This is a genomic window from Neptunomonas phycophila (assembly GCF_001922575.1).
GTDB classification, from domain to species: domain Bacteria; phylum Pseudomonadota; class Gammaproteobacteria; order Pseudomonadales; family Balneatricaceae; genus Neptunomonas; species Neptunomonas phycophila.
Genome location: NZ_MRCI01000001.1, coordinates 2,941,249 through 2,998,919, shown reverse-complemented (window position 1 = coordinate 2,998,919; position 57,671 = coordinate 2,941,249). Strand labels below are relative to the sequence as shown.

The following is a 57,671-nucleotide window of genomic DNA, read 5'->3' as shown; positions in this document are numbered from 1 at the left end:
CTTTTGTCCTCGGCCGCGATGAATTCTGGTACTTGTGCCAGTGACCTTAGATATTATCTGCCTAAGCCTTTCTCTAACTTCATGCGGCGGTCTTGCTCGCGATTTTTTAATATCAATTGTCCAGCTTTCATCTAGAGCATTTGGAAAATCAATCTGAACCCTCGCAAGCTTCGTTGCCTCACCTTTGGGAACTAATCTAAACCAGTCTCCCCAAGCCATAAGCCTGCCATTCCGGTAGATATATGCTCCCTGATTTGAGATGAAGCTGCTACGATCTTCGTAGAAATCATATTCCTTAGCCGTGAGCTTGCTATGATGCGGTAGGATGTATGGCTGGATAACTATTTCTATACCATCAACACGGACTATTTCCTCCGGTAGCACCTGTGTCGCTTTAATTTTTCGACAAAAAGGATCGAATGCATCTACGGGTTTACCATTTATACGAATGCTAAATTTAGGATGATGTTTAATCTCACCAGCTAGAAACCTATGGAAAACCAGAGACAAATGCCGATCAACGAGATCTAGTTTTTCAAAAACAATTTCATTTCGCTTGCTACCATACTGGTCTTCAAATAACCGATCTAACTTAGTCCAGACAACAGCTGTTCCAGTCTCACCTAAATGATCTAAATACGGTATTCTTTTGATATCCTCATCATCCAGAATTGAGAGACACCATTCATCTCTCTTACTTACATGATCCAGATCCCATTCAGCCCCACAAACTATTGAATTTATCGAGCTAACGACCGTCAAGTTTCTACATTGTGAAAATGAAGCTGTTTTCAAGCCCAAACCAAATCGGCCCAAATCATTTGGCTCTCTAGCCTGCTTGGGGTTAGCTGAGCCATGCTTCATTGCAAGTAGAAGTTCGTCCCCTGTCATTCCACTTCCGTTATCTATGATAACCAGTGTCGGCTTTTCGCAAGTCAAATCGCAGTAGACATCGACTTCAGACGCTCCAGCCGTAATGCTGTTATCTAATATGTCCGCAACAGCTGTCGCCAAAGAATATCCAAGATCTCTCATAGACTCAGACAATGACGAGGCACTTGGTGGCAATGTATACTCTCTAGCCATTAACTCCACTCCTTTAAAAACTTAAGAATCCGTTCTGCGGCCTTGCCCGGAGCTTCCTTTAACTCTCATTCCCAAGCCGTAAAAACGTGCTACCCCTCAGCAGCTAGCGTCCAGTTCTTTTCTTTGTCTCGCTGAACAGTTAATTCAAAATTTTCTTTCCAAAACTCGATTTATGTTTTGGGCATGTACGCATATTTGTGATCTTGATGTAGGTGCCAAAAACATCCATTAACAATGATTGCTGTTTTGTAACGAGGTAAAAAAATATCTGGCCACCTAGCAGTTTCTTTTCATGTAAACGAAATCTTAAGCCTGACTTGTGTAAAAGGGAGTGAAGAGTAATCTCAGGCTTAGTATCCTTACTCTTGATTCTTGACATATTCCAGCTTCGTTTTGCCCTCGTTAAAATATCAGTCATCAATCATCCGGCATTTTATCTAGAACTTCTTTGACGACTTTGGCTATTTGAACGGCTAAATAAGGTGGAACCGCGTTACCCACTTGGTGATACTGAGCAGTTCGCGGCCCTTCAAAATGGTAGTTATCTGGGAAGGTTTGCAGTCTTGCGGCCTCCCTTACAGTTAAACTTCGACATTGTGATGGATCATAATGAATGAAATAGTGGCCATCCTTAGAAATATGAGAAGTGATTGTCGTACTAAAACGAGACTTCACTTGAACTCTAAAGCGGTCTGAGAACATTTTACCCTCACAACCATCTTGGACATTTTTATGAGCAGGAAGAAGCTCTTCAGGAAAGTCTCTTAGTTTAGGTGAGATATCCAATGCGCTTGCATGAGCCGAAGCATACAGGTATCGATGCAAGTCACTTACCATGTGAGACCTTGCCTCATGACATGTCGCCACTTTCAGACGGTCGTCGAAATACCATGATTTCATGACGCTGGGAGGTTTGTATTTCGTGGAAGATTTGTCCATCGGTGTATTGCGTATTGTTTCTAGCGCACTCTTAATCTCCTTTTTTACACAGACATCTTCCTTCTTTTTTGAAGGTATCCAAGATGTCGCAATGACTGAAAGCAATTCTTCTTTCCACTCTGCATAATCATCTTTTCGCCTGGAAATACTGCTTCTTATTTGGGGCATGCTGCTGATTATTTGCTCCACACTTGGAGGTTCAGACTTTTCAAGCGTTCCTGGCACTACTTTTATGTCAGCTCTTATTCCCAAGATAAACATTCTGTGTCGAGCTTGCGGTACACCATACTCTTCGGCTCTAACAATGAAGGATTTTGGTTCAATCTCTTCGACGACTTCACCTGACTGAGATAAAGAGTAAAGCTTGTATTTCAGACCATTTTTATTCTTTTCAATAGCTCTATGAGGGCTTCGAAGGTCTTCTACGATCTTATCAACGACAGACTCACCATTAATCTTTGCTGAAAGCAGCCCCTTCACATTTTCCATGACGAAAGTAGGTGGGCGGTGATCAATGATGATTTTAAGATATTCCTTGTATAAGAAATGTCGTTCATCTTCTTCAAACTCAGGATTGTTCATCATCCTAGAACGACCAACCAAGGAATAAGCCTGGCAAGGTGGCCCACCAATCAAGGCCCATTTCTTTGACGATTTCAGTCTGTCACTAATAATCTGTTGAACTTCATCATGCGTTTCTTCACCCAATGAAATTTTCAGAGCTGTCGATTTCGCATGCTCCCAGTTGTGACTGTTTTTCTCAATCAGCTCTTTTTTATTAATTCGTCCCTCTAAGTAGGCATAATAGTCATCAGGAGCTGATGACCTAGGGTAGGATTTAAAAAAGTGCCTTAATAGTAGTGTCTGGTGAGCAAACTCATCTCTTTCTATGGATACGATAGACTTGAATGCTCGAGAATTATTTGAGTTATATAGCTCAGAAAACCCTTCCCCCAATCCGCCCGGGCCGGCAAATAGATCTACTACCGGATATGTGATGTCTTTTCTCTTCATTTTTAGCAGAACGCTCTTATCATTGGATTCTTCATTAAATGTTTGAACCTAGTTAGGTATACGTTCCAATAATTGATTTAACTCGCAGTCGAATAATTCGCAAAGCTTATCGAGCGCCTCTAAGTCCACCTTAAGCGCGGTTTCTTTGTACAGTAGCGTGACGGTGGTACGGCTTAAGCCGGCTTCTCGCATCACGTCGCTAATGCGCATCTTTCTCTCACCCATTAAACGGGCTAGGTGGCAGCGGATCATGCTCTCTCCACGGTGTTTTCTTAACCATAAACTTGGGATTTTTCACTGTCGATTAACCTATCACGATTATAATTTTTCTCAACTTATTTGAGTTGAAACCAAATAATTGAGCTCATTTGTTATTCGCTCTGCCGGTAGTCGGTACACTGGCAGTTCACGGGGTTGATGCTGATGTTTTATCCACAGTCATAGTCAACATTGTTTCAGCGGGTTCCAATCCATTGGTCATCAATGCATAAATGGTACTGTGGCCAAAGCCTGTTTTGGCCTTTACCTCGGGCAAACGCAAAATCCGTTGCTGACGAGATGAATATGTTGCGGGCGATTGGGTAGTTGGGGTCATCATTTGTTTCCTCACTGATCTGTTAAGTTCAGTGAGGTGTTTGCCCTACTAGTATTAAAGAGCTAAACGGACACAATAGCCGGATAAGTGACTAGGTCATTCAGCTTTCTGAGGGTACCGGTAATACCCCGCCCCATTTTGTAGATTAGTGCCCCAAGTACTAAATGCTGTGTGAGCAGGGTTGGTGTGTGTCAAAGTGGCGTTAACTGAGGTTTTGTCCATGTGCCCCAAAAGCCCAAGGGAGGGCATATTGCTTTGAATTTTCCTACTCAAAACTCGGTTTTGGTGAGTCGTATGGGTTGAGTGTTGATATGTCGAGTATATCGACATATAAGGATGCTATGTCGAAAAAAAGAAAAATATCGACACATGAAATTGATATGTCGATTTAAACATGACTTGGCAAGCAGAGCAGCCTTACAACCAATTACCCACATTGCCTCCTAATCTAGATTCCATAGAAACGAAAGCCTGTATTTCAGCACGCGCCGCTGTAGCAGAGTTAAAAAAGGCTGGCTCATACCTAACCAAAGTATGCTAATTAACTTACTGCCTTTGCTGGAAGCAAAAGACAGTTCAGAAATTGAAAATATTGTCACTACTACCGATGAGCTTTTTCAATATGCGCTAATGGACCAGCGATAAGATTACAGCGATTAGAGCACTAATGGAAAGTACAACCGATTACGTTAGAGCACAGCTACCTAAAATATATAGCTATGAGCTAGTTCAGCTTATTTTTGAACAATCCTATTGTCGTATCAGTAATCTAGTTGAACGTGATATTGCAAAACGCCAAACTGCTTCAACGTATTTAAAGCAGTTAGCGGATATTGGTGTGCTGCAAGAAATTAATTCAGGAAAGGAAAAATTATTTGTACACCCACGGTTGATGACGTTAATGACTAAAGACAGTAATAGTATTAACGCTTTTTGAGGTGCAAAATTCCCCAGCTCTCCACAAGGTAGAGCAAATGGCGAGGGTAATAGGCAAATATTATGTGGATTTACTCTATGTATTATTTGCTAGGGGTGCGGTGAGAACCCGTTTATGTAATGAAGTGCTTGCATAATAAAGAGCTTTAATCGTAAAGTTTACGCTGATTTTTTTACTAACAAGGATTGTAAAGTAATGAAATGGTGTACGTTATTTATAGCTGCATTTCCACTGTTTGTCCTTTCAGGGTGCGTCGGTGCTAAGCAAGCCCATCTTGTCAATAGGATGGCCTGTGAGGCGCTTAATATTGATGCCCAGTCCAGTGTTCTCGTGGGCACAGACCTCTCTACATTTGATCAGTTCTCGTCAGCGGTTGTCATCGAGCCGGCTCTCTATTTAACGGATATGGGGGGGGCTGAGTTAAGCGTACTTATCGCTGAGTTGAGTTCGCAAAAAGCCACGTTAAGTTACGAAGAACCCGGTATCACTTCTGAGCAGGTGGAAGCTACTTTTACTTGTATTGGGAATGGTGTAGCAGAGAATGATGCGGTCACTTTAAATGCTGTGGAGGGCGGTGTTCTCTTGAAGTTTAAAAAGGGCTTTTTTCATACATTTTCGTTTGATGGCTGGGTATTTTTAGAGAAGAAATAGCCAGTATTTAAATTGTTTATAAGTAAGGGAATACTTAAATGAATTACGAACTCATCAAGTTTAATAGTCGTGGTGCCGCTGTTGCCCAGTTGCAGGCGTTGCTGAATAGTAAGCTTGCTATTGGTCTTTTGGTTGATGGACATTTTGGGAGGAAGACAGAGGCGGCAGTGGTTGTTTTTCAAAGTCAAAGCGGGTTAATAGCTGATGGTATTGTTGGGCGGATGACTTGGACTGCTTTGTTAAGTAGTCGTGCTGCTTCTGAATCATTAAACCCGCAAAAGCAGTTGGCGGCTATTGCCGCTACTTATATCGGCACTAAAGAAACCGGTAATAATCGAGCGGGTGAAGATGCTAAATTGCTTGAGATTTTTAAAGCAGATGATTTGGTGATCAATGGTAAAACTGACGGTTATCCATGGTGTGCATCTTTCGTTTCATTATGTGTCCAGAAGCTATGTATTCGCTCGTCGTACTTTTCTTCGTTAAATGCGCCGCGGGAGCCTTCGGTGTGGCGTTTTTTAGCGGTGTGGGCGAAGAATAATGGTTGTACAATTTTTTCCTCTTCAAGCGCTATTCTATCCCCAAAGCCGGGTGATATCGTTGTGTTTACATTTTCCCATATAGGAATTGTAGAGAGCGTTAGTGGAAATAAAGTGGTCACTATTGAAGGTAATACAAATAGTGCCGGAAGCCGGGAAGGCCAAGAGGTCGCTAGGAAGGTGCGTTCGCTGAATATTATTAAGAGCTTTATAAGACTACCTTACTCAAATGATGGGTTAGCTAGAGCCCACTAAATAATAGTTGAAATGGGTAGGTAACCATTCTATCCATTTCAAAATTCAATAGTCTAATTGGCTTTACTTCCCTCACGCCCGACTATCAATTTGAATCATCACTGCATCGGGTCGCCAGTACTCAAACTCGCAGTCTAGTAACTCCCCATCTTGTTTGTAATTAACACGGCAAATTTTTAACACCGGTTGGCCTTCACTGAGATTAAGGGCTTTAGCGACGTTTAAGGGGGCGGATGTAGGGATGACATCGAACCGGGAGCGTTGTGTGTGATAGCCGTAGTGCTCGGCATAAAGTTGGGTGAGCGATTGGGTGAGGGGCTGCTCAAGCACCGCTGGAAATAGGGCGGCTTTTAGGCAGTTTTCTACATACAGCACGGCCCTTCCATCGATGTGCCTTAAACGTTCAATGATATGGATAGGGGTGATGCCTTCTATTTCCAGCGCCGCGGCATATTGCCCCGAGGCCATTTCGCTGCGGATGTTGATGAGCGTTGTTTCGGCGCGGCGGTTTTGGTCTTTTATCATTTGATGGAAGTGGCTACGAGATAAAGGGTTGTAGCGAATGCGTTGTGGCGATACATACCACCCGCGGCGTTCTTCACGGTAGATGAGCCCTTCTGTTTCTAGGGATACCAGTGCGTCTTTTATAGTAATACGTGTGGTGTTAAAGAGTTGGCTGAGTTCTCGCTCAGAAGGGAGCTTTTGCATTTCTGCAATCACGCCTGATTCTATTTGTTCTCGAATGGTGATTTTTATTTTTGAAAGCTGAGTTGTCGCGTGGGGCGGCATCTTGGTCTAGTCCATTGTTTGTTGCGTTGTCACACAATATAAACGCGATAGATAACAAGAATATTACGAATCAGGTGAATGGGCGTCATAAGAATAGCGATAAATCGTCAAATTTCTGTATCTAAACTGTCACATTTCACTAATAGACTTTTCATTTAAACAACTGACCTAGTCCAAGAGGATCGAAGACGATGAAAAGCGTGTTAGCCAGTGCTCTATTAATTTCTACTACGATGTCTGCATCTGTCTTTGCGGCAGAGACGGATATGAACTCGCTTGTCGAAGCCGCTAAAAAAGAAGGGGCGGTTTACAGTGTGGGGATGCCTGATTCATGGGCTAACTGGAAAGATACGTGGGCTGATTTAAAAGCCAATTACGGCTTGGAGCATCAAGATACCGATATGAGCTCGGCGCAAGAGATTGCTAAATTTTCGGCTGAAAAGAAAAACGCCACAGCCGATATTGGTGATGTGGGTTTTGCGTTTGCTAATGTGGCCGTTAAAAAAGGGGTAACGCAGCCTTATAAGCCGTCTACTTGGTCTGAAATCCCTGAATGGGCTAAAGATAAAGAAGGGCATTGGGCGCTTGCTTATACGGGTTCTATCGCATTTATCTCGAATAACAATCTGGTTGAAAATCCACCTAAGTCATGGAGTGACTTACTCAATGGTGATTATAAAGTGAGCCTTGGGGATGTGGGTTCGGCTGCGCAGGCTAATAATGCCGTGTTGGCAGCTGCGTTTGCAAATGGTGGTGATGAAACGAACTTGCAACCGGCGATTGAGTTCTTTGCGAAGCTGGCGCAGAAAGGGAATTTGTCATTAACGGATCCTAGTGCGGCTAATATCGAAAAGGGTGAAGTCGAAGTGGCGGTGCTATGGGACTTTAACGCGTTAAATAACCGTGACAAATTTGGGCGTGATCGCTTTAGCGTCAATATCCCTCAAGATGGCTCTGTTATCTCTGGTTACACCACTATTATTAATAAGTTTGCTAAAAACCCGAACGCTGCAAAACTAGCACGTGAGTTTATCTTCAGCGATAAAGGTCAGGTGAACTTGGCGGCTGGCTACGCACGTCCAATCCGAACCAATGTTGAATTACCACAAGCGGTACAAGATAAACTATTACCTAATGAGCAATACCAAAACGTTCATCCGGTAAAGGACTTCGCCGCTTGGGAAAAATCAGCACGTAAACTGCCACGTCAATGGCAGGAAAACGTTCTAATTCACGTCAAGTAAGAGGCTGCTATGAGCAATAAGGTCATCCTTGTTGTTCTGGATGGACTCAATTATCAAGTAGCTCATGATTGCATGGGCTACTTGAATGGTTTGATTGAGCAGCACAGGGCAACCTTATACCAACTGCAGTGTGAGCTGCCTTCTATGTCTCGGCCGTTGTATGAGTGTATTTTGACCGGCGTTCGTCCGGTTGATAGCGGTATTGTGAATAATAATATAGTGCGACTGTCCCGTCATGAGTCCATTTTTAGTTTGGCAAAATCGCAGGGTAAGGTAACGGCTGCGGCGGCTTATCACTGGGTTAGCGAGCTGTATAACCGAGCACCTTATGATGCGGTTCGCGATCGTATGACACATGATGAAACCCTAAATATTCAGCATGGCGCTTTTTACCATTGGGATCATTACCCTGACGAAGCGCTGTTTTTAGATGCTGAATATTTACGCCGCACTTATGATCCCGACTTTTTGCTAATCCATCCCATGAATATTGATGATATGGGGCATAAGCACGGTTTGGATTCCCGCCAATATCGAAACTCGGCACGCGGCGCTGATATTTATCTGTCTAACTATTTGGATCAGTGGTTGGCCGAGGGCTATCAAGTACTGGTGACAAGCGATCATGGAATGAATAACGATCTGTCCCATGGTGGCATTTTACCTGAAGAGCGTGATGTGCCGCTGTTTGTAATGGGGGATCAGTTTTCTCATGTTGGCTGCGATGTTAAGCAAACAGAGCTGTGTGGAGTGGTGTGTCAATTGCTATCCCTTGAGCACTCTAAACCTATGACAAAAGGCTTGTTATGTTGAGGGGGCTTCGTAAACGTTTTGCCTGGAAGCCCTTGCTTTGGCTTATTCCCTTTTTTGTGTTCTTTTGCGCTTTTCAATTAGCGCCAATGGGTTGGGTGTTAGCCAATAGCTTTATTTATGATGGCGAAATCTCCATTGAGAACTACAGCGAAGTCTTTGATTCTAGTTTTATGTTGCAAGGCTTTAGTAATAGTTTGTGGTTGTCGTTTTGGTCGGCTGTGGTGGGTTTGCTTATTGCCACGGTGTTGGTTTCGTCGCTACGGCGGGTGGATTCGAAAATTCGAGAGGCTGTGATTGCCTTTACGAATATGACAAGTAACTTCACGGGTGTACCCATCGCATTCGCGTTTATTATCATTCTGGGCATCAATGGCGCGGTTACTTTATTGCTGAAAAAGTACGGATTAATTGATGATTTTAATCTGTATGGGCAGTGGGGTTTGCTGGTTATTTATATTTACTTCCAAGTGCCTTTAGCCGTTTTGCTGCTGTACCCCGCGTTTGATGGTTTGAACGACGATTGGCAATCAGCGGCCGCCCTGTTGGGGGCAAAAACATGGCAATACTGGCTAAATGTTGCGTTGCCCGTGTTATCTCCAGCCTTATTAGGGACTTTTATTATCCTGATCGCGAATGCGATTGGTGCGTATGCTACGGCTTATGCGCTGACTTCGGGTAATTACAACATCATCACGATTCGAATCGCGAGTTTGGTGTCGGGGGATCTTTTTCTTGAGCCTAATTTGGCTGCTGCTATTTCAGTGCTAGTGATGGCTATATTGGCATTTATTACGTGCATTAATCAGTGGCTGGTAGCGAGGGGGTATCATGCAAAACGCTAATCAATGCCTTCATAAAACCGTAGTGTATTCGATCGTGGGGATCATGTTGATCCCGATTGTTGCCACCTTTTTATATTCTGTTGCTTCAAGCTGGGGGGCCACTATTTTACCGGATGGCTTTACGTTGGAATGGTATGTAACCCTATTGACTGATGAGCGTTTTTTACTGGCTTTTGGCCGTAGTTTGTTTATTTGTTTCTCCACATTGGCATTAAGCGTATTACTGATTATGCCGGTGATCTTTATTGTGCATTACTATTTCCCGAAGCTAGATAAAGTGATGAATGTATTGATCTTATTGCCGTTCGCGGTTCCGCCGGTGGTGTCGTCTGTAGGTTTGTTGCAGTTGTATGCCGACAGCGATGTTCAGCTAATAGGAACACCGTGGATTCTGATGGGGACTTACTTCACGATAGCGCTACCGTTTATGTATCGGGCGATTTCCAATAGCTTTGCTGCAATCAACCTACATGATTTGATGGATGCGGCGCATTTACTAGGGGCGAGTACGCCCCGAGCCTTTTGGCTGGTGATTTTGCCTAACCTTAAAAAAGGGTTGCTAGCGTCGCTGTTTTTATCCTTCTCGTTTCTGTTAGGTGAGTTTGTGTTCGCTAATATGCTGGTGGGCACTCGCTATGAAACCTTGCAAATCTATCTTTATAACATGCGCCAAACCAGTGGGCATTTTACGTCTGCATTGGTGATGACCTACTTCTTTTTTATCTTTTTACTGACTTGGCTAGCTACTCGCTTTAGCCGAGGGGACCAATCATGAGTTATGTGAGTGTTACGCAGTTAACAAAGCGATTTGGTGAAAATACTGTTTTTGAGGATATAGATTTCACGATCGAACAGGGTGAATTTGTGACCCTTTTGGGGCCAAGTGGTTGCGGAAAGTCCACATTGCTGAGGAGTTTAGCCGGGTTAAATCCGGTTGATAGTGGTGTTATCGCTGTCGATGGTGAGGATATTACACACCAAACGCCTCAGCAGCGCGGCATAGGTATGGTGTTTCAATCGTATGCCTTGTTTCCCAATATGACAGCCTTCGACAACATCGCGTTTGGCTTAAAGATGAAAAAGTTGGCTGCAGATCAAATAGCAACCGACGTTGCGAAAGTGATCGCGTTGGTTGACCTACAAGGTAAAGAACAACATTACCCACATCAGTTATCCGGTGGGCAACGTCAGCGCGTTGCGCTGGCACGTGCTTTGGTTGTTCGGCCGCGTATATTGTTGTTAGACGAACCGCTATCGGCGCTGGATGCAAAAATCCGCAAACGATTGCGCCAGCAAATTAGAGATATTCAAAAAGAGCTGAATTTGACGACGGTGTTTGTGACGCACGATCAAGAAGAAGCCATGACGATGTCTGACCGTATCTTCTTGATGAATAAAGGACAAATAGTGCAACAGGGCTCTCCTGAATCAATTTATACCCAGCCCGCTAATGAGTTTGTTGCCGGTTTTATGGGGCACTATAACTTGGTTGATGCTATCCATGCTAAGCGGCTTTTTAATATTGATACCGAATGGAAAGTGGCCATTCGTCCTGAGTCGATCTATGTCAGAGAAGCTGGGCGTCAATATGATGCTCATATATCGGCTCCACAGCAGGGTGTTATTCAAGACCATCAGTTATTGGGTAATATCATTCGATATCAAGTGCTTGTTCAAGGGTGCGAGTTAACGGTGGATTTGTTGAACCGCTCATCGGAACGCCTGTTATCCACAGGGACCTCACTAGAGCTGCTATTTAACTTAAACGAAATTCAGCCGGTGAGCGTGTAAAATGGCGCAACCTTTATATGTCTTTGACTTGGATGAAACGTTAATCGATGGCGATTGCGCCATGATATGGAATGAGTTTTTAGTTGATCAAGGGGTTGCTTCATCCCCCGGCTTTTTAGATGAAGATAAACGCCTTATGGCTTTATATGCACAAGGAGACATGAACATGGAAGATTACTTATCTTTCTCTATGTCTCCATTAGCCGCTATGCCTAAAGGTGAGGTGATGGCGCTGGTTGAGCAGTGCGTGGAAACTCGCATACTGCCACAGTTATACCCCAATGCTAAATCGTTAATTACCCAGCTCACGCAAGAGTCGGTTCCCATGCTGATTATTTCCGCGTCTATCGCTTTTTTAGTGAAAGCGGTTGCTACTCGGATTGGAGTTCAGCAATCGATCGGGATTGATTTGGTTGAAAAAAATGGCTGTTTTACTCATCAAGTGCTCGGGACGCCCAGTTATCGAGAGGGTAAAGTCATACGGCTTCAGCAGTGGTTGAGAGAACAGGCGCAGCCGTTTAGCGAGATACACTTTTATACGGACTCGATCAATGATTTACCCCTATGCTTGTTTGCGGATCAGACCTATTTGGTAAACCCGTGCGAGCAGTTAATCGCTCATGCGCAAGTGCGGCAGTGGCCAATATTAAGCTGGTCAAGATCAGCGCCCTTTCAACACCTCCTTTAATTGTGGCCCAGCCCAGTCTAAAAACGCTCTAACCCGGTACGACAATAACCGGTTGTGAGGGTAAACAAACTGTACTGGCAGGGAGGTTGGTTCAAATTCAGGTAATAGCCGGATAAGTTGTCCTTGTTCAAGGGCTTGGGCAACTTGGTAACTGAATAGTCGAGTTACTCCTAAACCCGCTATAGCAGAGCTAATGGCGGTGTCCACTTGGTTGGTTGTCATGACCAAGGACATGTTTTCTGTGTTGAGCGTTTCACTATTCTTAAAGGCCCAGTGGTGGTGCTGATTAAATCGTACGATGGGCCAACTGGCTAAGTCGTTTGGTGTATTGGGGGTGCCTTGTTGTTTGATCAGTGCTGGACTGGCGCAAATAACGGGTGCGGTCAGCCCCAGCGGCATCGATATCAATGATGAGTCGGCTAAGTGGCCTATACGAATCGCAATATCAAACCCTTCATCAATAATGTTTACAACACGATCGACTAGCGTGATATCTACCTGTAAGCCTGGGTGTTCCGCTAGGTATTGGTTAAGTAACGGAATAAGGTGAAGGCGTCCAAACATCATTGGGGCTGTTACCGTGAGTTTTCCTGCCGGTGCGGTACGGCGGGCGTCTAAAAGGAACTCGGCTTCGTTAATATCGGCGAGTATACGCCGACAGCGCAGCAGGTAATCGCGCCCTTCGTCAGTTAAGGATATTCGGCGTGTACTGCGATTGAGTAAACGTATACCAAGATGGTTTTCTAAATCGGCTAAGGCGCGGACAACAGAAGCTGGGGAGCGATCCATTGCATCGGCTGCTGCGGATAAGCTGCCGCGATCAACAATTTCTATAAAAGTAGCCATCGCTTTTAGCTTATCCACTATCGTTCCTTATCGTGTCAGTTGGCTGATTTGTGCATTTTATGAAAAGAAGTTATCAGCATTAAGCCATTTATTGCAATTGGCTAACAAAAGACACTAGAGGCTCTTTAGATCAGGAGTGCTCCATGCAAAGCGATAATGTGTCTTTAATGCCCGCCGTCATACAGTCATTTGATCATGTGGGGATTCGTGTTAGCGATCGCCAACAGTCAATGGCCTTTTATCAGCGGTTGGGTTTTATCGAGACACACTACTTTGCCGCGTATGAAGCCAACGAAATGGTGGCTAATCACGGATTGTACGAGGTACGGATCAACTTGATCTTTAATGGTGCTCGTCAGCCGCAGGCGTCTAACGTCTTGTTAGACGAGCCCCTAAAGCGCCCAGGTATCACTCATCCCGCCTTTGTGGTTGATGATCTGTATGCGATGCGGGCGTGGCTTGTTGAGGAGGGGATAACAATTACGGAAGATATCCATCCCATTGGCCCGCGCCGTGTCGCGTTATTTATCCGTGATCCTGATGGCAATGTGCTCGAGTTTAATCAGCTAACGCAATAGCTGGTTAGTTTTTCATCACCCATAATAAGGACAACTCGCATGAAACTCTACGACTTAGAACTCTCAGGTAACTGCTACAAAGTTCGATTATTTGCTGCGTTGGCGAAGATCGATTTGGAGATAGTACCTGTGGACTTTCTTGATGGTGCACACAAACGTGAACCTGTCATCGGCTTAAATCCATGGGGGGAGCTTCCTGTCTTGGTGGATGGCAAGGTAATACTGCGTGACTCGCAAGCTATCTTGGTTTACTTAGCTCGCCGCTATGCAGGGCAAGCATGGTGGCCGGAGGGCGCCGCGCAGCAAGGTGAAGTCATGCAATGGCTGTCGGTAGCGTCCAACGAGGTGCAGCACGGACCTAATGCCGTGCGCCTTGTGGATAAGTTTGGTTATGAAATAGATAAGCCACAAGCGATGAGGCTGACCGATCGTATTTTAGGCTTGTTGGAAAGCCATTTAAGCTCACACGATTGGTTAGCGCTGGGCCGACCGACGATTGCAGATATGGCTGTATTTCCTTATGTAGCGCTGTGTCACGAAGGTGGCGTGGATTTATCTCCCTACCAAGCACTCGATCAGTGGTTTAATCGAATTAAAGGGCTGGATAACTACATATCCATGCCGGGCCTTTAATTAGCTTCTGATTTAAAAAACCTTTGTAAAACGGGTGGGGTGTTTTCTTTCAGGACGTCGCCCCCGTTTTTCTTTATCCCTTATCCACTCGTGCTTTTGATTTTATCTATCTGAACCCTTTGATTGATTCATTGTCTGTATGTCCACGTAACAATGGTATAGGTTAATGCGGCCAGACGTAGGCAAAGGATAGATGCTGATTTTAATGGAGCAGGGATGCGATCAAAAAACGCTCAATTATCCTGTAAATTATTGTAGCACCTATATTTTTATAGCCTCATAATACGGCTGCTTTTTTACAGCCGGTATGTCTGTTTCCCGTATGCACTACGAAACCTACTAGCATGCTGTTGTGCTGTTTCATTTAACATGTTGATGATTGGATGCCACGTTGAAAACACGTTTACTCGAGTTTGACTATATGCGTGCGGTTGCCATTATTTTGATTGTTTTAGGGCACTCGGTTTATAACTCAGGAAAAGGCTTTCCTTTGCTGCTCGAGAACCTCTTACGAGGCGGTACTGCCGTTTTTGTTTTTATTTCTGGGTTTTTCCTACACGCGATATTTGCGCAGCGTTTTGAATACCGTCGTTTTATGCTGACCAAATTTAAGAACGTCTATGTGCCTTTTTTAGTCGTGTCACTTGTTGGCTTATTGGCGTTGGTTTCGATTTGGGTATTTAGGGATCATTTTCCAGCGGCTAAGGTCGGTATGAACGTATTTCATACCATTAAAAATTTTTATGTGCTTTATCCGCATTGGTATATCCCGTTTATCATGGTGGTTTTTCTGCTAACCCCCATTTTTTTAGCTTACTTAAAGCTCCCAATTGGGCGGCAACTTTTTTTATTGGCTATGCTGAGTGTGCTGGCGATGTTTGTACACCGGCCTCACGGGAATGCGAATGTAATGCACTCGATTGTCTACTATGTGCCGTATTACTTGCTGGGTATGTTGTATTCCCAATATCAGCCTTGGTTTTTGCGGCACCAAAAGGGCATTTTAGTGGTCTCTATAATGTCCGTTATTTTCGCCCTGATAGGGCAGACTTACATTTGGGTCTGGGTGGGTAATTCGCATAAAGACTTTTTTGAATTTAGGGGTGTCGATTTACAATTTATCCAGAAGCTCGGTCTGTGTTTTATTTTGTTGGCTATTTGTCAGTACTGGGCGCGAGCCAAAACTGAACTACATCAACTGAAAGAAATTGGTAACATAAGCTTTGCGATCTTTTTTATACATCCCTTATTTACGTTACTTATTAATGTTGTGTCTCCGTTGATAGGCCTTAAGAAAATTTCCGGAGGTGCTTTTATCAGCATGGGTATGACGGCCGTTATGTTCTTGATTATGTTTTACGGCAGTATCTACGCCACTCGTATGATTCGAGCGGCGTGGCCGGGCAAGAGCCGTTGGCTAATAGGAGCGTGATGAATACCCGTATTTTGAACGCCTAACCAAAGCGTGCAGGCTTGAGGCGGATTTATTAATTGATATTACGAGAGAAAATTGTAAATTTTCACGCTTTGAAAATAGGCACCAGCTGCAGTGCGAATGCAACAGCAGTGAAAAGAGTGCCAACAAAGCGAACATGCTATTAACAGAGTGAATGAATTTATATGTTCAATGACAAGAAACAGTCCTCAAGTGTCTTTTCCCGTGCGTTAATTGGTGCAACGTTATGCTGTGCCGCCACGCTTCCCGTTCAGACATTAGCAGCTGATGCCGCGAAAAAAGCCGCAACAACCAATGTGGCGGCGACTCAATTTGCGGTTTCTGGCAAATTTAATCGTGATACGGTGACTGATATCGCTCGCCAGCTTGCAAAAAAGCCCTACAAAGCGCCTGAAGCTAAGTTGCCAGAATCGTTGGCAGATCTTAATTATGATCAGTACCGTGATATTCGCTTCAACCCTTCATCGGCGTTGTGGACGAATGAAAATGTGCCTTTTCAATTGCAAATGTTTCATCGCGGCTTTTACTACAAAGACCCAGTAGAAATTGCTGTGATTGAAGATGGCCAGGCTAAGCATTTGAGTTACTCATCGTCGATGTTTAAAACCGGTGAAGTGATGAAGGGGCCATTGCCAAAAGAAGATATCGGCTTTGCGGGCTTTAGGATTCATTCTCCTATCAACCGTGATGATTACTTCGACGAGCTTGCCGTTTTTCAAGGCGCCAGCTATTTGCGTTCATTGGGTAAAAACCAATCGTATGGTTTATCTTCACGTGGCTTAGCGTTGAAAACCGCGGATCCTGAAGGTGAAGAGTTCCCTGTGTTTCGTGCTTTTTGGATAGAAAAACCGGTAGCGGATAGCCGTTCTATCGTCGTATATGCGCTGCTGGACAGCCCGAGTACAACCGGTGCTTATCGTTTCACGATTCGTCCGGGAACAAACACAGTTATGGATGTGGAAGCCACACTTTTCCCTCGTGTTGACCTGACTAAAGTGGGTTTGGCCGCTGGGACAAGTATGTTTATGTTCTCCTCTTATGATCGCGACCAAGTCGATGATTTCCGCCCTCGCGTGCATGATTCGGATGGCTTGTTGATGTTAAACGGACGAGGTGAGCACTTGTGGCGTCCTTTGTTGAACCACGACAAGCTTAATATCAGTTCGTTTTTGGATAATGGGCCGTTAGGTTTTGGTTTAATGCAGCGTGATCGTAACTTTGATCATTACCAAGATTTAGAAGCGCATTACGAAAAGCGCCCTAGTCTATGGGTTGAACCGGTGGGCAACTGGGGTAAAGGGATGGTCAAGTTAATCGAAATCCCAAGCGACTCCGAAATCCATGACAACATTGTGGCGTATTGGTCTCCTGCTGATGTCATCCCTGCAAAAACTGAATACAGCTTTGCGTACCGCCTTGTTTGGGGTGAGTGGCCAACACCTGCGCCTTCGGAAGGTATCGTAACGGCTACGCGTAATGGCCGTGCTGATATCAGTGGCCCAACGCCGGAACGCTTATTTGTGATTGATTATGAGTTCCCTAATGCCTTAACCACCTCTGGGTTGAACAAGCCAACGGCTAAAGTCAAAAACCAAGGCGGCAAGGTAAAAAATATCGTCGTTCGAGAAAACCCTAAAACAGGCGGTTACCGTGTGAGTTTTGAGCTGGATCCTGAAGATGCGGATTTAGTTGAGTTACGCATGGACTTACAATTTGATGACAACCGAAAAGCTGAGAGCTGGATGTATCAGTGGTCGAAATAAACACACTAAATGAGAATATAGACGTGAGTCAGGAGGCGTCAGGGATGCCGCCTGTTTCTCCGGCTGACATGCCGGAGCAATCACTCAAGCATTTTCGTCGCCGTGGTGTACGGACACCGGTGAATCCAAAAGGTGTTCATTCTCCTGCATGGCGTAGGCTGTTGGTTTTAGGATCGGCGGTGGCGCTTTCGTGTTGGGGCATTTATGAGATGTACTCAGTGCTTGCATTGGGTGAGCTAATCTTTGTAGAAAACCTTGTGCTGGTGTTGTTTGCGCTTACCTTTAGTTGGATTACGGTCGCATTTGCAGGCTCCATCATTGGTTTTTTTAAAGTCATCGCTCAGCATAAGCCGTTAGATGAGGAGCCTGTCGCGCTGACTAAGCGTACGGCTGTGCTTATGCCAACCTACAATGAGCAGCCGGGGCGTATTTTTTCGGCTATTGAAACCATGGCAAAAGCGATTCAAGCGCAGGGCGAAGGCGCTGCGTTTGATTGGTTTGTACTCAGTGACACGACTGATGTCGAAGTGGCGATCGCAGAAGAAGTTGCTTTGCAAACTTTACGACACCGTTTAGGTAGCGAAGTAAACGTTTACTATCGGCGCAGGGTCAAGAATGAAGCTAAAAAGGCGGGTAATGTTGCTGACTTCTGTAAGCGCTGGGGTGGTGCATATGACCATCTTTTAGTGCTGGATGCCGACAGTTTGATGGAAGCAAAAACCATGATTACCTTGGCGCGACGCATGGAAGCAGATCCCGACGCCGGGCTTATTCAGACGATTCCTCAGTTGATCAACGGCACAACACTGATGGCTCGTATTCAGCAATTTGCTACACGGATCTATGGCCCTGTTGTGGGTTCTGGGCTGGCGTGGTGGACGGCCAAAGAAGGTAACTTTTGGGGGCATAATGCCATCATTCGTACCGAGGCCTTTATGAGTGCTGCTGGTTTACCGCACTTGCGTGGAAAGCCGCCGTTTGGTGGTCACATACTGAGTCATGACTTTGTGGAGGCGGCTCTGATTCGTCGCGCAGGGTGGAGTGTTGTTATCGCGTCAGACTTAGATGGCTCATACGAAGAGAGCCCTCCGTCCATTATCGATTTAGCCGTCAGAGACCGACGCTGGTGTCAGGGCAATTTGCAGCACGCGCGCGTTATCGGCGGTTCTGGTTTGCACTGGGTCAGCCGTAGTCATTTGGCCACCGGTATCATGTCGTATCTTTCATCGCCCCTTTGGCTGTTGTTGATACTGGCCGGTATGGCGTTGGCACTCCAGGCGCAGTATATCCGCCCCGAATATTTTAGTGATGAATATTCACTGTTCCCAACGTGGCCGGTTATTGATGCCGCCCGCGCTTTAATGCTGTTTTTATTCACAATGGGGATATTGTTTGCGCCTAAGGTGTTGGGCATTATCGCCTTTCTTGTAAATGCCGAGCAGCGTAAGCGAGCGGGTGGTACTTTGCGGGTGCTTATCAGCTTTGTGGTTGAGATTATTTTATCGGCTTTGGTCGCTCCCATCATGATGTTAATTCACAGTGGCGCGGTGCTGTCTATCTTGATAGGTCGAGATGCCGGTTGGAACCCGCAACGTCGAGACGATGGTAGTTTACCGCTCAAAGATGTGATTTATCGACACCGTTGGCACATGGTGATGGGTGTGATATTGACGGCGTTTGCCGCGTTAAACTCCATGTCATTATTGGCGTGGTTGGCTCCTGCGGTGGCGGGGTTGTTACTCGCTGTGCCTGTTTCCGTGATAACCAGTTCATGGTCTATCGGGGAAAAGGCTAAACGGTGGGGGATATTAAAGACGCCGGAAGAAGGTGTGCCGCCTGCAATATTCACGGCTTTTGAACAAACGCTTAAAGTTTATACCGATGATGCAAAGCAGTGTCCTGATTTTGTAGGTTTTGTTGCATCTGCACATTGGGCTAGTATTCATAAGCGTATGCTTGACGAGCAGCCACCAAGAGCACGTGGTGATATAGATTCAGTAGAAGCCCTAACCGCGATGAAAGTTGCTGAGGCTGAGTCGGTTTCGGAAGCTATTGGCTTTATGACACCGAAAGAACGACTAATGATGCTTAATAACCCGCATTTGTTTGAAAAAGCATGTCGCTTGGCGATAACCGAGCGCGAGCGTTCTTATTCGCTTGCGGGCAAAGAATAACAATCTTCTTAACCTGATCTTCACCTCTTAATGTTTATGATGGTAAAGATCAGGTTTCTGTTTGGCTTAATCCTAACCATTACTTATCTATTAAGAGGAAAGGGTTAAGCTAACCTCCATTTATGTTTACATACGTACATACATGTATGTAAAATTGCGATATTAAATATTCGTATGGTTTGTATAGAAATCATTCAGCGAATGCAGATTAATTAAGAGTCAGTAAACTGAGGTTGTTATGGTTACAAATACCCAACTCAAACGTAGTGTCGCTTTTGCAACGATATGTTCTGTCCTGTTCTTGGCGGGTTGCCAAGAGGAGCAGCAAGCACAACAAGCCCCACCAAAAGCACCTACTAAAGTGGATGTGGTAACTATAAAGACTGAGTCTGTTGAGATTACAGAGAGCGGAGCGGGCCGAGTGACGGCGTACCGTACCGCGGAGATTCGTCCTCAAGTTAGCGGGATTATACAAAAGCGTCTGTTTGTTGAAGGCAGTACCGTCAACGAAGGTGATGTTCTGTATCAGATTGACCCTGCGGTTTATCAGGCAGCATTAGCCAGTGCGAAAGCGGACCTAGCAGTGGCTAATGCGAATGCGGCAAGCGTGAAAGAGCAGGCTGATCGCTACTCGCGCTTAGTTAAGCAATCAGCTGTTAGTAAGCAAGAAGCGGCGGATGCTGTGTCGGCATGGAAGCAAGCGCAAGCACAAATTTTAGCAGCAGAAGCAGCCGTTAAAACGGCGCAAATTGATCTGAACTACACAAAAATAACGGCACCTATCTCTGGTATTGTGGGCCGCTCGGCGGTCACAGAAGGGGCGCTAGTTTCGGCGGCTCAGTCAACAGCGTTAGCGACTATTCGTCAAATTTCCCCTGTTTATGTCGATATGCAACGCCCAGCTACCGCCGTGCTGAAGATGAAGCGCAGTGATGCCGGTCAAGAGATGCCCGTTAGTTTGGTGCTAGAAGATGGGGCTGCTTATGACGAGCAAGGTAAGCTGGAATTTTCAGAAGTGAGTGTGGATGAAACAACGGGAACGGTTAATGCGCGCGCACGGTTTGAGAACTCGCAAGCCATGTTATTACCAGGTATGTATGTGCGCGCAACAATCGTCACGCAAACGATAGAAGACGCCATTCTTGCTCCGCAAAAAGGTATTACACGTCAGCCAGACGGTTCTACTGTCGCTTTGATTGTAAATGCCGATGGCGTAGTCGCCACTCAAAAAGTTGAAGTGGGTGATGCTATTCGTGATCAGTGGTTTATCAATTCAGGCTTAAAGCCGGGTGATAAGGTGATTGTTGGCGGCCTGCAAAAAGTTAAAGCGGGTGACAAAGTCGAAATGGTTGAGTCCGGTGCAGCAGACTCTTCTAATACTCAGACGCAAGGCTAAGGGGTATTTAATTAATGGCTAGATTTTTCATAGATAGGCCTGTCTTTGCGTGGGTTATCGCCATCGTTGTTATGTTGGCCGGCACGTTATCGATTATTAGCTTACCGATAGAGCAATACCCAACGATAGCGCCTCCTTCCATTAGTGTGAGTGCATCCTATGCGGGGGCGTCAGCAGAAACGGTAGAAAACAGCGTTACCAAGGTTATCGAGCAAAATATGACAGGCCTTGATGGCTTATTGTATATGTCATCGCAGAGTGACAACTCAGGTAACTCAAGCATAACGTTAACTTTTGCATCCGGTACTGATCCTGATACGGCCCAAATACAGGTGCAGAATAAACTGTCACTGGCTGAAGCGTCCTTGCCTACTACAGTTCAGCAGCAAGGCATTACCGTTACAAAATCCAGCTCATCATTTTTAATGGTGGTAGGGCTTGTGTCCGATGATGGAAGCCTAACCAAAACGGACTTGTCCGACTATGCGTACAGCACACTGCGTGACCCGCTTTCAAGGGTTGATGGTGTGGGCAGCATCAGGGTTTTCGGTGCACAATACGCTATGCGGATTTGGATGAATCCTGAAAAACTGACGGCGGTAGGTTTAACGCCGGTTGATGTGACCAATGCCATTACCAGCCAGAATACGCAGTTGGCCGTAGGGCAGTTAGGCGGCTTACCGTCAGTGCCTAATCAGCAGTTAAATGCCACGATTACAGCACAATCACGTTTTACGGATATCAGTCAGTTTGAGAATATCTTACTGACTGTTAATACCGATGGCTCTCAGGTTCGATTAAAAGATGTGGCTCGTATCGAGCTGGGCGCAGAAAGTTATTCTGCAGAAAGCCGCTATAAAGGAAACCCAGCCACTGGTTTGGCTATTCAGCTTGCCACAGGAGCTAACGCTCTGGATACGGCGGAAGCTGTTCGTGCAAAAGTGGCTGAATTACAGCAGTTTTTCCCAGATAGCGTTAAGGTTGTTTATCCATATGACACCACACCCTTCGTCAGTATTTCGATTACGGAAGTAGTCCACACACTCATAGAAGCCGTTGTATTGGTGTTCTTGGTGATGTTCCTTTTCTTAGGGAATTTGCGAGCCACTATTATCCCCACCATTATTGTTCCCGTAGTTTTGCTGGGTACATTCGGCATCATGGCTGCCTTTGGTTTTAGTATTAATACACTCACTATGTTTGGTTTGGTGTTGGCTATTGGTTTGCTGGTTGATGATGCGATTGTCGTTGTGGAAAACGTTGAGCGTGTTATGGAAGAAGAAGGCTTGCCTCCTTTGGAAGCGACGCGCAAATCAATGGAAGAAATTACCGGGGCATTGATTGGTATCGCGTTAGTACTGTCAGCTGTATTTGTACCAATGGCGTTCTTTAGTGGGTCTACAGGGGCTATTTATCGCCAGTTCTCGATCACCATTGTTTCAGCGATGGCGCTGTCGGTGTTGATGGCATTAATCCTGACGCCTGCTTTGTGTGCCACGATCCTCAAACCGGCAAACACCCACAGCCATGAGCGAAAAGGCTTTTTTGGGTGGTTTAACCGTATGTTTAGCAACATGACGGGCAAATATGAGAGAAGTGTTGGCTATGTAGTGAAGCGCCCTGTCCGTCTGTTGTTTATTTATGCCTTAATGATTGGCGGTGTAGTCTTTATGTATCAAAAACTGCCAACATCGTTTTTGCCGGATGAAGACCAAGGTGTGTTCTTAACATTAGTGCAGTTGCCGTCGGGCTCGACTCAAGAGCGCACGATGGAAGTGATTAAGCAGATGGAGGGATACTTTGCCTCTGTCCCAGAAATTGACTCGTATTTCACCGTAGCGGGCTTTAGTTTTGCAGGTTCCGGTCAAAACATGGGCTTGGCGTTTGTTAAGCTAAAACCGTGGGATGAGCGTCAAGGGCCAGGCCAGTCGGCTCAAGAGTTGATCGGCAAGGCGTTTGGAGCATTGAGCCAGATCCGTGATGCGACGATATTTCCTATTAACTTACCTCCAATCCAATCGTTGGGTACAGCCTCAGGCTTTAGCGCTATGCTGTTGGACCGGAACAACCTTGGGCATGAGGCACTGGTAGCTGCGCGTAATCAGTTGCTGGGCATGGCTGCTCAAGACTCACGGCTAACAGGTGTTCGCCCTAACGGTATGGAAGATGTCGCTGTGTTCCATGTGGACATCGATTACGAGAAAGTCTCTGCGCTGGGGCTATCAATCAGTGATGTGAACTCAACGATGAGTACCGCGTGGGGCTCTAGTTATGTGAATGACTTCATTGATAATGGCCGAGTGAAGAAGGTATATGTTCAGGCCGATGCCGAATATCGTATGCTGCCAAGTGATATTGATCGTTGGTATGTACGCAATTCCGATGGGGAGATGGTGCCATTTAGTGCTTTCGCGACAGCTAGCTGGGAGTACGATTCACCTCGCTTAGAGCGTTATAACGGTGTGTCGTCAGTGAATGTGCAAGGTCAGGCCTCGGCGGGCTTAAGCTCCGGTGTTGCCATGGAGGCTATTGAGGCAATGGTGGCTCAGCTACCTAACGGTATCGGCCTTGAGTGGACAGGCTTGTCTTTCCAAGAGAAGGCAAGTGGGTCGCAAGCGCCTATGCTGTATGGCTTGTCGCTACTGATCGTTTTCTTGTGTCTGGCGGCGTTATACGAAAGCTGGTCTGTTCCTTTTGCCGTGATGCTCGTCGTTCCGCTGGGTATTTTAGGCGCACTGTTGGCAGCAACAGGCCGAGAGCTCAGTAATGATGTGTACTTCCAAGTAGGCTTACTTACCACAATTGGTTTGTCCGCCAAGAACGCTATCTTGATTGTCGAGTTTGCTAAGGCCGAAGTTGATAGTGGCAAAGCGTTGATTGCAGCAACCATTAATGCGTGTCGTATGCGTTTGCGTCCTATTATTATGACGTCAATGGCCTTTATTCTTGGGGTTACCCCTTTGGCTATCAGTACGGGTGCTGGTGCTGCCAGCCGCCAGGCCATCGGTACAGGAGTAATGGGTGGTATGTTTGCCGCAACCTTCTTGGCTATCTTCTTTGTTCCATTATTCTATGTGTTAGTGATGAAGCTAAGTTACAAAATTACAGGCAAGGCGCCGAATGATAATTCAGCAAAAGATGAGGGTACACGCCATGCATAAGCCGTTTTTGGCCGTGGTGGTCGCCGCCGCGCTAGGAGGGTGTTCGCTGGCCCCTGATTACCAGCGCCCTGAAGTAGAGTTGATCAATACCTGGACCCCGGCAGAGCAGCAAGCGGCTGTCATGCCGTTGGGTTGGGAGTCTGTGTTTAATGATGAGGCGCTGCAGCAGCTCATTAAACTAGGTTTAGACAGCAATAAAGATCTGCAAATAGCGTTATTAAATGTTGAGCTTTATCGTAAGCAGTATCAAATCCAACGGGCTGATTTGTTACCGAGCCTAACATTGGATGGCAGTGGAACCCGAGCGGCTACCTCTGCTTTTTCTGGCGACTCAACCATTTCCAGCACTTATAGTGTTACGGCTGGGTTAACCGCTTACGAACTGGACTTGTTTGGTAAAGTTAGAAACCTAAAAGATCAGGCGTTAGAAACGTACCTATCGCAAGAGCAGGTGCGCCGATCAACCCAGTTAACGATTGTTGCGAACATAGCCACTGCGTATTTGACTTGGGTGGCGGATATGGAGCAACTGGCGCTCGCGCAAGAAAACCTCAAGATCGAGGAAGATAACTATCGTTTAGTGAGCTTGCGGTACGATCAGGGGATCGACTCGTCAATCGAGCAAGCTCAAGCGCAAGCATCTTATGAAGATATGCTAGTTACCTTGTCCCAATATCAGCGGTTGGTCGATCAGGACCGTTATGCGTTGGTGTTGCTGTTGGGAACGGAACTTCCCGAGGGCTTCACGCCTGCGAAAAGGTTAGCGGATGTTAAAATAGCAACAGTCGGAGCAGGCTTGCCTTCTACGCTATTGAATCAGCGTCCTGATATTTTAGCCGCTGAGCACACCTTGCGCGCAGCCAATGCAAATATCGGTGTGGCTAGAGCCGCGCTGTTCCCCTCGATTAGTTTAACCGCTAACGCTGGTAGCCAGAGCAGCGAGTTGAGTGGCTTATTTGATTCAGGCTCAGGAGCGTGGACGTTTGCCCCTTCTATTTCGTTGCCTATCTTCAATAGTGGTGCTCTTCGACGTGATGTTGAAGTAGCTGAAATTGAGAATCAAATAGCCGTGAAGCAATACGAGCAAGCCGTTCAATCAGCGTTCACGGATGTTTCGGACGCCTTAACTGCACTGTCAGGCTATTCGTTAGAGTTAGAAAATCAGAATAAGGCGTTACAGTCTTATCAGCGTTATTTTGAGCTGGCTGATCTGCGATACCAGTCCGGTGTTGATAGCATGTTAACGCGCTTAGATGCTCAGAGTAGTTTGGTCAGTAGTCAGCAAGCCAGTATTGCGGCGCGTTTAGCTTTGTATCAAGCGCAGATTGACTTATACCAAGCACTTGGCGGGGGTTGGGGGCAAGGTCTCAACCAAACCGGTGCCGGTAACTTGACTCAGGGATATTATACTCAGCCAAATGATGGTGCGATTATTAGTAATAGTCAGGACACGTCAGCGCCGTAGTCATCCCGTTGTGAATAACTGACAAGCGCTTTATTGCTCGCCTAGCGCGCTAAAGCATTAACCAAAAGCCCCGGAAGGGGCTTTTTGCGTTATAGATGAACCGCTGTCTGGTTATTTATTCGATGGATATCTAATGGTAGCCGTAGTCACTTTGTCCATAGTGGTGCGCAATTTGGCCATGCAAATCGATTAGAGCCCAAAATCTTATATCTGTAATTATTCATTATGCTAAATATATTTTTGCTATCTAATGATTCATCATCGCGACAAACACCGTCTTTTTTGCGTCAAAATCTAATATAGATAAGTCGTAATTAAACTATAACGACATTTCCTTAAATAATTTGTTTAGAACATTGACATAAAATCTCAGTGGTTTATTTTTATTAAACGTTCAATCAATAAAAGGATGCGGGTTCTATGCCAAAAGTGGGTATGGCAGAAATTCGTCGGCCTCAACTGATTAATGCGACTATGCAGGTCATCGATCAAGTGGGCTTGCAAGGGGCTAGTGTTGCTTTGATTGGTCGGGCGGCCAGTGTGTCTCCTGGCATTATTAACCATTATTTTGGTGGTAAAGATGGGTTGTTAGAGGCCACGATGAGGTCTGTATTGTTCGACTTGTCCAGTGGTGTACGCAAACAATTGGCGGCAGCGCCAGAGGATGATGTGGTTGCCCGGCTGACGGCAATTATCCGCGCTAATTTCGACCCTAGCCAAACCAGCCCACAGACCGCAAAAACATGGCTCGCGTTTTGGGCGCAAGCAATGCACCACCCAGAACTCTTTCGTTTGCAGCGGGTAAATGAAAAACGGTTACTTTCCTACTTACGTTTTGAACTAAAAAAAGTACTGCCTAAGGATCAGGCAATCGCTGTGTCGTTATCGTTAGCCGCCTTAATAGATGGTTTTTGGTTGCGCGGTGCTCTCAGCCCGGGAGGTGTCAATGAAGCATTGGCAACCGAGCTTATTTTAGATTATTTACGACAACAGCTTCCGTCCAATTGTTTTGTTAAACCTTAACAAAACAACGATATAAAGAACGAGCTCAAAGAGGCGAGTTCTTATTTATTAACAGAATAGAGATTGTGTTTTTATGCAGCAGCAAACCTTATTTATCAATGGCCAATCTTTCGCCGCAACCTCGGGTGAAGTGTTCGATACAACCAACCCGGCTACCGGCGAGGTGATTACTCAGGTACAGCAGGCGTCGCAGGCGGATGTCGATGCGGCGGTGGCTGCGGCGCAGGCCGCGCAAGCAAGCTGGGGAGCCATGAGCGGAGCTGAACGTGGGCGCATTCTCAATCGGGCGGCGCAATTGATCCGTGACCACAATGATGAATTAGCGCGCCTAGAAGTGCTTGATACCGGTAAACCATGGCAAGAAGCAGAGGTGGTAGACATACAGACCGGTGCGGATGTTATCGAATATTTTGCAGGCTTGGCGGCATCGTTACAGGGTGAGTATCAGGATTTGGGTAACGGCAGCTTTTTCTATACACGCCCCGAGCCATTGGGTGTGTGTGCAGGGATTGGCGCTTGGAATTATCCAGTACAAATTGCTATGTGGAAGGCGGGCCCCTGTTTAGCAGCCGGTAACACGATGGTATTCAAACCGTCAGAAGAAACGCCACTGTCAGTGATGCGTTTGGCCGAACTGTTCACGCAAGCCGGTTTGCCGGACGGTGTCCTTAATGTAGTGCAGGGTGATGCACGTGTAGGGCAGATGTTGACGGCCCATCCCGGTATCGCAAAAGTCTCTTTTACAGGGGAATGTGGTACAGGCCGCAAGGTGATGGGGGCTTCTTCAGCTACACTAAAGGAAGTCACCATGGAGCTTGGCGGAAAATCTCCACTTATTGTGTTTGATGATGCCGATCTTAAAAACGCTGTTGCGGGTGCCATGATCGCTAATTTTTATACACAAGGGGAAGTGTGCACAAATGGCACGCGTGTTTTTGTGCACGAATCCATCTATGACACTTTTTTAGAGCAGCTAAAAGCGCGCACAGAACAGTTGGTGATGGGTGATCCTATGGATCCGAACACACAGGTTGGCTCGCTAATTTCGATCCAGCATCTAGAAAAAGTAATGGGTTATATCGATGCCGCTAAAGTGGCCGGTGCCCGTTTGCTGTGTGGTGGAGAGCGAGCAACGGAAGGGGCGCTCGCTGAAGGTGCTTTTGTTAAGCCAACTGTTTTTGCGGACTGCACTGATGATATGCCGCAGGTCAAAGACGAAATATTTGGGCCTGTTATGTCTGTGCTTAAGTTTAGTGATGAGTCTGAAGTTATTCGTCGTGCAAACGATACGGAGTTTGGTTTGGCAGCGGGCTTATTTACCCGTGATATTAGCCGCGCGCATCGTGTTATTGCCCAGCTGGAAGCAGGTATCTGCTGGATTAATACGTGGGGCGGATCGCCTGCGGAAATGCCAGTGGGTGGTTACAAGCAATCGGGCATCGGTCGAGAAAACGGCGTTGATACGCTTAAACATTACACCCAAACCAAGAGTGTTCTGGTTGAGTTGGGTGATATCGACAGCCCTTACGCGTAAGGAAAAACCATGCAGCAATATGATTATATTATCGTCGGTGCGGGCTCTGCAGGTTGCGTGCTAGCGGATCGTTTAAGCGAGAGTGGTGAGCATACTGTGCTGCTACTTGAGGCCGGCGGAAGCGATAACAACATCTTAATTAAGATGCCAACAGCATTATCGTACCCAATGAGTATGCCTAAGTTTGCATGGCAATTTGAATCCGAACAAGAAGAAGGCCTAGATGGGCGTCGGCTACACTGTCCACGAGGTAAGGTGCTTGGCGGTGGCTCTTCAATCAACGGTATGGTTTATGTGCGTGGCCATGCCTGCGATTTTAATGAGTGGGCACAATTAGGCGCTCACGATTGGAATTATGCGTCTTGCTTGCCGTATTTCAAAAAAGCAGAGTCTTGGCAAGATGGCGAAGATTTGTATCGCGGTGGCCGTGGGCCGGTTAAAACCTGCGATGGCAATCACATGTCATTAAATCCGCTTTATCAAGCATTTATTGATGCCGGTGTTGAAGCGGGTTACCCCGCCACAAACGACTACAACGGCTATCAACAAGAAGGCTTTGGCGCAATGCATATGACGGTTGATAATGGCGTGCGAGCTTCAACTAGCCGTGCTTATCTTCGCCGAGCCAAAAAGCGCAATAATTTGACAGTCCTTACTGCGGTGCTAACGCGTAAAGTGTTGTTGGATGGGAAGACGGCCACAGGTGTAGAGATCGAGCACCACAATAAGCGTGAGCGAGTACTGGCGGCTAAAGAAGTCATTTTGTCAGCGGGTTCTATTGGCTCTCCGCATTTATTGCAACTTTCGGGCATCGGTGCGCCGGATGTGCTTTCGGCTGCAGGTATCGAGGTAACGCACGAGCTTCCGGGTGTCGGCGAGAACTTGCAAGACCATTTAGAAGTGTATTTTCAATACCGCTGTCACGAACCTATTACGCTAAATGGCAAGCTCGATTTGTTCAGTAAAGGCATGATTGGTGCGCAGTGGATCTTCAACCGCACTGGCTTAGGCGCTACCAACCATTTTGAGTCGTGCGGTTTTATTCGCTCACGTGCCGGTCTCGAGTGGCCTAATATTCAATATCACTTTTTACCGGCGGCTATGCGCTACGATGGCAAGGCGGCATTTGAGGGGCACGGGTTTCAAGTTCACGTGGGCCCGAATAAGCCTCAAAGTCGAGGCTTTGTACATGTTAAAAGTTCAGACCCAACCGCGCCGCCAACTATCAAGTTTAACTACATCAGTACTGAGCAAGACAAGCAGGACTGGCGCGATACTATTCGGCTAACCCGCGAGCTGCTTAATCAACCTGCCTTGGATAAATACCGTGAAGACGAAATCCAGCCGGGCGCTTCAGTTCAAACGGATGAGGAGATTGATGCTTGGGTTCGTCAGAACGTCGAAAGTGCTTACCACCCGTCATGCAGTTGCAAAATGGGAGCTGATGATGACGCTATGGCCGTTGTCGATAATCAGTGCCGTGTTCGGGGCTTGCAACAATTGCGAGTGGTTGATTCCTCAATTTTCCCAACAGTTACTAACGGGAACCTTAATGGGCCGACCATTATGGTCGCCGAAAAAGCAGCCGATCTTATTTTAGGTAAAGAACCCTTGCCGGCCGAAAATGTGCCAGTTTGGATAGATGAGCAATGGCAGACTCGCCAACGAGTAGGAGAGCCTGCGCGTTCGGGGATTCGTCAGCAAAAAGAATAGGCTCAACTTCTGCCGACTAAGCCGTGCGGAGCTTTGCACGGCTTAGTCGGCGGTGATGAGTCTGCAGAACATATGTTCTGTATAACTAAAAGAGCAATAGGAAAGGTATTTCATGAAAAAGATATCACAAGCAGCACCTAAACGGACATTTACTCAACTAGCCGCCAGTATGGCATTGAGTGCGGGTTTATTAGTCTCAGGCACAGTAGCAGCGGCTGATTGCCAGAACGTTCGCTTTTCAGATGTAGGTTGGACAGATATCACAGCCACCACAGCTATTACTAGCGAGATTGTAACGGCATTGGGTTACAAGCCAACAACTCAACTCTTGTCCGTGCCTGTAACGTACACATCACTTGCCAATGGTGATATCGATGTCTTCTTAGGCAACTGGATGCCAACTATGGAAGCGGATATCGCGCCTTACCGTGAGGCTGGAACTGTTGAGACGGTTCGCGCAAACCTTGAAGGGGCAAAATACACCTTAGCCGTACCTTCGTATGTATACGATGCGGGTGTTCATTCCTTTGCTGATATCGTTAAGTATCAGGATGAGTTTAAAGGCCGCTTATATGGTATTGAGCCAGGTAACGATGGTAACCGCCTTATCCAGAGCATGATTGATGACAATGCTTTTGACCTCAAGGATTTCTCATTGGTTGAGTCCAGTGAAGCAGGCATGATGTCGCAAGTCAGCCGAGCTATCCGCCGTAATGAGTGGATTGTGTTCTTAGGTTGGGAGCCACATCCAATGAACGCTAACTTCGATTTGAAATACCTTGATGGTGGTGACGATTTCTTTGGTCCTAACTATGGCGGTGCGAGTGTCCACACAAACGTTACAAAAGGCTACACGCAAGCTTGTCCAAATATGGGTAAGTTGTTGTCAAACCTAGAGTTTACGCTAATGATGGAAAACGAAGTCATGGGTAGTATTCTAGATGATAACCAAAAGCCAGAAGTTGCTGCTCGTGAATGGTTACAAGCTAACCCAGCTGTATTGAGCACGTGGTTAGATGGAGTAACGACGTTGGATGGCTCTAAATCTGGCGAAGTTGCGGTACTTGAATACCTGCAACAGTAAGCGGAGAGAAACTATATGGATTGGTTAACCGATCATAAATTACCGCTTGGCGATGTGATGGAGCGTTTTGTCGATTGGCTGACGCTCAATGCGGCAGGGTTCTTTGATACGATCTCTATTTCATTAGAGTGGGTTATTACCTTGCTGGTTGACCTATTCCAATGGTTTCCGCCCATGGCAATTGTCGCGTTTACCGCGGCAATTGCATACGCCTTACACCGTAGTGTTGGCTTGGTTATTTTTATCGTAGCCTCGCTTATACTCATCCTGAATTTGGGTTATTGGGAAGAGATGCTGGAGACGTTAGTCTTGGTGCTGACGGCAACGGCGTTATCCATTTTAATTGGCGTGCCTGTAGGTATCTTAGCGGCTCATAAACCGTGGCTATACACTATCATGCGTCCTATCTTGGATTTGATGCAAACGGTCCCGACCTTTGTGTACCTTATCCCTACGCTAGTGTTGTTTGGCTTAGGCGTTGTACCGGGTTTAATTTCTACCATTATATTCGCGATAGCCGCGCCTATTCGGTTGACTTACTTGGGTATTAGTAAGGTGCCAGAAGAGTTGATTGAGGCGGGTAAAGCCTTTGGTGCTAGCCCATCTAAGCTGCTCTTTAAAGTAGAAATACCCGCAGCGATGCCGAGCATCATGGCAGGCATTACTCAGTGCATCATGCTGTCTTTGTCCATGGTTGTTATCGCGGCCTTGGTCGGTGCGGATGGTTTAGGAAAGCCCGTTATTCGAGCGCTGAATACGGTCAATATTTCACAAGGCTTTGAAGCCGGTTTGGCCATAGTGCTTGTCGCTATAATTCTGGACCGTATCTGTAAAGCGCCAGGCAGCAAGCAAGAGGGTTAATGATGACAACAGTAATCAATATAGAAAACCTCGATGTTGTGTTTGGTGGCCAGCAAGCCCAAACCTTAGCGTTAGTAGATCAAGGGAAGACTCGTGATCAAATCCTTGAACTGACGGGCGATGTGGTCGGGGTGCAAGGTGCAAGTATTCAAGTACAAGAAGGTGAAATCTGTGTGCTTATGGGGCTGTCAGGTTCTGGCAAATCCAGCTTGTTGCGCGCAGTGAATGGCCTTAACACCATTAGCCGAGGCAAGTTGGAAGTGCGCGATGGGGATCGTGTGGTGGATCTGGCTAATTGTGATGCGGCTACGCTTCGTCACATGCGCAGTAAGCGCGTTTCAATGGTGTTTCAAAAGTTTGCATTGATGCCATGGCTAAGCGTGTTGGATAACGTAGCTTTTGGTCTAGAAATGCAGAACGTGCCCAAAAAAGAACGCCAAAACCGAGCATTAGAAAAGCTTGAAATGGTGGGCTTGACGGAGTGGAAGGATAAGTTCCCGCACGAGCTGTCTGGAGGGATGCAGCAGCGCGTAGGTTTAGCGCGCGCCTTTGCGATGGATAGCGATATTTTGTTAATGGATGAGCCGTTTTCGGCGCTGGATCCCTTGATTAGGGCGCAATTGCAAGATGAGCTGATTGAGTTGCAGCAGCGCCTTAAAAAGACCATTTTATTTGTGAGTCATGATTTGGATGAAGCGCTCAAAATTGGTACCAATATTGCCATTATGGAGTCTGCTAAAATCATTCAGCACGGCAAGCCGGAAGATATAGTGCTCAACCCAAGCAATCAGTATGTTCAGGATTTTGTCGCCCATACTAATCCGTTAAATGTACTGTGCGGCTCCTCGTTGATGACGCATGTTAATGATTTACCGCAAACTGAACAGGGGTTATTGCTGGATGCGTCTACTGAAACCCTTGTGCAACTTGCCGATGACGGTTCGGTCGTATCGGTAAGTCGTTCGGGCGAGCCACTAAATGTACGCAGTTGGAAAGAGGGTGACGGCTTTGATGCAGTGAAAGAAACGAGTGTCATGATGGTGTCACCTGATATTTCTATGCGTAATGCCATGGAGCTACTTTATTTGACGGGGACGGCTGTTATATTGGCAGAAGCGGACAAAATGGTAGGCGTGCTATCTGATAAAGACTTTTACCATGCTTTGCTCGGCAAGCATTTTTCTTCCCCTATCGTAGAGCAGATTGCTTAGACGCTAGTCCTTTTATAATGTAGCGGTCTGGTTTAGGCCGCGCATTTTTCTTCGCTTTAGTGTGATTCCTTCCTGCGTTCTAACTCCCTCTGTGCACGTTGTTGAGCACTTCTTCTATTGATTTATTATCCTAATTTTCTGAATTTAATGGGCTTTTTTAGCCTTTTTGTTTCCTTTTGTTGAATTCGGTTTGCGCTATTTATAAATAATATTTTGATCTCTATTAGTTTGATGTGTAATCATTAGATATTCTAAGTAGTATGTTGGTGCTTCTGACGGCTTAGCCCGGCGTGATGGGATGATTGCGGCGTGAGCAGAAGCATAGTGAATGAATCAAATTGAGGAGATAGCATGTCATTCAAGTTAAAAACGGTTGTTGCGGCCTGTGCATTATCTGTTGCGAGTGTTGGAGCTATGGCGGATACGTGGCGATATGCCTTTGAAGAGTCGCTCACTGATGTTCAAGGTGAATACGCTAAAGAATTCAAAGCGTATATCGAGGAAAATTCAGACCACTCTTTGCAGCTTTTCCCTTACGGCACCTTAGGTGAGTCGGCGGACATTATGGAGCAAGCACAGGCTGGGATTCTTCAGTTTGTTGATCAATCGCCCGGCTTTACTGGGGCGCTCATTCCTGAGGCTCAAGTCTTCTTTATTCCTTATTTATTACCCGAAAACCATGATGAGTTGGTTTCTTTCTTTCGAAACAGCAAAGCCATTAATGAAGACTTTGTCGATGTGTATGCCGAGAAAGGTTTGGAGCTGTTAAGCATGTTTCCTGAGGGAGAGGTAGTCATTACCACTAAAGAGCCTTTTGAAACACCTGATGACTTAAATGGCGTTAAAGTCCGCGTGATGACTAACCCACTGCTGGTGGAATCATATAAGGCATTTGGCGCGACCCCCACTCCGTTGCCTTGGGGAGAAGTATACGGAGGCCTGCAAACCAATATTATTCAAGGACAAGAAAACCCAATGTTCTGGGTTGAATCCGCCAAGATGTTTGAAGTGACCGATGTTATTACTTTTACGGGACATAACAATTTTACCACGGCAGTCATGGCTAATAAGCCCTTCTTTGATGGCTTGTCCGACGATGATCAGGCTCTGATTCGTAATGGTATGAAAGCGGCCTTTGATCATATTGTGGAATACCAGCAAGGCTTAGGTGAGCGCTCTTTGGAGAAAATCAAAGAGCAAAAACCTGAAATACAAGTTAACCGTTTAACACAAGCGCAACGTCAGCCATTTCGTGATGCTGCTCAAGAGGTGGAAGCCAAGTTTATTGAAATGACTGGCGAGCGTGGACAAGCTATTTTGGATCAGTTTAAAGCCGATCTAAAAGCTGTGCAGCAGTAATGTAGACGGGGCGTCCATCATGTCAAAACTACCATCTAACTCTGATACGGATTACGCGGTTGTTTATCCCTCTTCATCCCCAGGCGTACTGGGATGGCTGGATTTATGGATTGGTCGGGTAGAGGCATTTATGCTGGGAGCGGGGGTTTTGTTAATGGCGACCAATACGGTCGCTAATGTGGTTGGACGCTTTGTTTTTCAACATAGCTTGTTTTTCACGGAAGAAGTTAACCGTATTCTCATTGTGTTGATTACGTTTGCTGGCTTAAGTTACGCCGCTAGGCATGGTCGTCATATACGGATGAGTGCGCTGTATGACGCCTTGCCTCAATCATGGCGCAAAGTTTTGATGATCATAATGTGTTTGGTAACGGCACTGGTTATGTCAGCTTTGGCTTACTTTTCTACTCGCTACATATTATCTATCGCAGGTTCAGGGCGCGTGTTACCCGCGTTACAAGTACCTGTGTATTGGATTTATATCTGGGTGCCCATTGGTTTGGGTGTGACGGCTATCCAATATGCGATGACTGCTTGGCAAAATCTATTGAGTGACGATATTTATCTATCCACCGATGTAAAAGAAGCACATGCGGACACAGTGAAGGAGGCATCATTATGATGGCTTGGATGCTTGGTGCCATGATTGTTTTGCTGTTGCTGGGTTTCCCTATGATGATTCCGCTTATTGTGGGAGCCATGATCGGCTTTGTGTTTATGTTTGGTGGACTGGATCAGATGAACTTTATGATCCAGCAGTTTATGGCGGGTATTCGTCCTGCGTCACTTATTGCTGTGCCTATGTTTATTTTAGCCGCGGATATTATGACGCGTGGTCAGTCTGCAGATCGTTTAATCGCAATGGTCATGAGCTTTATTGGTCACCTTAAAGGAGGACTAGCCATCAGCACGGCAACGGCCTGTACCTTGTTTGGCGCTGTGTCAGGTTCAACGCAGGCGACGGTTGTAGCGGTAGGCTCTTCATTGCGGCCTAAGATGCTAAAAGCCGGTTATAAAGATAACTTCGTGTTAGCGCTTATTGTGAATGCGAGCGATATAGCGTTTTTGATCCCTCCCAGCATCGGAATGATTATTTATGGGGTGGTGTCTAATACATCCATTTCAGAATTATTTATTGCTGGTATTGGGCCTGGTTTGCTCATATTGGTGATGTTTGCTGCCTATAGTGTGTTTTACGCAATTCGTCACAAGGTGCCCACCGAGCCAAAGTCCAGTGTAAAAGAGCGTTTACTGGCGATTAAACAAGCCGTGTGGCCCTTAGGCTTTCCGGTCATTATTGTGGGCGGAATATATGGCGGTGTCTTTAGCCCAACCGAAGCTGCGGCTGCGTGTGTGTTGTATGCTGTGATTTTAGAATTTGTTGTTTTTCGCTCGTTACCTTTGGCTTCATTGTTTGCGATAGCTAAATCAACAGGGTTAACAACGGCGGTTGTCTTTATTCTTGTCGCAGCTGGTGCGGCATTCTCGTGGATCATTTCGTTTGCTCAAATACCACAAACCTTGATTGCATCGCTGGGTTTGGCGGATGCAAGTCCGATCATGTTAATGATAGCAATCTGTGTATCTTTCTTTATAGGTTGCATGTTTGTTGACCCCATTGTGGTGATTCTTATCTTGGTTCCTATTTTCGCTCCCTTGGTTGAGGCCGCCGGAATCGATCCTGTGTTGGTGGGTGTACTAATTACCTTACAAGTCGCCATCGGTTCCGCTACACCGCCGTTTGGTTGCGACATATTTACTGCGATCGCTATTTTTAGGCGACCTTATTGGGAGGTGATTAAAGGTACGCCGCCATTTATTGTGATGCTGCTCGTGGTTGCAGGTTTATTAATCGCTTTCCCTTCAATTGCGCTATTCCTGAGGGATTTGGCGTTTGCTGATTAGCGAGGCCGCTTGCTGTAGGCAATAAAAAAGGAGCCATTAGGCTCCTCAAAGGGTACTTCAGTACAAACGGAAACAGGTTGATCCTTCTCGCCGCAGGATGTGCTCTATGTCCTGCGCTGTTCATCTAACTTTATAAATACAATAATCTTGCATTGAATCAGTAGCTAGGTGGATCATACTAGTGTCGTTTTTACGAATAACGCCACTAGTTGGATTCATTTGGGGAGATTTTATCTCAGCCAATAGACTCAGTATAGTGGTTTATTTTATAAATATTACGAAAAAGATCAAATTTATCCGGAAATTTGTTTGTTTTTTTATTAAGATTACAAACAAAATTGATAAATTGATCTTTATTAAAAGACAAAACCGCAGGAGTTCCTATGCATACGGTGGTTGAGCAAGTTACATCACGAATCAAACAACGTAGCGCTGCTTCACGTTCAGCGTACCTCGATCAGATGAAGCGAGCGGAGGAGGACGGTGTTCACCGCGCTCAATTAGCCTGCGGTAATTTAGCGCACGGTTTTGCCGCGTGTGGCGCGGAAGATAAAAATGCGTTAAAGATGATGAATGCCGTTAACGTCGGCATCATTTCTGCTTATAACGACATGCTGTCGGCGCACCAACCCTTCGAGCACTATCCCGAGCAGATTCGGGCAGCGGCTCGCGAAATGGGCTCGGTCGCCCAATTTGCTGGTGGTGTTCCTGCTATGTGTGATGGTGTTACGCAGGGCCAGCCGGGCATGGAATTAAGTTTGTTTAGCCGCGACGTGATCGCGATGGCGACGGCTGTGGGCATGTCTCACAATATGTTTGATGCCGCATTATATTTGGGCGTGTGCGATAAAATTGTCCCAGGTTTGTTAATGGGTGCATTGCGTTTTGGGCATCTGCCAACTGTGTTTGTACCGGCAGGGCCTATGCCAAGTGGGTTGCCGAATAAAGAGAAGGCAAAGATTCGTCAGCTGTATGCGGAAGGTAAGGTAGATCGCGATGCGTTATTACAGTGTGAATCGGACTCATACCATAGCGCTGGTACGTGCACCTTTTACGGGACGGCAAATAGTAACCAAATGATGGTTGAGATGATGGGGCTACACTTACCCGGTAGTTCGTTCATCAATCCTGGCCAGCCTATGCGTGAAGCTTTAACAAAAGAAGCTACTCAGCAGTCTATTCGCCTAACGGCAGGCAATGGTCGGTTTACGCCGATGTATGAAATAGTGGATGAAAAGGCCATTGTTAATGCTACGGTCGCTTTGTTAGCAACAGGTGGCTCTACAAACCACACCATGCACCTAGTCGCAATTGCCCGCGCTGCCGGCATCATTATTGATTGGGATGACCTTTCTGATTTGTCTTCAGTTGTGCCGTTGTTGGCCCGTGTGTATCCAAATGGCCAAGCAGATATTAACCATTTTCAAGCCGCAGGCGGCGTTGGCTTCCTAGTGCGTCAGTTATTGGCTGGTGGGTTCTTGCACGAAGATGTAATGACCATTGTAGGTCAAGGCTTGTCGCGCTATACCCAAGAGCCGTTCATGGAAAATGGCAAGTTGGTATGGCGTGAAGGTGTGACGCAGTCTATGGACGAAACAGTGTTGCGCCCAATCGATAACCCATTCAGTAAAGATGGTGGATTAAAAGTCCTTCAAGGTAACTTGGGCCGCGGTGTCATTAAGGTGTCAGCAGTTGATGAGGAGCATCGAATCGTTGAGGCGCCCGCTATTGTATTTAACGACCAAGATGAACTAGCGCAGGCGTTTAAAAACGGTGAGTTAGAAAAGGATTTTATTGCGGTGGTTCGTTATCAGGGGCCTAAAGCCATTGGCATGCCTGAGTTGCATAAACTGACGCCTTATTTGGGTACGTTGCAAGATAAAGGATTTAAGGTCGGGCTGGTAACTGATGGTCGTATGTCGGGAGCATCGGGTAAAGTGCCAGCCGCTATCCATGTGTGGCCTGAGGCTAACCAAGGTGGGGCGCTTAGCCAAGTGAAAGACGGTGATATTATTCGCTTAGATGCCATTAACGGTACACTCACTTTGCTTGCAGACGATGAAAGCTGGTTAGAGCGCGGTTTGAGTGCCCCCGATGTTTCTGTTGATCACCATAAAGGGATGGGTCGAGAATTGTTCTTGCCGATGCGCCGTCAGGTCAATTGTGCAGAACAAGGGGCGACTATTTTTGATTTTGCGGAGATAGACGGATGATCCAGACGGTGATGGCGCTAGTCGGAGATATTGGTGGTACCAATGCCCGCTTTGCGCTGGTCAAACCCGGCTCTACCGAATTGACTGAAATCGTTACACTGAAGTGCGCCGATTACGAAAATATAGAGTTTGCATGCCAAGCCTACTTTGATCAGGTGGGTATAAAAGGTGTTGAACAGGCTTGCCTAGCGTTTGCCTGCCCTGTCCAGCAAGAAGAGATCCGTCTGACAAACAACCCATGGTGTTTTACACGTCGTTCGTTAAAAGAAGCCTTAGGGCTAACTAGCCTTAAAATCGTCAATGACTTTACGGCGATGGCCCTTGGAATGCTAAACCTAAAACCGGAAGAAAAAATACAGTTCGGTGGTGGAGAAGGCTTAACCGACATGGCGCGTTTAGTCATTGGCCCGGGCACTGGGTTGGGCGTGTCCGGCTTGATTAAAGCTAATGATGACTGGATCCCGCTCGCGTCGGAAGGCGGGCATATTAATTTTGCACCGATTGATGAGTTAGATGTCATTATTTGGCGTCATTTGCACAGTCGCTTTGGCCGTGTGTCTGTCGAGCGGCTTTTGTGCGGGCAGGGATTAGTCAATCTCTATGAGGCTTTAGCTGAGCATACCCGTTTTGAGCCGCAGTTTACTCACCCATCAGAGGTGGTTGAGGCCGCTTTAAATGCGACAGATCCGCGTGCTGTCGAAGCGCTAGATCGTTTTTGCCGTATCTTAGGTACTGTGGCTGGCGATAATGTATTAACACTCGGTGCCCGTGGCGGGGTCTACCTGTGTGGTGGTATCCTGCCGCGAGTGCGAGAGTTCTTTTTACAAAGTTCGTTTCGTGAGGCTTTTGAAGCAAAAGGGCGTTTCGTTGGCTATATGGAATCGATTCCTGTTTGGTTGTGCGTAGCTGAACAGCCCGGTTTGGTAGGAGCTGCTGCAGCGCTCTTCAATGAAGAGGTGGCTGGGTAATATGGATAATGCGACATCATTAGCGGATCTGATCTCTCAGTTAGATCAGGGAGTACACTCGATTGAGTGGCAGGGGTTTCCTTTACGTATAGTGCGCCAAGCGTGGGGCGATTTGGCTATCTCTCTGCATGGTGCTCAGGTTTTGTGGTTTCAGCCTGCAGGGCAATACCCTGTACTGTGGACAACCACTAAGCCCGCTCCCTTTCCTAAGGCCGTTCGAGGCGGAGTGCCGCTATGCTGGCCTTGGTTTGCTGAGCCGCTAGAAGAAAATGCTGGAGAGCCTTTTCATGGTGTTGCACGTACGGTCGAATGGGAAGTTAACTCTGAAAGTTATAATGCGCATGGTGGAGAGTGGTTGCTTAAACCGGTAGGGCCTATTTGGACTAATTTAGACCCGGCTTTCTCGATCAAAGTAGTAGACTCGGCTGTGACCTTTAAACTGACTACTCATAATGTGGGTGAAGCTGACGTGCGCGTCACGCAAGCGTTACATTCATATCTGGCAATCTCTTCACGCGCGTCGATTTCAGTGTCAGGCCTCGACGGTGCTGAATATGCTGATAAGAACCATGACTTTTCTGTATTTACTCAAAGCGGTGATATTACGGTTAATGAAGCGATCGATCGTATTTATCACAGTACGGCTGATGTGTATTTAAAGGATGTGGAGTGGCAGCGAGTGCTTAAAATCAGCAAGAAGAATAGCCAATCAACTGTTGTGTGGAATGCGGGGGCGGGTGCCGAAGACGTTCCTGATATCGGATTGGACCAAGTGGATGGCTATTTGTGCATTGAGGCGGCGAAAACACGCCAATATGATGACATGGTGTTAGCGCCGCAGGGTAAGGTGTCACTTGAAACAACTATTTCGGTACAAAGTCTTTCATAATAAAAAGCGCCAGTGCTGTGCTTTAGTTAAACACCAAAAAAAGCCGTCCTAAGACGGCTTTTTTAATCGCTCAGCAAGATAGCTATCGTAATCAGGGATCCGGTAGCTGTGTTCGGCTGACATCAATGGCGAAGACAGTAGAAAGTCGGCTGAGCTGCGGTTGCAGGCTACAGCAACGTTCCAGACTGCTGCCACACGCAGTAATGCTTTGACATCGGGGTCGTGGGGCATTGGCTCGAATGGGTCCCAAAAAAAGATAATCAAATCAATTTTCTTCTCAGGAAGCATGGCCCCAATTTGCTGGTCACCGCCCAATGGGCCGCTGATCAGCTTGGTAATGGGGATACTCAGCTCAGTTTCAAGCATGTGTCCCGTGGTGCCCGTTGCAAACAGCTCATGATTTTCAAGCTGATGGCGATGTAGTAAAGACCACTCCATCAGCTCTTGTTTCATGTTGTCATGCGCAATCAAAGCAATGCGCTTTTTTTTAGGCATGACGCTTGTTTTAAACTGCATAATTACTCACTTTCATTAAGCATGGCTTTGCGTTGATCAATGTAATAATGAATCAAATTGCGCGTTGAGCCATCGTGATGCTCGCTAACCTTGCTGTTTTGTAGTTCAGGCAGTATGCCTTTGGCGAGGGTTTTACCCAATTCCACGCCCCACTGGTCAAATGAGCAAATGTCCCAGATGATTCCTAATACAAACAGTTTGTGTTCGTATAAGGCGATCAAGGCTCCCAATGAGTGAGGATCTAGCTCATCCAACAATATGGTGTTTGTTGGACGGTTGCCAGGGTGTACCTTGTGAGGGATTAGCTTTTTAATTTGCTCTTCAGGTAAGCCTTGAGCTTCTAAGTCGGCGCGTACTTCTTCTGCTGTGATGCCGTTCATTAGGGCTTCTGTTTGTGCAAAGAAGTTAGACATTAACTTATCATGATGGCCTAACACGGGCGTAGAGCTAGCAACAGAGCCGATAAAGTCAGCGGGCACAATGGTGTTGCCTTGGTGTAGATACTGATAGAAGGCATGTTGTCCATCTATACCGAGTTGCCCCCAAATAATCGAACCTGTTGCATAGGGGACTTGGTTGCCTTCGCGGTCGACAGATTTGCCGTTACTTTCCATCTCTGCTTGCTGTAGGTAGGCGGCAAAGCGTTGTAGCGGCCAATCGTACGGCAAAATAGCTTGCGTCTGACAACCTAAGAAGGTGCTGTTCCACAGAGTAGTCAAGGCTAGCAGTACAGGGGCATTTTTTTCAAAAGGCTGGTCTCTGAAATGTAAATCCATTTCGTGAGCCCCTGTGAGCATTTCTTCAAACCCTTTAAAACCTATTTTTAGGGCGATGGGTAAACCGATAGCAGACCATAACGAAAAACGGCCGCCAACCCAGTCCCACATGTTAAAGATATTCTTACCGTCGATACCAAACGCTTTAACGGCTTTTTGGTTTGAAGACACAGCGACAAAGTGTTTGGCAACGGCTTCGTGATCAAAAGCAGAAGCCATGAGCCAGTTGCGCGCTGTTTCAGCGTTTGTCATGGTTTCGCTGGTGGTAAAGGTTTTAGAAGCAACCACAAACAATACACGCTCCGGGTTCAGAGAGCGTAATGTTTCAGCGATTTCTACGCCGTCAACGTTTGAGATGAAATGAACGCTGATCCGGTCATCGGCTTGAGGCTTAAGCGCTTGTGTAACCATGCGCGGGCCTAAATCCGAACCGCCTACACCGATGTTAACAACATCGGTAATTTTTTTGCCTGAGTGCCCGCGCCAATGCCCTTTGCGCACGGCATTAACAAATTGGCGCATGCGCTTAAGTTCATTGTTAACCGACTCCATGACGTTAACGCCGTCAACAATAACGGGAGTGTTGCTGCGGTTACGTAACGCAGTATGAAGTACCGCTCGATTTTCTGTTGGGTTGATCTTGTCACCACGAAACATGCGATCGCGCCAGTCTTCTAAACCGACTTCGTGAGCGAGTTTGATGAGATCAGCTAGCGTGTCATCATCGATTGGGTTCTTTGAGTAATCTAATAAAATGTTCTGAACTTTCAGGGAGTACTTCTGAAAACGTTCTGGGTCCTGCTCAAAGAGTGCACGTAACGGGGTGTCTTTTGCCTTTTGGCGGCGGCCAAGTAAGGATTGCCAAGCTGGCAGCATGGAATTTGGAGTGTTAGAAGTGGTTGGCATAGTATAAATCCTGTTGTTTTTACTTTTGCGTATACTGCCCAGTTGCTTTTATGTGTTCTGTTAGTGCTTAGTTCTTGTCCGTTTTTCAGTAACTGTCACGGCAAGAATAGTATTCACTATTTTTTTGCTCAACGTATGACAATTGTTAATGCATGATAAAAAAGGGAGAAAAAAATGCCCGCTTTTCAGCGGGCTAACCGTCCCTTGTTTTCAGGCAATGGGAATAGGGTGCCTCGCTCAACGCAATAGTTGGAGGGATTGCTGAGCAAGGCGGGTGACCGCAGACCAGTCGTGAGCCGTTACGAGGTCTGCAGGCGTCAACCAAGTTCCACCGACGCACATAACGTTCGGTAGAGCGAGGTAGTCTTTGGCCGTGTTTGCGCGGATCCCGCCTGTTGGGCAGAATCGAATGTCGTCAAAGGGGCCATGATACGATTTCAAAGTGGTAACACCGCCAGATGCTTCAGCGGGGAAGAACTTAAAGCGTTTGTAGCCACGCTTAATGCCTTCCATCATTTCAGATACGGTCTGAACACCTGGCAATAAAGGAATGTCGCTTTCCATGCCAAAGTCGAGTAACTCGGCGGTCGCGCCTGGGCTAACGATGAACTTACTACCCGCATCAACAGAGCGGCGGTAGTCTTCAGGGTTTAGAACGGTGCCTGCGCCAACATATGCCCCTGGTACTGCTTTTGCGATTGCTTCAATGGCAGCTAATGCATTAGCTGTACGCAGTGTAATTTCTAGGACAGGCAACCCGCCTTCTACTAATGCCTCTGCCATTGGAATAGCGTCTTCCAAACGGTCAATGGTAATGACAGGGATTATTGGCGCGAGTGCCGTAACGGTGTCTATCTTTGCAGTGTGTTCGTTCTGTGTCATCGTTTTTATCCTGTTATATAGACACTGGCTCAAGGAGCCCAGTAAATGGTAATAGGCTGTCGTAAGAAAAGGCCGATCGGCATCGTGTTGGGATCGTCTATTTCTATGGCCTTAGCCAATGTGTCTAGTTTGTCTTCGCCGCAGATATGCAGAATGCGCTGCTCGCTATTAAAAAGACGTTTGGGCGTTAACGTCATGCGTGAATGCGGCGCTGTTGTAGGCTTAACAGCTTCGCAGTCTCGATCGCTATTAAAAGCAAGGGGTAATTGCGTAGAACATGGAAATAACGACGCCGTATGTCCGTCATTGCCCATGCCTAGTATTACCGTTGTTAATGGGCCTTCAATTGCGCTCAGTTTAGTGTTGACGTGAGCGGCCGCTGCTGACGCGGGGGCATTTGCTTGCCATAAGCCAATAAAAGGGGCCTGTGCAGCTTTGTTTTGTAACAAGTGAGTGCGTACTAGTGCCTCGTTGCTGTCCTTATGTTCAGGAGCTACCCAGCGATCATCGACTAACGTTGTGATGATGTGTGTCCATGGCAGATCCTGTTTGCTCAGGGCTTGGAAAAGCGGTACCGGTGTAGATCCACCAGAGACAGCCAGTGACGCTGTACCCTTGGCGGAAACAGCTGCATTCAGTTGTTGGCTAATTGATTCAGTGAGTGCATTCGTTAATGCAATACGGGAATCAAAAGATTTAACTGAAACGTGTTCAGGTAGTTTGAGATCACTGATCTTCATGCCAGCTCCTGCCATCTTTCATGACCATTAAATCTGAGGCTTTTGGCCCCCAGCTGCCCGCGGCGTAAGGTAAAGGCGGGGTGTTTTCTTTGTCCCAATGTTCAAGCAATTGGTCACACCACTTCCAGGCGTATTCGATCTCGTCACGGCGGACAAACAGGTACTGATTACCTTGGATAACTTCGAGTAAAAGGCGCTCGTAAGCATCAGGTATCCGCGCTTTTTCAAAGGTCTCTGAAAAGTTTAACTTCAGAGGGCCTGCTCGTAGGCGCATGCCTTGTCCAAGACCTTGGTCTTTGTTGAGGATTTGAAGCGAAATCCCTTCTTCTGGCTGCAGGCGGATGATGAGCTTGTTGTGTGCGAGGTGGCGCTGGCTCTCATCAAAGATATAGTGCGCTTGCTTTTTAAAGTGGATCGTAATCTGAGAAACTTTTTCCGGTAGGCGTTTGCCTGTGCGCAAGTAAAAAGGAACTCCGGCCCAGCGCCAGCTTTTTATCTCAACTTTGAGCGAAACAAATGTTTCGGTATTACTTGTTGGGTTGGCGCCTTCTTCTTCCATGTAGCCTGGCACTTCCTTGCCGTCGATCATGCCCTTTGTGTAGCGTCCACGGACGACATGGTCGTTATGCATGCTGCCTGTGATGGGCTTCATGAGCTTAAGCACTTTAACTTTTTCGTCGCGAATCATATCCGCAGTGAGATCCCCAGGAGGGTCCATCGCTGTAAGGCAAAGTAGCTGTAATAAGTGGTTTTGCACCATGTCACGCATTTGGCCGGCTTTGTCAAAATAACCCCAGCGGCCTTCAATGCCGACTTTTTCGGCTACCGTGATTTCTACATGAGAAATCTGATTTTGGTTCCACTGGGCGCCAAAGATGGGGTTGGCAAAGCGCAGTGCAATCAAGTTTTGTACGGTTTCTTTACCAAGGTAGTGATCGATACGGTAAATTTGAGATTCTTCGAAGTATTTGGCGACTTCATCGTTGATCTGATTAGATGAGTCGTGGTCGTGCCCAATTGGTTTTTCTAATACCACTCGTGAGCTTTCTTCAATGCAATCGGTCTCGGTCAGGTTTTTGCAAATGGTGCCATACAATGAAGCGGCTGTTGCAAAGTAGAAAATGCGAGTACGTTCGAGTTGCTCATCGAGCGTTGATTTCAGTCCTTGATATTGCTCTGTAGTGCCAAAGTCGACTTGGCTGTACACCAGCTTATCGAGGAAAATATCTTGATTGGTAGGGTCTAGCTCTTCGGCTTTCACAAAAGTGGCTAAGCTGCTTTTGCATTGTTCGCGAAAGCCTGCTGTATCCATGTCGGTACGGGCTACGCCAATAATGCGTGATTCCTTGCAGAGAAGCCCTGCATTTTCAAGGTGGTATAGAGAAGGGATTAGCTTTCGCTGTGCTAAATCACCAAGCGCACCAAAAATGACAATATCACTAGGAATGTCATGGGAAACCATCGCCGGAGCCTCTTTTGTAGTTATTTAACCGATTTTTTTAATAATGTAAGCGAGAAAACGGCCAAATACAATTAAATTTTGGTTAAATTACTAAAAAATAGAAAGGCAGACTTGTCCCATCTATCGTAAGATAGGCTGAAAATGTCGGGTGATAGCTGGGTAAAGTTGGGGTTGTTCACCCAGATAGACTAAAATGTAGTTAACTTACTACTTCATACGGGCTCCTTAAACTATGTCATCAAGTATGAACCTGTTAGATCAGATTCGCACACGATTAGATAATTTCAATAAATCGGAACGTAAAGTGGCTGATGTGATCATGCGTGATCCTGAGTCAGCTACACGCATGAGTATAGCAACGTTGGCGCAAGCGTCATCGGTAAGCGAACCTACGGTCAATCGCTTTTGTCGAAACTTTGATACGGTGGGTTACCCCGATTTTAAAATTCAGCTAGCGCAAAGCTTGGCGGGGGGCACACCTTATGTCAGCCGTAACGTTGAGCAAGAAGATACAGCTGAAGAATATACAGATAAGATTTTTACATCGACTATTGCTGCATTAGATGCCTCACGCAAAACAGTTGATGCGGCATTAATCACTAAAGCGGTTGATTATTTAACCCAGGCTAAGCAGATTTTTTTCTTTGGGCTTGGCGCTTCAGGCCCTGTGGCAACAGACGCGCAACATAAGTTTTTCCGGTTTAATATTCCGGTATCGGCACATGAAGATGTGCTGATGATGCGAATGATAGCCGCTGCCGCTCATACGGGAGACTTGATTGTTGTTATTTCCTATACCGGGCGGACGAAAGAGTTGGTTGATATTGCACGTATTGCTCGCCAGAACGGCGCAGCGGTATTAGGTATTTCAGCAGAAAATTCGCCATTAGCGAAAGAGTGTACTGTATTGTTGAACACGCCTATGCCCGAAGATACGGACATTTATATGCCAATGATCTCGCGCATCGTGCAGCTGACGACATTGGATGTGTTGGCTACGGGAGTTACTTTGCGCCGCGGTGTCGATTTTCATACGCATTTAAAAAAGATAAAAGACAGTTTAAAGGATACGCGTTATCCAAACGAGTAGGTCTAAAGCCTGCAGAGTCAATATGAGAGGTCACAATAACAACAATGACCAGTGAAGTGCTCAAGCAAATCTTTGTCGTAGATGATGATCAAGAAATACGTGATCTTTTAACGCAGTACCTTACAACCAACCGGTTTGTTGTTACGGCCTTTGAAACCGGAGAAGCTTTTTTGGCGCATGTTCGAGCGGGGAATCAAGCCGATTTGGCTATACTCGATATTATGTTGCCTGGTGCTAATGGCTTTGATGTGTGCCGTGACTTGCGTAGCTTTTCACGGCTGCCTGTCATCATGCTAACTGCAAACTCGGATGAAATGGATCGGGTTGTAGGGTTAGAGCTTGGGGCGGATGATTACTTGGCTAAGCCGTTTAATCCTCGTGAATTGTTGGCAAGGATCCGAGCTGTGCTTCGGCGCATAGATCATGCACCCGAAGTAACGGTGAAAAGTTTACGGTTCGTACGTTTTGCTGACTTTGAGCTGGATACTACCGCGCGTAATTTGTGGACCCCGTCAGGTGAGAGTCAATCGCTCACGGGGGCTGATTTTTATTTGTTGAACCTCTTTGTAGACCGCGCGGGTGATATTTTGAGTCGCGAGTTTATCGCCGAACAAACACGTGGCCGGGATAATTTGCCCATGGATCGGTTTGTGGATGTGCATGTGAGTCGGTTACGCCAGCGTTTAGGTGAAGACGCCCGGCGTCCATCGTTGATTCAAACCGTTCGTGGTAAGGGTTATGTCCTGTCATGCGAGGTGGAGCGCAGTGAAACCCCGCTTTTTGCAACGATTGATTAAAAGCCCCTTAACGCTTACCAGCCGTATATTAATAGCGCTTGCTGCCGGTGTTATCTTGGCGCAAACCATAAGTGCGGTTGTGTGGTATACACAATGGCGTGCTGACAGTGAGTTGCGTGTGCGCGAAGTGTCCCAGCATATGGCTTTTCGGGTTGCTTCTACGGTTCAATTTTTTACGTCTTTGCCTACATCTTACCGACATGTCGTGCTCAACCAGTTGCGTGATATGGGTGGGACGCGCTTTTTTGTAACACTCAATCGCGAATATATACATATTAGGGATTTGCCTGACTCGCCGCTTAAAACCGTAGTGGTGAATGAGTTTCAACAGGCGCTTAAAAAACAGTTGGGGATTGATCCTGACACTGTCCATATCAAATTTTCTCGCCCCGCTGACCTTCATGTGCTTAATAACGAAACCCTTTTAGACGATCTGCCTGCCCGTTGGGCTGATTTAAGTTTACTCGTGCGCCCCAGTGGTTCGCCTATATTAGTCATGCAGCTGCCTATCAGTGATAAAGAGTGGTTGTATTTGGCTACGGTGATGCCTGATGCGCAATTTTTAGACGCGGCGTCTCCTTTATCTACAGAGCGTTTAATGTCGCTTGTTATATCTCTAATGGTTATTTTGCTGCTTGGAGTATGGATTGTGCGCGTGTTATTGCGTCCCTTGCGGCAGCTAGTGCGGGCATTGGAGTCTTTTGGTAAAGGGGAGCAAAAGCACTTGCCTGAAAGAGGGTCCCAGGAAGTGATTACGGCGGCCAAAGCGTTTAACGCGATGCAGGGTCGTATTCAGCGCTATTTGGATGATCGTGAAAAATTGTTTGCTTCTATTTCCCATGACCTCAAAACACCAATAACGCGTTTGCGTTTACGAGCTGAAATGCTTGAGGATGATAAACAAAGAGAGGCGATGGCGCGCGACTTAGAAGACCTAGATATTATGGTGAAAGGAGCTTTGCAAAGCGTTAAGGATACGGATATCCATGAGAATCGCGTTGAAGTCGATTTATGGAGGATGATGCTATACATGGCTGATGGCGCTGATATTGCCGGTAAGAAAATTGAGCTATCGGGTCAGCAGCGACAACCCTATCTGGGTAAACCTTTGGCATTAAAACGATGTATTGGTAACTTGCTAGATAATGCTTTGTACTATGGTAAAGAAGCCTATGTAACTGTTACCGATAGTGATGTTGCCCTAATTATCAGTATCCGAGACCAAGGGCCGGGTATCCCTGATTCTCAGCTAGTACGCGTGTTTCAGCCTTATACCCGCCTCACAACAGACCATTCTAATCACCCTGGCATGGGGCTGGGCTTGTCGATCAGTCGGAATATAGCTCGCGCTCACGGCGGGGAGGTGTCTTTGCGTAATCACCCTCAAGGAGGTTTGGTCGTCACGGTAACGTTACCTCGTGGTTAGCGCGTAATACTTTAGTCTGTAATAGGGCTGTTAGTTGTCTTTTATATCGCTGTTTTGCGTCATTTGGGCGTTTTTGTAACGTCCTGTTACAAATGATTGCACTAATTTACGCATTATTTTCTTTGTCTTTGTTAATGTTCTATGTGCCGGTGACATCCGGACTAACGTCAAAACAACAAAAAGAAGGCGAATGGCATGAAAAATTTAAAGTATTGTCTCTCTGGTTTAGCTTTATCGGTAGCTGCAAGCGTATCGCAAGCGGCTGAGGTAGAGGTTCTCCATTACCTGACATCCAGTGGTGAAGCGGCAGCTATTAATGTATTGAAAGAATACTTGGGCGAATCTGGCCATACATGGAAAGATTTTGCTGTAGCTGGCGGTGGTGGTGAATCAGCGATGACGGTGCTCAAGTCCCGCGCTATTTCGGGTAACCCTCCTGCGGCGGCTCAGATCAAAGGTTTAGATATTCAAGAGTGGGGTGACCTCGGTTTTCTAACGGATCTTGATGGCGTAGCGACGGCAGGTAAGTGGGATACTTTATTACCCCCTGTTGTTAGCAATGTAATGAAATACGACGGTAAATACGTAGCCGTGCCGGTTAACGTGCACCGTGTTAACTGGCTGTGGGCTAACCCAGAACCTTTCCGTAAAGCAGGCTTGGGTATCCCGACGACGTGGGAGCAGTTTCTTGAAGTTGCACCTAAGTTAAAAGAAGCGGGTGTCATTCCACTGGCTCATGGTGGTCAAGCATGGCAGGACGCTACATTATTTGAAGCAGTAGCGTTGGGTGTTGGTGGCCCAGAGTTTTATAGCAAAGCCTTTGTTGATCATGATGAAGCGACGCTGAAAGGCGCCGAAATGATCAACGTCTTCAAAACTTTTAAAAAGTTACGTGATTTTATCGACCCGAATGCCAGCGGTCGTGATTGGAATATTGCTACCTCAATGGTCATTAATGGCGAGGCGGCAATGCAGATCATGGGTGACTGGGCGAAAGGCGAATTTACCGCCGCGGGCAAAAAGCCAGGTGTGGATTATGTATGCCTAGCCGCACCCGATACTAGCGGAACCTTTACGTTTAATATTGATTCATTCGCGATGTTCGCGCTGAGCGATGATGACGCATCAAAAGCGCAAGGTAAACTAGCTGAGCTGGTGATGGACCCTGCTTTCCAAGAGACTTTTAATTTGAACAAAGGTTCTATCCCTGCACGTATGGGAATGAACCGTGCACCGTTTGATAGCTGCGCTTTGGCATCAATGGATGCGTTTGAAGCAAGCTCGGCTAGCGGTACGCTAGTGCCAAGTATGGCGCATGGTTTGGCGACTACTTCGCAAGTCCAAGGTGCGATATACGATGTGGTGACTAACTTCTTCAATAGCGATACGTCGGCTGAAGATGCGGTTGAAACACTGGCGCGTTCTGTTAAAGCCGCTCAACTGTAAGCGGTTCACTTTGAGCAAGCGTGGACATCATGCCGCGCTTGCTACTTGATCACTACGATCTCCGATACTCCAATCTTCGGTAATGATTATGCAAAATCAAACTCCTGTGCTGCCAGAAGGTAAGGCTCAGCGGGTTCGCTCGGTCAGTTTTCAGGACCGCCTCGCGAGCTGGCTACCTAAATTGGTCATGACCCCAACGTTGTTGATGGTTATGGTTTGTATGTACGGTTACATTATATGGACCGCGCTTTTATCGCTTACCAGCTCTCGTATGCTGCCTGTCTGGAAATTTATTGGTACAGGGCAATACGAAAAGCTCTTTGCTAATGACCGCTGGTTAGTGTCGTTAGATAATTTGGTTGTCTTTGGTGCTCTGTTTATTCTCACGTGTTTGGCGTTAGGTATCGTTCTTGCGATTTTCTTGGACCAGAAAATTCGTGCTGAAGGTGCTTTGCGTACTATCTATCTTTATCCCATGGCTATTTCATTCATTGTGACAGGTACAGCTTGGAAGTGGCTGCTTAATCCATCGCTGGGTTTAGAGAAAATGTTCCATAGCTGGGGGTTCGAGAGTGTTCAGCTTGATTGGTTAGTTGATCCTGATCGTGTCGTCTTTTGTTTGGTGATTGCGGCGGTTTGGCAGTCTTCGGGCTTTGTGATGGCTATGTTCTTGGCCGGTTTGCGTGGTGTTGATCAGGATATGATTAAAGCGGCGCAGCTCGATGGGGCTTCCATGCCGATGATATATCGCCGAGTGATTTTGCCGAGTTTAAAACCTGTCTTTTTTAGTGCCTTTGTTATCTTGGCGCACATTGCTATTAAGAGCTTTGATTTGGTCGCGGCATTAACGGGTGGTGGCCCTGGTTATAGCTCAGATTTGCCGGCGAACTTTATGTATACGCATGCCTTTACGCGTGCGCAGATGGGCTTAGGTGCTGCCAGTGCAATGGTTATGTTGGGCGGCGTATTAGCGATACTTGTACCGTATCTTTACTCAGAGCTACGAGGAAAGAAAAATGCCTAATGCAATGACGAAAACAACCAGTCTGACGCAGCGTTTATTGCGTTACGGTTTGTATGCCATTCTACTGGTTATGGCATTTGTTTATTTAATGCCGCTTTGGGTGATGTTGCTGACATCGCTTAAAGATGTTGAAGAAATCCGAACGGGTACCTTGCTGTCGTTACCGGGTTCATTGAATTTTGACGCGTGGGGCAAAGCGTGGGGGAGTGCTTGCACCGGTGGTACATGCGAAGGGATTTCTCCTTATCTCATGAACTCTTTCATGATTGTGATCCCCGCTGTGGTTATTTCTACCTTGTTAGGGGCGCTTAACGGGTATGTGATTGCTATGTGGCGCTTTCGCGGCAGTGAGCTGTTTTTTGGGCTGCTTTTGATCGGCTGCTTCATCCCGTTTCAGGTGGTCTTATTACCGATGGCGCGCACACTGAGTTTCTTTGGGCTCGCGAACACAACAACCGGCTTAGTGATGGTGCATGTAGTCTATGGTGTTGCTTTTACGACCTTGTTCTTTCGTAATTTTTATATCGCGCTTCCTAAAGAGTTGATTAGTGCTGCACGTTTAGATGGTGCCGGATTCTTCCGTATTTTCTGGCGTATTGTTCTTCCACTATCCACGCCCATTATTGTTGTGACAGTCATCTGGCAGTTTACGCAAATCTGGAATGACTTCTTATTTGGCGTGGTGTTCTCTGGTTTTGATACGCAACCTGTCACGGTGGCGCTTAACAATCTGGTTAACACCAGCTTTGGGGGTAAGCAATATAACGTGGATATGGCCGCTGCTCTGATAGCAGCCGCGCCAACACTGCTGGTGTATGTGTTTGCAGGTAAATATTTTGTTCGCGGTCTGACCGCCGGTGCTGTGAAAGGCTAAAGAATAATAATTGAGGATTCAACATGGCTGCGTTAACAATTGATAATGTAGAAAAAAGTTACGGTCAGGCGAAGGTTCTGAAAGGGATCAATATAGCGATTGATCAGGGTGAGTTTCTAATCTTAGTGGGCCCGTCAGGATGTGGTAAGTCTACGCTAATGAACAGCATAGCAGGTCTTGAGGATGTAACTGGTGGTCGTATCTTATTAGGTGATGAGGATGTTACCCATGCCTCGCCTAAAGATCGTGATATAGCGATGGTATTCCAGTCTTACGCGCTTTATCCCAATATGACTGTTCGTGAAAATATCGCCTTTGGTTTAGAAATTCGTAAAATGCCAAAGAAAGAACGCGAAGAAGAAGTGCAGCGGGTGTCTACCCTGCTGCAAATTGAGCATTTATTGGACCGTAAACCAGCCAATTTGTCGGGTGGTCAGCGCCAGCGCGTAGCGATGGGCCGCGCATTGGCACGTCGCCCGCGCTTGTATTTGTTTGATGAGCCCTTGTCGAACCTAGATGCAAAGCTACGTGTTGAGATGCGTACCGAAATTAAAAAACTGCATCAGCGTTTGGGTACCACTATTGTTTATGTTACTCACGATCAAATTGAAGCGATGACCTTGGCTGATCGTATCGCGGTTATGAAAGATGGAGAGTTGTTGCAGCTTGATACGCCGCAAGAAATTTACGATAACCCGGTAAACCAGTTTGTCGCCGGGTTTATGGGATCGCCAGCTATGAACTTTATGTCAGTGGTGCTGGTAAAAAATGGTGAGGGTTACGGTGTGGAGTTTATTGATGGCAATGGCCAGAAGATAATTTTACCTATGCCTCAAACTATGGATTTATCTGCTTACGTTGGCAAAACAGTCACGCTGGGCTTGCGTCCTGAAATGATTACCGACCCGGTGCCGCATAAAGAGAATATGGATACGGTGGTTTCTGTGGATGTAAAAGTTGAGGTGATTGAACCCACCGGAGCTGACACCATGGTAGTGACTGAGGTGAATGGTGTTGAAGTTAACTGTCGGGTTAATCCGCGTTATCCGGTTAAACCCGGAGAGGTGGCATCATTGATGTTTGATATGAGCAAAGCGGTCTTGTTTGATGCTCAAACACAGGCACGTATTGATGTGTAAAAGAGTGTAAAGCGACGATACGGCTCAGCATTAACCCGCTGGGCCGTTTTCGTTTAAGCGCCTAGCGGGAATAAAAGTGACTAAAATCAGGCTAGGCGGTGAATTCTCGTTAGATCATACTATAATACGTCGCTCATCTTCGCTGTAGCTATGCTATAGCGCCGTCAAAGTAGCAAGAGACAGAGCATGAACGTTCGCGGTAACCTCTACATTATTGCAGCGCCTTCGGGTGCTGGTAAAACCAGTTTAGTAAAAGCACTTCTGACGCACGATAACAGGGTGCGCGTCTCAGTCTCCCACACAACGCGCTCAATGCGCCCCGGTGAACATAACGGCGTAGATTATAATTTTGTCAGTATGGCGGATTTTGATGCGCTGATTGCTGATAACCAGTTTTTAGAATATGCCGAAGTATTTACTAATAAGTATGGTACTTCACGTGCATGGGTGGAAGGTCAGCTCGACTTAGGGGTTGATGTTATTTTAGAAATAGATTGGCAAGGCGCTCAGCAAGTGCGTGAGCAAATGCCCGAAAATATCTCTATCTTTATTTTGCCGCCATCGCGAGCCGCACTTGAAAGCCGGTTGACCGGTCGAGGACAAGACGATGCCGAGGTTATTAAGCATCGCATGTCTAAAGCTGTTTCAGAGATGCAGCACTACGATGAGTTTGATTATGTCGTCATTAATGATGACTTTGATTTAGCATTAAACGATTTGCAGTCTATTTTCTGCGCTGAACGGCTAAAACGAGCGAGCCAACAGCGTCGATATGCGGATCTGTTGCAAGATCTCTTGTCAGTATAAAAACTGTCCAGTAAAATAACCGCCCCGTTCTTAGAACGAACAATGATTTGAGGTTTAAACATGGCACGTGTCACAGTTGAAGATTGCTTAGAAAACGTAGATAACCGTTTTGAATTGGTTATGGTTGCAGCAAAACGTGCTCGCCAGCTAGCAACAGGCGGCAAAGAGCCTAAATTGGATCGTGAAAATGACAAAGATACCGTTGTCGCGTTACGTGAAATTGCAGAAGGCCTGACAACTAAGCAAATCCTAGAAGACGCTGAGCGCCGCTAAGCTCGGCCCTTTATCGTCGTCATTTAAAGGCGTTATTCCATCGACAGGTATAAGTCTGTTAGATTATAGGCATCCCATTCAATGCGATGGATGCCTATAGACGTAGCGGAGAGATAATGCCGACAATCGATGCCCTATCTGGACATTTAAACGACTATCTTGATCTAGAACAGATCCGAGATGTTCGTCGTGCCTACTTTTATGCAGAGCAGGCTCATGATGGCCAGCGCCGCAAAAGTGGTGAGCCTTATGTTACCCATCCTCTAGCTGTATCAGGCATCCTTGCAGGTATGCACATGGATCATCAAAGCCTAATGGCGGCGATGTTGCATGATGTTATTGAAGATACCGAAATTGATTACGAAGCCATCGAGGCGCAATTTGGCGAATCCGTAGCGGATATCGTTGATGGCGTATCGAAGCTTACCCACCTCGAGTTTGAAACTAAAGCTGAAGCTCAAGCTGAAAACTTTCAGAAAATGGTCTTGGCAATGGCCGAGGACATACGCGTTATATTGGTAAAGCTGGCAGACCGTTTACATAATATGCGCACTTTAGGCGCGATGCCGCCTGTTAAACAGCGCCGTATTGCTCGTGAAACATTGGATATCTATGCGCCGGTTGCTGCGCGATTAGGGATGCGTGACCTACAGGTAGAATTAGAAGACCTCGCATTCCAATCTTTTTATCCAATGCGGGCCAAGTATATTCGCCGAGCGGTGGTTAAAGCCCGAGGTCAGCGAAAAGATATTATTACCTCTATCGAAGATTCTATTCGCCAGCGTTTAAGCCAAGAAAAGCTACCGGGTATTGTCACCGGACGAGAAAAACACCTCTACAGCATATACAACAAAATGAAGGCGCAGAAAAAAGCGTTTTCAGAAATCATGGATGTATTTGCGTTTCGTATCGTGACGGAAAGTGTTGATGACTGTTACCGTGTTTTAGGCGCGGTTCACAACCTTTATAAACCTGTTCATGGGCGTTTTAAGGACTATATCGCCATTCCTAAGGCGAATGGCTACCAGTCCTTGCATACAGAGTTATTCGGTGCACGCGACATCACTATCGAAGTACAAATTCGTACCAAAGAGATGGACGCTGTAGCCAGCCAAGGTATTGCTGAGCACAGCCACTATAAAGTGTATGGTGATTCAGATAGTGCCATAGGTTCATACAACCGTGCGCGAAAATGGGTGCAAGGTCTGTTGGAAATGCAGAAATACGCTGGCGACTCAATGGAGTTTATTGAGCACGTTAAAAAAGACCTGTTTCCTGATGAAGTTTATGTATTTACGCCACAAGGTAAAATTTTAGAGTTGCCTCGCGGAGCAACACCGGTTGATTTTGCCTATGCTGTTCATACTGACGTGGGTAACTCATGCGTTTCATGTCGTATAAATCGCCGTCTTGCTCCGTTATCAGAGCCTTTAGAAAGCGGTCAAACAGTTGAAGTAATTACAACGCCGAGCGCTCAACCAAACATGGCGTGGCTTAATTTTGTTGTCAGCGGTAAGGCGCGTTCCAGTATTCGCCATTTCCTAAAAAACCAACAACGTCATGAGTCGGTGGAGCTTGGGCGTCGATTGCTCAATCAGTTTCTTGCCAACTATAACATTACCGTTGAGCACATTGATGCCGTTAAGCTTGCCGAGTTGTTGCGTGACGGCAGTTTTGATGAGCTTGACGATTTGCTCGAAGATATCGGCATGGGCAACCGCATGGCCTATGTTGTTGCAAGAAAACTTAAACCTGACGATGAACCTGCCGATAGTTTAACTAAAGGGCAAAAGCCGATAGCTGTTCAAGGTACGGAAGGTTTAGTTATACAGTACGCACGGTGCTGCCGTCCTATACCTGGGGACAAAATAATTGGCCATATCAGCAGCGGTCGTGGTTTGGTCATTCATCGCATAGATTGCCGTAATATTGGTTATCTGCGTGATGATCCAGAGAAATGTATTTTTCTGGAGTGGTCAGATGCAATGGATGAAGAGTTTACAGTGCTTCTTCAGGTGAGCGTGACATCGCAGCGGGGTGTTATCGCTAATTTAGCCACGACAATATCAGAATCAGGAGCTAATATTCTGAAGATTGATATGTCGGAAAAAGAAGGCCAATTAGCGCGTGTCGACCTTGAAATTGCCGTCACTGATCGTGTTCACTTAGCTGCGACCATCAAAAAAGTTCGGTCGTTGCGTACGGTTAATAAAGTCACTCGTCTCTGATTTGTTTTGTCCTTTTTATTGGCTTGATAAGTGTTTTATAGCAGCTTTGCAAGGCTAGGCTATACTGCCTTTATTAAGGTGCTGATTATATGGACCAAACCGGAGGAAGAGCGTTGGCCATTGGTGTAAAGACATTAACCGTAGAGCAGAATAAACAATGTCGTTTGGTGTTGCTGCATGACAGTGATGGCAAAGTATTGGTGTTATTACCTGCCGCAAAATTATTAAATTTAGTGAGTTTGTGGCGTGAAGCGGGTCGTAATTTACAACCGACACGCTGTGACGATGCGCTTCGTTTTTTCGGGCAAGACAAACTCTCCACTCCTGAAGGTCAGCAGAAATTATTTAGCCTGCCGTTGCTGATTGATAAATCGATTGATGATCTCAAGAGTATTGAAATCATAGAGCCTTATTCCGGCTTATCATTTACAGCCTCCAAGTCCTGGTTTGGCGAAACCACGCAAGCGTTGTCGCTTGGTATCAGCTTAGATGATATCGAGAAAGTGCAGCCACAAGGGGATGATGAGGCCGTCATTACGCATGCCGTGGAGCGTTTCACCGCACTGCGTATTCGTCAGCGGCTAGAAGACACGCTGGGCTTACCAAGTCTGGCGCCAACGACGAATAAAATTATAGAGTTGCGCAGCGATCCCGCTGCTGGTGTAGACCATCTAGTGCCTGTAGTGAAGGTGGATCCTAGCTTGTCTGCTCAAGTAATGAGCTGGTCGGTATCTCCTTATTATGCGGCGCCCGGCAGTATACAGTCTATTGAAGACGCCATTATCCGCATTCTCGGGTTTGATTTGGTAGTGAACTTGGCATTGGGTATCGCTATGGGTAAAACGTTAGATTTGCCTAAAGATACACCGC

The 57,671-nt window shown here is 46.5% G+C and carries 52 protein-coding genes and 1 pseudogene (2 of these 53 only partly in view); 41 read left to right on the top strand and 12 right to left on the bottom strand.

Features of this window, described 5'->3' with window-relative positions:
• From BS617_RS13665 to BS617_RS13645, 5 genes and pseudogenes are all read right to left on the bottom strand, one after another.
• Nucleotides 1-1,086 carry the 5' portion of an ATP-binding protein gene (locus BS617_RS13665; RefSeq protein WP_075173324.1) on the bottom strand. Its footprint begins 405 nt before the window's first position, so the window shows 1,086 of its 1,491 coding nt (coding positions 1-1,086); its start codon is at nucleotides 1,084-1,086; its stop codon lies beyond the left edge, outside the window.
• Between the two features lie 170 nt (nucleotides 1,087-1,256).
• Nucleotides 1,257-1,504: pseudogene (locus tag BS617_RS18595) on the bottom strand (very short patch repair endonuclease).
• Nucleotides 1,504-3,039, bottom strand: coding sequence for a DNA cytosine methyltransferase (locus tag BS617_RS13655; protein ID WP_075173323.1), 1,536 nt, complete (start codon nucleotides 3,037-3,039; stop codon nucleotides 1,504-1,506). Before BS617_RS13655 ends, BS617_RS18595 begins: the two are co-directional and overlap by 1 nt.
• A gap of 48 nt (nucleotides 3,040-3,087) precedes the next feature.
• Nucleotides 3,088-3,291: a helix-turn-helix domain-containing protein gene (locus BS617_RS13650; protein WP_075173322.1), complete on the bottom strand. Its 204-nt coding sequence runs from the start codon at nucleotides 3,289-3,291 to the stop codon at nucleotides 3,088-3,090.
• 154 nt (nucleotides 3,292-3,445) lie between these two features.
• Nucleotides 3,446-3,637, bottom strand: a complete 192-nt coding sequence (locus BS617_RS13645) for an AlpA family phage regulatory protein (protein WP_246813333.1) — start codon at nucleotides 3,635-3,637, stop codon at nucleotides 3,446-3,448.
• 531 nt (nucleotides 3,638-4,168) lie between these two features.
• On the opposite strand from BS617_RS13645, the gene BS617_RS18590 reads away from it, so the two are divergent.
• The 4 genes from BS617_RS18590 (at nucleotide 4,169) to BS617_RS13625 (ending at nucleotide 6,016) form a co-directional block, all read left to right on the top strand.
• The gene (locus BS617_RS18590; RefSeq protein WP_367998588.1) at nucleotides 4,169-4,279 is read left to right on the top strand and encodes a Fic/DOC family N-terminal domain-containing protein; all 111 of its coding nucleotides are present in this window, start codon (nucleotides 4,169-4,171) and stop codon (nucleotides 4,277-4,279) included.
• A gap of 22 nt (nucleotides 4,280-4,301) precedes the next feature.
• The gene (locus BS617_RS18585) at nucleotides 4,302-4,571 is read left to right on the top strand and encodes a hypothetical protein (protein ID WP_428977880.1); all 270 of its coding nucleotides are present in this window, start codon (nucleotides 4,302-4,304) and stop codon (nucleotides 4,569-4,571) included.
• A gap of 195 nt (nucleotides 4,572-4,766) precedes the next feature.
• On the top strand, nucleotides 4,767-5,222 hold the full coding sequence (locus tag BS617_RS13630) for a hypothetical protein (protein ID WP_075173320.1): 456 nt from the start codon (nucleotides 4,767-4,769) through the stop codon (nucleotides 5,220-5,222).
• 38 nt (nucleotides 5,223-5,260) lie between these two features.
• A complete protein-coding gene (locus BS617_RS13625; protein WP_075173319.1) occupies nucleotides 5,261-6,016 on the top strand; it encodes a peptidoglycan-binding protein in 756 nt (251 codons plus the stop codon).
• Nucleotides 6,017-6,088: 72 nt separating this feature from the next.
• On the opposite strand, the gene BS617_RS13620 is transcribed toward BS617_RS13625, so the two are convergent.
• Nucleotides 6,089-6,805 carry a UTRA domain-containing protein gene (locus BS617_RS13620; protein ID WP_075173318.1) on the bottom strand — a complete coding sequence of 239 codons (717 nt, stop codon included), beginning with the start codon at nucleotides 6,803-6,805 and terminating at the stop codon, nucleotides 6,089-6,091.
• A gap of 191 nt (nucleotides 6,806-6,996) precedes the next feature.
• On the opposite strand from BS617_RS13620, the gene BS617_RS13615 reads away from it, so the two are divergent.
• From BS617_RS13615 to BS617_RS13590, 6 genes are read left to right on the top strand one after another with little or no spacing between them, the layout of a single operon-like run.
• Nucleotides 6,997-8,049, top strand: coding sequence for an ABC transporter substrate-binding protein (locus BS617_RS13615; protein WP_075173317.1), 1,053 nt, complete (start codon nucleotides 6,997-6,999; stop codon nucleotides 8,047-8,049).
• 9 nt (nucleotides 8,050-8,058) lie between these two features.
• Entirely contained in the window at nucleotides 8,059-8,862 is an 804-nt protein-coding gene (locus tag BS617_RS13610; protein WP_075173316.1) for an alkaline phosphatase family protein, read from the top strand.
• The gene (locus BS617_RS13605; RefSeq protein ID WP_075173315.1) at nucleotides 8,856-9,704 is read left to right on the top strand and encodes an ABC transporter permease; all 849 of its coding nucleotides are present in this window, start codon (nucleotides 8,856-8,858) and stop codon (nucleotides 9,702-9,704) included. Before BS617_RS13610 ends, BS617_RS13605 begins: the two co-directional genes overlap by 7 nt.
• Nucleotides 9,691-10,479 (top strand): ABC transporter permease, encoded by a 789-nt coding sequence (locus tag BS617_RS13600; protein WP_075173314.1) that lies wholly within the window; start codon nucleotides 9,691-9,693, stop codon nucleotides 10,477-10,479. The genes BS617_RS13605 and BS617_RS13600 overlap by 14 nt, the downstream gene beginning before the upstream one ends.
• The gene (locus BS617_RS13595; RefSeq protein ID WP_075173313.1) at nucleotides 10,476-11,495 is read left to right on the top strand and encodes an ABC transporter ATP-binding protein; all 1,020 of its coding nucleotides are present in this window, start codon (nucleotides 10,476-10,478) and stop codon (nucleotides 11,493-11,495) included. Before BS617_RS13600 ends, BS617_RS13595 begins: the two co-directional genes overlap by 4 nt.
• 1 nt (nucleotide 11,496) lies before the next feature.
• Nucleotides 11,497-12,183 carry an HAD family hydrolase gene (locus BS617_RS13590; RefSeq protein ID WP_075173312.1) on the top strand — a complete coding sequence of 229 codons (687 nt, stop codon included), beginning with the start codon at nucleotides 11,497-11,499 and terminating at the stop codon, nucleotides 12,181-12,183.
• On the opposite strand, the gene BS617_RS13585 is transcribed toward BS617_RS13590, so the two are convergent.
• Nucleotides 12,157-13,047, bottom strand: a complete 891-nt coding sequence (locus BS617_RS13585) for a LysR family transcriptional regulator (protein ID WP_075173311.1) — start codon at nucleotides 13,045-13,047, stop codon at nucleotides 12,157-12,159. The genes BS617_RS13590 and BS617_RS13585 overlap by 27 nt on opposite strands.
• 125 nt (nucleotides 13,048-13,172) lie before the next feature.
• Between BS617_RS13585 and BS617_RS13580 the strand changes: the two genes are divergently transcribed.
• The 20 genes from BS617_RS13580 to BS617_RS13485 all read left to right on the top strand — a co-directional run bounded on the left by BS617_RS13580 (nucleotide 13,173) and on the right by BS617_RS13485 (nucleotide 40,415).
• Complete coding sequence (locus tag BS617_RS13580; RefSeq protein WP_075173310.1) at nucleotides 13,173-13,607, top strand: VOC family protein; 435 nt, start codon at nucleotides 13,173-13,175, stop codon at nucleotides 13,605-13,607.
• Between the two features lie 39 nt (nucleotides 13,608-13,646).
• Nucleotides 13,647-14,240 (top strand): glutathione S-transferase family protein, encoded by a 594-nt coding sequence (locus BS617_RS13575; protein ID WP_075173309.1) that lies wholly within the window; start codon nucleotides 13,647-13,649, stop codon nucleotides 14,238-14,240.
• Between the two features lie 391 nt (nucleotides 14,241-14,631).
• Nucleotides 14,632-15,672: an acyltransferase family protein gene (locus BS617_RS13570; RefSeq protein WP_075173308.1), complete on the top strand. Its 1,041-nt coding sequence runs from the start codon at nucleotides 14,632-14,634 to the stop codon at nucleotides 15,670-15,672.
• 188 nt (nucleotides 15,673-15,860) lie between these two features.
• Nucleotides 15,861-17,459, top strand: coding sequence for an OpgD/OpgG family glucan biosynthesis protein (locus BS617_RS13565; protein WP_075173307.1), 1,599 nt, complete (start codon nucleotides 15,861-15,863; stop codon nucleotides 17,457-17,459).
• Nucleotides 17,447-19,633, top strand: coding sequence for a glucans biosynthesis glucosyltransferase MdoH (gene mdoH, locus BS617_RS13560; RefSeq protein ID WP_212667433.1), 2,187 nt, complete (start codon nucleotides 17,447-17,449; stop codon nucleotides 19,631-19,633). The genes BS617_RS13565 and mdoH overlap by 13 nt, the downstream gene beginning before the upstream one ends.
• A 238-nt stretch (nucleotides 19,634-19,871) precedes the next feature.
• The gene (locus tag BS617_RS13555; protein WP_075173305.1) at nucleotides 19,872-21,029 is read left to right on the top strand and encodes an efflux RND transporter periplasmic adaptor subunit; all 1,158 of its coding nucleotides are present in this window, start codon (nucleotides 19,872-19,874) and stop codon (nucleotides 21,027-21,029) included.
• Between the two features lie 14 nt (nucleotides 21,030-21,043).
• A complete protein-coding gene (locus BS617_RS13550) occupies nucleotides 21,044-24,190 on the top strand; it encodes an efflux RND transporter permease subunit (protein WP_075173304.1) in 3,147 nt (1,048 codons plus the stop codon).
• The gene (locus tag BS617_RS13545) at nucleotides 24,183-25,655 is read left to right on the top strand and encodes an efflux transporter outer membrane subunit (RefSeq protein ID WP_075173303.1); all 1,473 of its coding nucleotides are present in this window, start codon (nucleotides 24,183-24,185) and stop codon (nucleotides 25,653-25,655) included. The genes BS617_RS13550 and BS617_RS13545 overlap by 8 nt, the downstream gene beginning before the upstream one ends.
• Nucleotides 25,656-26,075: 420 nt before the next feature.
• Nucleotides 26,076-26,678 carry a transcriptional regulator BetI gene (gene betI, locus BS617_RS13540; protein ID WP_075173302.1) on the top strand — a complete coding sequence of 201 codons (603 nt, stop codon included), beginning with the start codon at nucleotides 26,076-26,078 and terminating at the stop codon, nucleotides 26,676-26,678.
• Between the two features lie 73 nt (nucleotides 26,679-26,751).
• On the top strand, nucleotides 26,752-28,212 hold the full coding sequence (gene betB / locus BS617_RS13535) for a betaine-aldehyde dehydrogenase (protein WP_075173301.1): 1,461 nt from the start codon (nucleotides 26,752-26,754) through the stop codon (nucleotides 28,210-28,212).
• A 9-nt stretch (nucleotides 28,213-28,221) separates the two neighbouring features.
• Nucleotides 28,222-29,925, top strand: coding sequence for a choline dehydrogenase (betA, locus tag BS617_RS13530; protein ID WP_075173300.1), 1,704 nt, complete (start codon nucleotides 28,222-28,224; stop codon nucleotides 29,923-29,925).
• Nucleotides 29,926-30,094: 169 nt separating this feature from the next.
• Complete coding sequence (locus BS617_RS13525) at nucleotides 30,095-31,009, top strand: choline ABC transporter substrate-binding protein (protein ID WP_139303208.1); 915 nt, start codon at nucleotides 30,095-30,097, stop codon at nucleotides 31,007-31,009.
• Nucleotides 31,010-31,024: 15 nt separating this feature from the next.
• Entirely contained in the window at nucleotides 31,025-31,870 is an 846-nt protein-coding gene (choW, locus tag BS617_RS13520; protein WP_075173298.1) for a choline ABC transporter permease subunit, read from the top strand.
• A gap of 2 nt (nucleotides 31,871-31,872) precedes the next feature.
• Nucleotides 31,873-33,081, top strand: coding sequence for a choline ABC transporter ATP-binding protein (gene choV, locus BS617_RS13515; protein ID WP_075173591.1), 1,209 nt, complete (start codon nucleotides 31,873-31,875; stop codon nucleotides 33,079-33,081).
• A 351-nt stretch (nucleotides 33,082-33,432) separates the two neighbouring features.
• The gene (locus tag BS617_RS13510) at nucleotides 33,433-34,440 is read left to right on the top strand and encodes a TRAP transporter substrate-binding protein (RefSeq protein ID WP_075173297.1); all 1,008 of its coding nucleotides are present in this window, start codon (nucleotides 33,433-33,435) and stop codon (nucleotides 34,438-34,440) included.
• 19 nt (nucleotides 34,441-34,459) lie between these two features.
• Nucleotides 34,460-35,062, top strand: coding sequence for a TRAP transporter small permease (locus BS617_RS13505; RefSeq protein ID WP_075173296.1), 603 nt, complete (start codon nucleotides 34,460-34,462; stop codon nucleotides 35,060-35,062).
• Nucleotides 35,059-36,345, top strand: coding sequence for a TRAP transporter large permease (locus BS617_RS13500; protein ID WP_075173295.1), 1,287 nt, complete (start codon nucleotides 35,059-35,061; stop codon nucleotides 36,343-36,345). The genes BS617_RS13505 and BS617_RS13500 overlap by 4 nt, the downstream gene beginning before the upstream one ends.
• Before the next feature lie 383 nt (nucleotides 36,346-36,728).
• Nucleotides 36,729-38,558: a phosphogluconate dehydratase gene (edd, locus tag BS617_RS13495; protein WP_075173294.1), complete on the top strand. Its 1,830-nt coding sequence runs from the start codon at nucleotides 36,729-36,731 to the stop codon at nucleotides 38,556-38,558.
• Nucleotides 38,555-39,526 carry a glucokinase gene (gene glk / locus BS617_RS13490; RefSeq protein ID WP_075173293.1) on the top strand — a complete coding sequence of 324 codons (972 nt, stop codon included), beginning with the start codon at nucleotides 38,555-38,557 and terminating at the stop codon, nucleotides 39,524-39,526. The genes edd and glk overlap by 4 nt, the downstream gene beginning before the upstream one ends.
• A gap of 1 nt (nucleotide 39,527) precedes the next feature.
• Nucleotides 39,528-40,415, top strand: a complete 888-nt coding sequence (locus BS617_RS13485) for an aldose epimerase family protein (protein ID WP_075173292.1) — start codon at nucleotides 39,528-39,530, stop codon at nucleotides 40,413-40,415.
• A 48-nt stretch (nucleotides 40,416-40,463) separates the two neighbouring features.
• Here the strand turns inward: BS617_RS13485 and BS617_RS13480 are convergent, their stop codons facing one another.
• The 5 genes from BS617_RS13480 to zwf form a co-directional block, all read right to left on the bottom strand.
• Nucleotides 40,464-40,931: a methylglyoxal synthase gene (locus tag BS617_RS13480; RefSeq protein WP_075173291.1), complete on the bottom strand. Its 468-nt coding sequence runs from the start codon at nucleotides 40,929-40,931 to the stop codon at nucleotides 40,464-40,466.
• A gap of 2 nt (nucleotides 40,932-40,933) precedes the next feature.
• Nucleotides 40,934-42,613, bottom strand: coding sequence for a glucose-6-phosphate isomerase (pgi, locus tag BS617_RS13475; RefSeq protein ID WP_075173290.1), 1,680 nt, complete (start codon nucleotides 42,611-42,613; stop codon nucleotides 40,934-40,936).
• Between the two features lie 237 nt (nucleotides 42,614-42,850).
• A complete protein-coding gene (locus BS617_RS13470) occupies nucleotides 42,851-43,495 on the bottom strand; it encodes a bifunctional 4-hydroxy-2-oxoglutarate aldolase/2-dehydro-3-deoxy-phosphogluconate aldolase (RefSeq protein WP_075173289.1) in 645 nt (214 codons plus the stop codon).
• 29 nt (nucleotides 43,496-43,524) lie between these two features.
• A complete protein-coding gene (gene pgl / locus BS617_RS13465; RefSeq protein WP_075173288.1) occupies nucleotides 43,525-44,235 on the bottom strand; it encodes a 6-phosphogluconolactonase in 711 nt (236 codons plus the stop codon).
• Nucleotides 44,222-45,697: a glucose-6-phosphate dehydrogenase gene (zwf, locus tag BS617_RS13460; RefSeq protein ID WP_075173287.1), complete on the bottom strand. Its 1,476-nt coding sequence runs from the start codon at nucleotides 45,695-45,697 to the stop codon at nucleotides 44,222-44,224. Before zwf ends, pgl begins: the two co-directional genes overlap by 14 nt.
• 232 nt (nucleotides 45,698-45,929) lie before the next feature.
• Between zwf and BS617_RS13455 the strand changes: the two genes are divergently transcribed.
• The 11 genes from BS617_RS13455 to BS617_RS13405 all read left to right on the top strand — a co-directional run.
• Nucleotides 45,930-46,787, top strand: coding sequence for a MurR/RpiR family transcriptional regulator (locus BS617_RS13455; RefSeq protein ID WP_075173286.1), 858 nt, complete (start codon nucleotides 45,930-45,932; stop codon nucleotides 46,785-46,787).
• A 44-nt stretch (nucleotides 46,788-46,831) separates the two neighbouring features.
• Nucleotides 46,832-47,584, top strand: coding sequence for a response regulator (locus BS617_RS13450; RefSeq protein WP_075173285.1), 753 nt, complete (start codon nucleotides 46,832-46,834; stop codon nucleotides 47,582-47,584).
• Complete coding sequence (locus BS617_RS13445; protein ID WP_249263609.1) at nucleotides 47,553-49,010, top strand: ATP-binding protein; 1,458 nt, start codon at nucleotides 47,553-47,555, stop codon at nucleotides 49,008-49,010. Before BS617_RS13450 ends, BS617_RS13445 begins: the two co-directional genes overlap by 32 nt.
• Before the next feature lie 195 nt (nucleotides 49,011-49,205).
• Nucleotides 49,206-50,456 carry an ABC transporter substrate-binding protein gene (locus tag BS617_RS13440; RefSeq protein WP_075173283.1) on the top strand — a complete coding sequence of 417 codons (1,251 nt, stop codon included), beginning with the start codon at nucleotides 49,206-49,208 and terminating at the stop codon, nucleotides 50,454-50,456.
• Nucleotides 50,457-50,643: 187 nt separating this feature from the next.
• The gene (locus tag BS617_RS13435; protein WP_246283367.1) at nucleotides 50,644-51,480 is read left to right on the top strand and encodes a carbohydrate ABC transporter permease; all 837 of its coding nucleotides are present in this window, start codon (nucleotides 50,644-50,646) and stop codon (nucleotides 51,478-51,480) included.
• Entirely contained in the window at nucleotides 51,473-52,354 is an 882-nt protein-coding gene (locus tag BS617_RS13430; RefSeq protein WP_075173281.1) for a carbohydrate ABC transporter permease, read from the top strand. Before BS617_RS13435 ends, BS617_RS13430 begins: the two co-directional genes overlap by 8 nt.
• A gap of 23 nt (nucleotides 52,355-52,377) precedes the next feature.
• Nucleotides 52,378-53,493 carry an ABC transporter ATP-binding protein gene (locus tag BS617_RS13425; RefSeq protein ID WP_075173280.1) on the top strand — a complete coding sequence of 372 codons (1,116 nt, stop codon included), beginning with the start codon at nucleotides 52,378-52,380 and terminating at the stop codon, nucleotides 53,491-53,493.
• A 186-nt stretch (nucleotides 53,494-53,679) separates the two neighbouring features.
• Nucleotides 53,680-54,300: a guanylate kinase gene (gene gmk, locus BS617_RS13420; RefSeq protein WP_075173279.1), complete on the top strand. Its 621-nt coding sequence runs from the start codon at nucleotides 53,680-53,682 to the stop codon at nucleotides 54,298-54,300.
• Nucleotides 54,301-54,360: 60 nt separating this feature from the next.
• The gene (gene rpoZ, locus BS617_RS13415; RefSeq protein WP_075173278.1) at nucleotides 54,361-54,573 is read left to right on the top strand and encodes a DNA-directed RNA polymerase subunit omega; all 213 of its coding nucleotides are present in this window, start codon (nucleotides 54,361-54,363) and stop codon (nucleotides 54,571-54,573) included.
• A gap of 116 nt (nucleotides 54,574-54,689) precedes the next feature.
• Nucleotides 54,690-56,801, top strand: a complete 2,112-nt coding sequence (locus BS617_RS13410; RefSeq protein WP_075173277.1) for a RelA/SpoT family protein — start codon at nucleotides 54,690-54,692, stop codon at nucleotides 56,799-56,801.
• Between the two features lie 89 nt (nucleotides 56,802-56,890).
• Nucleotides 56,891-57,671, top strand: partial view of an aminoacyl-tRNA deacylase and HDOD domain-containing protein gene (locus tag BS617_RS13405; protein WP_083610039.1) — the 5' portion only. The gene runs 545 nt beyond the window's last position; 781 of the gene's 1,326 nt are visible here — the first part of the coding sequence; its start codon is at nucleotides 56,891-56,893; its stop codon lies beyond the right edge, outside the window.

Bases quoted from the DNA above. Each gene is read 5' to 3' on its own strand.
- BS617_RS13655 (WP_075173323.1), bottom strand. From the start codon at position 3,039: ATGAAGAGAAAAGACATCACATATCCGGTAGTAGATCTATTTGCCGGC.
- BS617_RS13650 (WP_075173322.1), bottom strand. From the start codon at position 3,291: ATGATCCGCTGCCACCTAGCCCGTTTAATGGGTGAGAGAAAGATGCGC.
- BS617_RS13645 (WP_246813333.1), bottom strand. From the start codon at position 3,637: ATGATGACCCCAACTACCCAATCGCCCGCAACATATTCATCTCGTCAG.
- BS617_RS18590 (WP_367998588.1), top strand. From the start codon at position 4,169: ATGCTAATTAACTTACTGCCTTTGCTGGAAGCAAAAGACAGTTCAGAA.
- BS617_RS18585 (WP_428977880.1), top strand. From the start codon at position 4,302: ATGGAAAGTACAACCGATTACGTTAGAGCACAGCTACCTAAAATATAT.
- BS617_RS13630 (WP_075173320.1), top strand. From the start codon at position 4,767: ATGAAATGGTGTACGTTATTTATAGCTGCATTTCCACTGTTTGTCCTT.
- BS617_RS13625 (WP_075173319.1), top strand. From the start codon at position 5,261: ATGAATTACGAACTCATCAAGTTTAATAGTCGTGGTGCCGCTGTTGCC.
- BS617_RS13620 (WP_075173318.1), bottom strand. From the start codon at position 6,805: ATGCCGCCCCACGCGACAACTCAGCTTTCAAAAATAAAAATCACCATT.
- BS617_RS13615 (WP_075173317.1), top strand. From the start codon at position 6,997: ATGAAAAGCGTGTTAGCCAGTGCTCTATTAATTTCTACTACGATGTCT.
- BS617_RS13610 (WP_075173316.1), top strand. From the start codon at position 8,059: ATGAGCAATAAGGTCATCCTTGTTGTTCTGGATGGACTCAATTATCAA.
- BS617_RS13605 (WP_075173315.1), top strand. From the start codon at position 8,856: ATGTTGAGGGGGCTTCGTAAACGTTTTGCCTGGAAGCCCTTGCTTTGG.
- BS617_RS13600 (WP_075173314.1), top strand. From the start codon at position 9,691: ATGCAAAACGCTAATCAATGCCTTCATAAAACCGTAGTGTATTCGATC.
- BS617_RS13595 (WP_075173313.1), top strand. From the start codon at position 10,476: ATGAGTTATGTGAGTGTTACGCAGTTAACAAAGCGATTTGGTGAAAAT.
- BS617_RS13590 (WP_075173312.1), top strand. From the start codon at position 11,497: ATGGCGCAACCTTTATATGTCTTTGACTTGGATGAAACGTTAATCGAT.
- BS617_RS13580 (WP_075173310.1), top strand. From the start codon at position 13,173: ATGCAAAGCGATAATGTGTCTTTAATGCCCGCCGTCATACAGTCATTT.
- BS617_RS13575 (WP_075173309.1), top strand. From the start codon at position 13,647: ATGAAACTCTACGACTTAGAACTCTCAGGTAACTGCTACAAAGTTCGA.
- BS617_RS13565 (WP_075173307.1), top strand. From the start codon at position 15,861: ATGTTCAATGACAAGAAACAGTCCTCAAGTGTCTTTTCCCGTGCGTTA.
- BS617_RS13555 (WP_075173305.1), top strand. From the start codon at position 19,872: ATGGTTACAAATACCCAACTCAAACGTAGTGTCGCTTTTGCAACGATA.
- BS617_RS13550 (WP_075173304.1), top strand. From the start codon at position 21,044: ATGGCTAGATTTTTCATAGATAGGCCTGTCTTTGCGTGGGTTATCGCC.
- BS617_RS13545 (WP_075173303.1), top strand. From the start codon at position 24,183: ATGCATAAGCCGTTTTTGGCCGTGGTGGTCGCCGCCGCGCTAGGAGGG.
- betI (WP_075173302.1), top strand. From the start codon at position 26,076: ATGCCAAAAGTGGGTATGGCAGAAATTCGTCGGCCTCAACTGATTAAT.
- betB (WP_075173301.1), top strand. From the start codon at position 26,752: ATGCAGCAGCAAACCTTATTTATCAATGGCCAATCTTTCGCCGCAACC.
- betA (WP_075173300.1), top strand. From the start codon at position 28,222: ATGCAGCAATATGATTATATTATCGTCGGTGCGGGCTCTGCAGGTTGC.
- BS617_RS13525 (WP_139303208.1), top strand. From the start codon at position 30,095: ATGGCATTGAGTGCGGGTTTATTAGTCTCAGGCACAGTAGCAGCGGCT.
- choW (WP_075173298.1), top strand. From the start codon at position 31,025: ATGGATTGGTTAACCGATCATAAATTACCGCTTGGCGATGTGATGGAG.
- choV (WP_075173591.1), top strand. From the start codon at position 31,873: ATGACAACAGTAATCAATATAGAAAACCTCGATGTTGTGTTTGGTGGC.
- BS617_RS13510 (WP_075173297.1), top strand. From the start codon at position 33,433: ATGTCATTCAAGTTAAAAACGGTTGTTGCGGCCTGTGCATTATCTGTT.
- BS617_RS13505 (WP_075173296.1), top strand. From the start codon at position 34,460: ATGTCAAAACTACCATCTAACTCTGATACGGATTACGCGGTTGTTTAT.
- BS617_RS13500 (WP_075173295.1), top strand. From the start codon at position 35,059: ATGATGGCTTGGATGCTTGGTGCCATGATTGTTTTGCTGTTGCTGGGT.
- edd (WP_075173294.1), top strand. From the start codon at position 36,729: ATGCATACGGTGGTTGAGCAAGTTACATCACGAATCAAACAACGTAGC.
- glk (WP_075173293.1), top strand. From the start codon at position 38,555: ATGATCCAGACGGTGATGGCGCTAGTCGGAGATATTGGTGGTACCAAT.
- BS617_RS13485 (WP_075173292.1), top strand. From the start codon at position 39,528: ATGGATAATGCGACATCATTAGCGGATCTGATCTCTCAGTTAGATCAG.
- BS617_RS13480 (WP_075173291.1), bottom strand. From the start codon at position 40,931: ATGCAGTTTAAAACAAGCGTCATGCCTAAAAAAAAGCGCATTGCTTTG.
- pgi (WP_075173290.1), bottom strand. From the start codon at position 42,613: ATGCCAACCACTTCTAACACTCCAAATTCCATGCTGCCAGCTTGGCAA.
- BS617_RS13470 (WP_075173289.1), bottom strand. From the start codon at position 43,495: ATGACACAGAACGAACACACTGCAAAGATAGACACCGTTACGGCACTC.
- pgl (WP_075173288.1), bottom strand. From the start codon at position 44,235: ATGAAGATCAGTGATCTCAAACTACCTGAACACGTTTCAGTTAAATCT.
- zwf (WP_075173287.1), bottom strand. From the start codon at position 45,697: ATGGTTTCCCATGACATTCCTAGTGATATTGTCATTTTTGGTGCGCTT.
- BS617_RS13455 (WP_075173286.1), top strand. From the start codon at position 45,930: ATGTCATCAAGTATGAACCTGTTAGATCAGATTCGCACACGATTAGAT.
- BS617_RS13450 (WP_075173285.1), top strand. From the start codon at position 46,832: ATGACCAGTGAAGTGCTCAAGCAAATCTTTGTCGTAGATGATGATCAA.
- BS617_RS13440 (WP_075173283.1), top strand. From the start codon at position 49,206: ATGAAAAATTTAAAGTATTGTCTCTCTGGTTTAGCTTTATCGGTAGCT.
- BS617_RS13435 (WP_246283367.1), top strand. From the start codon at position 50,644: ATGACCCCAACGTTGTTGATGGTTATGGTTTGTATGTACGGTTACATT.
- BS617_RS13430 (WP_075173281.1), top strand. From the start codon at position 51,473: ATGCCTAATGCAATGACGAAAACAACCAGTCTGACGCAGCGTTTATTG.
- BS617_RS13425 (WP_075173280.1), top strand. From the start codon at position 52,378: ATGGCTGCGTTAACAATTGATAATGTAGAAAAAAGTTACGGTCAGGCG.
- gmk (WP_075173279.1), top strand. From the start codon at position 53,680: ATGAACGTTCGCGGTAACCTCTACATTATTGCAGCGCCTTCGGGTGCT.
- rpoZ (WP_075173278.1), top strand. From the start codon at position 54,361: ATGGCACGTGTCACAGTTGAAGATTGCTTAGAAAACGTAGATAACCGT.
- BS617_RS13410 (WP_075173277.1), top strand. From the start codon at position 54,690: ATGCCGACAATCGATGCCCTATCTGGACATTTAAACGACTATCTTGAT.